Origin of the sequence: Nocardioides perillae (assembly GCF_013409425.1) — a bacterium.
Lineage (GTDB): Bacteria > Actinomycetota > Actinomycetes > Propionibacteriales > Nocardioidaceae > Nocardioides > Nocardioides perillae.
Map to the genome: position 1 here is coordinate 1,542,765 of NZ_JACCAC010000001.1, position 57,671 is coordinate 1,600,435.

Annotated in this window: 52 protein-coding genes (2 of these 52 cut by a window edge); 31 read left to right on the forward strand and 21 right to left on the reverse strand. The window is 75.4% G+C overall.

Going from position 1 to position 57,671, the window contains the following annotated elements:
* The 3 genes in view from scpA to BJ989_RS07150 are tightly spaced (at most 34 nt apart) and all read left to right on the forward strand, a layout consistent with a single transcriptional unit that may run on beyond the window.
* A protein-coding gene (gene scpA, locus BJ989_RS07140) for a methylmalonyl-CoA mutase (RefSeq protein ID WP_179517602.1) crosses the window boundary here: on the forward strand, nt 1-148 show its 3' end. Its footprint begins 2,030 nt before the window's first position; the window shows 148 of its 2,178 coding nt (coding positions 2,031-2,178); the start codon falls outside the window, past its left edge; its stop codon occupies nt 146-148.
* Nucleotides 145-1,158, forward strand: coding sequence for a methylmalonyl Co-A mutase-associated GTPase MeaB (gene meaB / locus BJ989_RS07145; protein ID WP_179517603.1), 1,014 nt, complete (start codon nt 145-147; stop codon nt 1,156-1,158). Before scpA ends, meaB begins: the two co-directional genes overlap by 4 nt.
* Before the next feature lie 34 nt (nt 1,159-1,192).
* Nucleotides 1,193-2,398, forward strand: a complete 1,206-nt coding sequence (locus BJ989_RS07150) for an amidohydrolase (RefSeq protein ID WP_179517604.1) — start codon at nt 1,193-1,195, stop codon at nt 2,396-2,398.
* A gap of 18 nt (nt 2,399-2,416) precedes the next feature.
* Here BJ989_RS07150 and BJ989_RS07155 read toward each other — a convergent pair whose 3' ends face one another.
* From BJ989_RS07155 to BJ989_RS07170, 4 genes are all read right to left on the reverse strand, one after another.
* Complete coding sequence (locus BJ989_RS07155) at nt 2,417-3,715, reverse strand: ABC transporter permease (RefSeq protein WP_179517605.1); 1,299 nt, start codon at nt 3,713-3,715, stop codon at nt 2,417-2,419.
* Entirely contained in the window at nt 3,712-4,941 is a 1,230-nt protein-coding gene (locus tag BJ989_RS07160; protein WP_179517606.1) for an ABC transporter permease subunit, read from the reverse strand. Before BJ989_RS07160 ends, BJ989_RS07155 begins: the two co-directional genes overlap by 4 nt.
* Entirely contained in the window at nt 4,938-6,452 is a 1,515-nt protein-coding gene (locus BJ989_RS07165) for an ATP-binding cassette domain-containing protein (protein ID WP_179517607.1), read from the reverse strand. The genes BJ989_RS07160 and BJ989_RS07165 overlap by 4 nt, the downstream gene beginning before the upstream one ends.
* A gap of 133 nt (nt 6,453-6,585) precedes the next feature.
* A complete protein-coding gene (locus tag BJ989_RS07170; protein ID WP_179517608.1) occupies nt 6,586-7,698 on the reverse strand; it encodes a BMP family ABC transporter substrate-binding protein in 1,113 nt (370 codons plus the stop codon).
* Between the two features lie 180 nt (nt 7,699-7,878).
* Between BJ989_RS07170 and BJ989_RS07175 the strand changes: the two genes are divergently transcribed.
* The 11 genes from BJ989_RS07175 (at nt 7,879) to BJ989_RS07225 (ending at nt 16,574) form a co-directional block, all read left to right on the forward strand.
* Complete coding sequence (locus BJ989_RS07175) at nt 7,879-8,295, forward strand: hypothetical protein (protein WP_179517609.1); 417 nt, start codon at nt 7,879-7,881, stop codon at nt 8,293-8,295.
* 1 nt (nt 8,296) lies between these two features.
* Entirely contained in the window at nt 8,297-9,127 is an 831-nt protein-coding gene (locus BJ989_RS07180) for an ESX secretion-associated protein EspG (protein ID WP_179517610.1), read from the forward strand.
* Entirely contained in the window at nt 9,124-10,485 is a 1,362-nt protein-coding gene (locus BJ989_RS07185; protein ID WP_179517611.1) for a lipase family protein, read from the forward strand. Before BJ989_RS07180 ends, BJ989_RS07185 begins: the two co-directional genes overlap by 4 nt.
* Nucleotides 10,482-10,946 carry a hypothetical protein gene (locus tag BJ989_RS07190; protein ID WP_179517612.1) on the forward strand — a complete coding sequence of 155 codons (465 nt, stop codon included), beginning with the start codon at nt 10,482-10,484 and terminating at the stop codon, nt 10,944-10,946. Before BJ989_RS07185 ends, BJ989_RS07190 begins: the two co-directional genes overlap by 4 nt.
* Nucleotides 10,947-11,061: 115 nt before the next feature.
* Nucleotides 11,062-12,147 (forward strand): hypothetical protein, encoded by a 1,086-nt coding sequence (locus BJ989_RS07195; protein ID WP_179517613.1) that lies wholly within the window; start codon nt 11,062-11,064, stop codon nt 12,145-12,147.
* 3 nt (nt 12,148-12,150) lie between these two features.
* The gene (locus BJ989_RS07200) at nt 12,151-12,792 is read left to right on the forward strand and encodes a hypothetical protein (protein WP_179517614.1); all 642 of its coding nucleotides are present in this window, start codon (nt 12,151-12,153) and stop codon (nt 12,790-12,792) included.
* 68 nt (nt 12,793-12,860) lie between these two features.
* A complete protein-coding gene (locus BJ989_RS07205) occupies nt 12,861-13,265 on the forward strand; it encodes a cytidine deaminase (protein WP_179517615.1) in 405 nt (134 codons plus the stop codon).
* Nucleotides 13,262-14,554 carry a thymidine phosphorylase gene (locus BJ989_RS07210; RefSeq protein ID WP_179517616.1) on the forward strand — a complete coding sequence of 431 codons (1,293 nt, stop codon included), beginning with the start codon at nt 13,262-13,264 and terminating at the stop codon, nt 14,552-14,554. The genes BJ989_RS07205 and BJ989_RS07210 overlap by 4 nt, the downstream gene beginning before the upstream one ends.
* A gap of 169 nt (nt 14,555-14,723) precedes the next feature.
* Entirely contained in the window at nt 14,724-15,272 is a 549-nt protein-coding gene (locus BJ989_RS07215) for a hypothetical protein (RefSeq protein ID WP_179517617.1), read from the forward strand.
* Nucleotides 15,269-16,177 (forward strand): hypothetical protein, encoded by a 909-nt coding sequence (locus BJ989_RS07220; RefSeq protein ID WP_179517618.1) that lies wholly within the window; start codon nt 15,269-15,271, stop codon nt 16,175-16,177. The genes BJ989_RS07215 and BJ989_RS07220 overlap by 4 nt, the downstream gene beginning before the upstream one ends.
* 103 nt (nt 16,178-16,280) lie before the next feature.
* Nucleotides 16,281-16,574, forward strand: a complete 294-nt coding sequence (locus BJ989_RS07225) for a WXG100 family type VII secretion target (RefSeq protein ID WP_179517619.1) — start codon at nt 16,281-16,283, stop codon at nt 16,572-16,574.
* Nucleotides 16,575-16,673: 99 nt separating this feature from the next.
* Here the strand turns inward: BJ989_RS07225 and BJ989_RS18730 are convergent, their stop codons facing one another.
* Nucleotides 16,674-21,272, reverse strand: coding sequence for an FtsK/SpoIIIE domain-containing protein (locus tag BJ989_RS18730; protein WP_179517620.1), 4,599 nt, complete (start codon nt 21,270-21,272; stop codon nt 16,674-16,676).
* A 127-nt stretch (nt 21,273-21,399) separates the two neighbouring features.
* On the opposite strand from BJ989_RS18730, the gene BJ989_RS07235 reads away from it, so the two are divergent.
* The 10 genes from BJ989_RS07235 (at nt 21,400) to BJ989_RS07280 (ending at nt 30,292) form a co-directional block, all read left to right on the forward strand.
* On the forward strand, nt 21,400-22,146 hold the full coding sequence (locus tag BJ989_RS07235; RefSeq protein WP_179517621.1) for an SAF domain-containing protein: 747 nt from the start codon (nt 21,400-21,402) through the stop codon (nt 22,144-22,146).
* Nucleotides 22,143-22,919 carry a hypothetical protein gene (locus BJ989_RS07240; protein WP_179517622.1) on the forward strand — a complete coding sequence of 259 codons (777 nt, stop codon included), beginning with the start codon at nt 22,143-22,145 and terminating at the stop codon, nt 22,917-22,919. Before BJ989_RS07235 ends, BJ989_RS07240 begins: the two co-directional genes overlap by 4 nt.
* Nucleotide 22,920: 1 nt before the next feature.
* Nucleotides 22,921-24,237, forward strand: a complete 1,317-nt coding sequence (locus BJ989_RS07245) for an ATPase, T2SS/T4P/T4SS family (RefSeq protein ID WP_179517623.1) — start codon at nt 22,921-22,923, stop codon at nt 24,235-24,237.
* Nucleotides 24,234-25,100, forward strand: coding sequence for a type II secretion system F family protein (locus BJ989_RS07250; RefSeq protein ID WP_343049162.1), 867 nt, complete (start codon nt 24,234-24,236; stop codon nt 25,098-25,100). Before BJ989_RS07245 ends, BJ989_RS07250 begins: the two co-directional genes overlap by 4 nt.
* On the forward strand, nt 25,097-26,014 hold the full coding sequence (locus BJ989_RS07255) for a type II secretion system F family protein (protein ID WP_179517624.1): 918 nt from the start codon (nt 25,097-25,099) through the stop codon (nt 26,012-26,014). The genes BJ989_RS07250 and BJ989_RS07255 overlap by 4 nt, the downstream gene beginning before the upstream one ends.
* Before the next feature lie 82 nt (nt 26,015-26,096).
* Complete coding sequence (locus BJ989_RS07260; protein ID WP_179517625.1) at nt 26,097-26,291, forward strand: hypothetical protein; 195 nt, start codon at nt 26,097-26,099, stop codon at nt 26,289-26,291.
* 44 nt (nt 26,292-26,335) lie between these two features.
* Nucleotides 26,336-26,683 carry a TadE family protein gene (locus BJ989_RS07265; protein WP_343049163.1) on the forward strand — a complete coding sequence of 116 codons (348 nt, stop codon included), beginning with the start codon at nt 26,336-26,338 and terminating at the stop codon, nt 26,681-26,683.
* Nucleotides 26,680-27,096: a TadE/TadG family type IV pilus assembly protein gene (locus BJ989_RS07270; RefSeq protein ID WP_343049164.1), complete on the forward strand. Its 417-nt coding sequence runs from the start codon at nt 26,680-26,682 to the stop codon at nt 27,094-27,096. Before BJ989_RS07265 ends, BJ989_RS07270 begins: the two co-directional genes overlap by 4 nt.
* Nucleotides 27,093-27,506, forward strand: coding sequence for a pilus assembly protein TadG-related protein (locus BJ989_RS07275; RefSeq protein ID WP_179517627.1), 414 nt, complete (start codon nt 27,093-27,095; stop codon nt 27,504-27,506). Before BJ989_RS07270 ends, BJ989_RS07275 begins: the two co-directional genes overlap by 4 nt.
* Nucleotides 27,503-30,292, forward strand: a complete 2,790-nt coding sequence (locus tag BJ989_RS07280; protein ID WP_179517628.1) for a BTAD domain-containing putative transcriptional regulator — start codon at nt 27,503-27,505, stop codon at nt 30,290-30,292. The genes BJ989_RS07275 and BJ989_RS07280 overlap by 4 nt, the downstream gene beginning before the upstream one ends.
* Nucleotides 30,293-30,307: 15 nt before the next feature.
* On the opposite strand, the gene BJ989_RS07285 is transcribed toward BJ989_RS07280, so the two are convergent.
* Complete coding sequence (locus tag BJ989_RS07285) at nt 30,308-30,760, reverse strand: MaoC family dehydratase (RefSeq protein ID WP_179517629.1); 453 nt, start codon at nt 30,758-30,760, stop codon at nt 30,308-30,310.
* A 56-nt stretch (nt 30,761-30,816) separates the two neighbouring features.
* Between BJ989_RS07285 and BJ989_RS07290 the strand changes: the two genes are divergently transcribed.
* Nucleotides 30,817-31,938, forward strand: a complete 1,122-nt coding sequence (locus tag BJ989_RS07290; protein WP_179517630.1) for an adenosine deaminase — start codon at nt 30,817-30,819, stop codon at nt 31,936-31,938.
* Nucleotides 31,939-31,959: 21 nt separating this feature from the next.
* Here the strand turns inward: BJ989_RS07290 and BJ989_RS07295 are convergent, their stop codons facing one another.
* The 7 genes from BJ989_RS07295 to deoC all read right to left on the reverse strand — a co-directional run bounded on the left by BJ989_RS07295 (nt 31,960) and on the right by deoC (nt 39,695).
* Complete coding sequence (locus BJ989_RS07295; protein ID WP_179517631.1) at nt 31,960-33,090, reverse strand: hypothetical protein; 1,131 nt, start codon at nt 33,088-33,090, stop codon at nt 31,960-31,962.
* 70 nt (nt 33,091-33,160) lie between these two features.
* Nucleotides 33,161-33,820, reverse strand: a complete 660-nt coding sequence (locus BJ989_RS07300; RefSeq protein ID WP_179517632.1) for a hypothetical protein — start codon at nt 33,818-33,820, stop codon at nt 33,161-33,163.
* A 14-nt stretch (nt 33,821-33,834) separates the two neighbouring features.
* On the reverse strand, nt 33,835-35,973 hold the full coding sequence (locus tag BJ989_RS07305; RefSeq protein ID WP_179517633.1) for a WXG100 family type VII secretion target: 2,139 nt from the start codon (nt 35,971-35,973) through the stop codon (nt 33,835-33,837).
* Nucleotides 35,974-35,976: 3 nt separating this feature from the next.
* On the reverse strand, nt 35,977-36,285 hold the full coding sequence (locus BJ989_RS07310) for a hypothetical protein (RefSeq protein ID WP_179517634.1): 309 nt from the start codon (nt 36,283-36,285) through the stop codon (nt 35,977-35,979).
* 82 nt (nt 36,286-36,367) lie between these two features.
* A complete protein-coding gene (locus BJ989_RS07315; RefSeq protein ID WP_179517635.1) occupies nt 36,368-37,264 on the reverse strand; it encodes an aldehyde dehydrogenase family protein in 897 nt (298 codons plus the stop codon).
* Complete coding sequence (locus tag BJ989_RS07320; RefSeq protein WP_179517636.1) at nt 37,261-38,706, reverse strand: aldehyde dehydrogenase family protein; 1,446 nt, start codon at nt 38,704-38,706, stop codon at nt 37,261-37,263. Before BJ989_RS07320 ends, BJ989_RS07315 begins: the two co-directional genes overlap by 4 nt.
* Before the next feature lie 14 nt (nt 38,707-38,720).
* Nucleotides 38,721-39,695: a deoxyribose-phosphate aldolase gene (deoC, locus tag BJ989_RS07325; RefSeq protein ID WP_179517637.1), complete on the reverse strand. Its 975-nt coding sequence runs from the start codon at nt 39,693-39,695 to the stop codon at nt 38,721-38,723.
* Nucleotides 39,696-39,832: 137 nt separating this feature from the next.
* Here deoC and BJ989_RS07330 point away from each other — a divergent pair, with 137 nt between their 5' ends.
* Nucleotides 39,833-40,477: a hypothetical protein gene (locus tag BJ989_RS07330; RefSeq protein WP_179517638.1), complete on the forward strand. Its 645-nt coding sequence runs from the start codon at nt 39,833-39,835 to the stop codon at nt 40,475-40,477.
* 699 nt (nt 40,478-41,176) lie between these two features.
* Here the strand turns inward: BJ989_RS07330 and BJ989_RS07335 are convergent.
* From BJ989_RS07335 to BJ989_RS07345, 3 genes are read right to left on the reverse strand one after another with little or no spacing between them, the layout of a single operon-like run.
* On the reverse strand, nt 41,177-41,578 hold the full coding sequence (locus BJ989_RS07335) for a VOC family protein (RefSeq protein ID WP_179517639.1): 402 nt from the start codon (nt 41,576-41,578) through the stop codon (nt 41,177-41,179).
* A 55-nt stretch (nt 41,579-41,633) separates the two neighbouring features.
* Nucleotides 41,634-41,984: a YnfA family protein gene (locus BJ989_RS07340; protein ID WP_343049165.1), complete on the reverse strand. Its 351-nt coding sequence runs from the start codon at nt 41,982-41,984 to the stop codon at nt 41,634-41,636.
* Nucleotides 41,985-41,991: 7 nt separating this feature from the next.
* Nucleotides 41,992-43,686 (reverse strand): phospho-sugar mutase, encoded by a 1,695-nt coding sequence (locus BJ989_RS07345; protein ID WP_179517641.1) that lies wholly within the window; start codon nt 43,684-43,686, stop codon nt 41,992-41,994.
* A gap of 105 nt (nt 43,687-43,791) precedes the next feature.
* Here BJ989_RS07345 and BJ989_RS07350 point away from each other — a divergent pair, with 105 nt between their 5' ends.
* Nucleotides 43,792-45,888: a VldE C-terminal domain-containing protein gene (locus tag BJ989_RS07350; RefSeq protein WP_179517642.1), complete on the forward strand. Its 2,097-nt coding sequence runs from the start codon at nt 43,792-43,794 to the stop codon at nt 45,886-45,888.
* Nucleotides 45,889-45,912: 24 nt separating this feature from the next.
* Here BJ989_RS07350 and BJ989_RS07355 read toward each other — a convergent pair whose 3' ends face one another.
* The 3 genes from BJ989_RS07355 to BJ989_RS07365 are packed head-to-tail and all read right to left on the reverse strand — an operon-like array spanning nt 45,913 to nt 48,619.
* On the reverse strand, nt 45,913-46,953 hold the full coding sequence (locus BJ989_RS07355; protein WP_179517643.1) for an aldo/keto reductase: 1,041 nt from the start codon (nt 46,951-46,953) through the stop codon (nt 45,913-45,915).
* A 39-nt stretch (nt 46,954-46,992) separates the two neighbouring features.
* The gene (locus tag BJ989_RS07360) at nt 46,993-47,796 is read right to left on the reverse strand and encodes an NAD-dependent epimerase/dehydratase family protein (RefSeq protein ID WP_179517644.1); all 804 of its coding nucleotides are present in this window, start codon (nt 47,794-47,796) and stop codon (nt 46,993-46,995) included.
* A 1-nt stretch (nt 47,797) separates the two neighbouring features.
* Nucleotides 47,798-48,619: a purine-nucleoside phosphorylase gene (locus BJ989_RS07365; RefSeq protein ID WP_179517645.1), complete on the reverse strand. Its 822-nt coding sequence runs from the start codon at nt 48,617-48,619 to the stop codon at nt 47,798-47,800.
* A 24-nt stretch (nt 48,620-48,643) separates the two neighbouring features.
* On the opposite strand from BJ989_RS07365, the gene lpdA reads away from it, so the two are divergent.
* Nucleotides 48,644-50,050, forward strand: coding sequence for a dihydrolipoyl dehydrogenase (gene lpdA, locus BJ989_RS07370; RefSeq protein WP_179517646.1), 1,407 nt, complete (start codon nt 48,644-48,646; stop codon nt 50,048-50,050).
* A 29-nt stretch (nt 50,051-50,079) separates the two neighbouring features.
* Nucleotides 50,080-51,474, forward strand: a complete 1,395-nt coding sequence (locus BJ989_RS07375; RefSeq protein ID WP_179517647.1) for an NAD(P)H-quinone dehydrogenase — start codon at nt 50,080-50,082, stop codon at nt 51,472-51,474.
* Here BJ989_RS07375 and BJ989_RS07380 read toward each other — a convergent pair.
* Nucleotides 51,471-52,358 (reverse strand): hypothetical protein, encoded by an 888-nt coding sequence (locus BJ989_RS07380; protein WP_179517648.1) that lies wholly within the window; start codon nt 52,356-52,358, stop codon nt 51,471-51,473. The genes BJ989_RS07375 and BJ989_RS07380 overlap by 4 nt on opposite strands.
* A 134-nt stretch (nt 52,359-52,492) precedes the next feature.
* Here BJ989_RS07380 and BJ989_RS07385 point away from each other — a divergent pair, with 134 nt between their 5' ends.
* Together BJ989_RS07385 and BJ989_RS07390 are read left to right on the forward strand one after the other, a co-directional pair.
* The gene (locus BJ989_RS07385; protein WP_179517649.1) at nt 52,493-53,713 is read left to right on the forward strand and encodes a SpoIID/LytB domain-containing protein; all 1,221 of its coding nucleotides are present in this window, start codon (nt 52,493-52,495) and stop codon (nt 53,711-53,713) included.
* A gap of 119 nt (nt 53,714-53,832) precedes the next feature.
* On the forward strand, nt 53,833-56,781 hold the full coding sequence (locus BJ989_RS07390) for a M36 family metallopeptidase (RefSeq protein ID WP_179517650.1): 2,949 nt from the start codon (nt 53,833-53,835) through the stop codon (nt 56,779-56,781).
* 86 nt (nt 56,782-56,867) lie between these two features.
* On the opposite strand, the gene BJ989_RS07395 is transcribed toward BJ989_RS07390, so the two are convergent.
* Nucleotides 56,868-57,671 carry the end of a pyruvate carboxylase gene (locus BJ989_RS07395; protein ID WP_179517651.1) on the reverse strand. It continues 2,598 nt past the right edge of the window, so only the last 804 of its 3,402 coding nucleotides appear in the window; the start codon falls outside the window, past its right edge — the gene reads right to left on this strand; the stop codon is at nt 56,868-56,870.

Genomic DNA, 57,671 nt, shown 5'->3' on the forward strand with positions numbered 1-57,671 from the left:
CATGGTCGTGGTGGGCGGCGTCATCCCGCCCGACGACGTCCCGACGCTCCTCGACATGGGCGCCGCGGCGGTCTTCCCGCCCGGCACCGTGATCGCCGACTCCGCGCTCGACCTGCTCGAGAAGCTGTCGGCGCAGCTCGCCGGGTGAGCCCGCGCCGCGAGGTCGACGTCGACGCCCTCGTCGCGGGGGTGCGGGCGGGGCAGCGCGCGGCGGTCTCCCGCGCGATCACCCTGGTCGAGTCGGGTCGGGAGGACCACCGCGCCGCGGCGCGCGCGATGCTGGGCGCGCTGACGTCGGCGGCCTCCACCACCCGCAGCCCCGCGGTGCGGGTGGGGATCTCGGGCGTGCCCGGCGTCGGCAAGTCCACCTTCATCGAGTCGCTCGGCACGACGCTGACCGGCGCCGGGCAGCGCGTCGGCGTGCTCGCCGTCGACCCGTCGTCGGTGCGCACCGGCGGCTCGGTGCTCGGCGACAAGACCCGCATGGGCCGCCTGGCGGTCGACCCGCGGGCCTTCGTGCGGCCCTCCCCGTCCGCCGGCACCCTCGGCGGCGTCGCCCGCGCGACCGCCCAGGCCATGCTGGTGCTCGAGGCCGCCGGCTTCGAGGTCGTGCTCGTCGAGACCGTCGGCGTGGGGCAGTCCGAGGTGACCGTGGCCGGCATGGTCGACACCTTCTGCTTCCTCACCCTCGCCCGCACCGGCGACCAGCTGCAGGGCATCAAGAAGGGCATCCTCGAGATCGCCGACGTCGTCGCCGTCAACAAGGCCGACGCCGAAGGTGGGGGCGGAGACCGCCAGGGCGAGGCGCGCGCCGCCGCCCGCGAGCTCGCCGGGGCGCTGCGCATGGTGCGGGGGCACGACGAGTGGGCGCCGCCGGTCGTCACCTGCTCCGGCCTCACCGGCACGGGTGTCGACGACGTCTGGTCGCGGGTGCTCGCGCACCGCGAGCACCTCGGCGACGACGGCCTGGCCCGCAAGCGCGCCGAGCAGCAGCTCGACTTCACCTGGGCGCTCGTGCGCGACGAGCTCGACCAGCGGCTGCGCCGCTCCGCCGGTGTGCGCGCCGTGCGCGAGGAGGTGCGCGCCGCCGTCCTCGCCGGCGAGGTCGCCGCGCCCGAGGCCGCCGACCGCATCCTCGCGGCGTACGACGGCGGCTGAGGTCAGCAACCCCGCCCCGACTAGGCTGGGCGGGATGCCCGCCCCTGCCAGCCCCGCCTCCGCCGTGCTCGACGCGGTCGTCGAGAAGCTCACCGACGACCTCGTCGACCTCCGGCGCGACCTGCACGCCCATCCCGAGCTGAGCTGGGCGGAGCACCGCACCACCGAGCGGGTCGCGGGACTGCTCGAGGGTGCGGGGTGGCGGGTGGAGCGGCTCCCCGGCAGCGGCGTGGTCGCCGACCTCGGCCCCGAGCCCGGCGCCGGCGGCACCGGGCGGGTGGCCCTGCGCGCCGACCTTGACGCGCTGCCCGTCGACGACCTGACCGGCGACCCCTGGGCCAGCACCGTGACGGGTGTCGCCCACGCCTGCGGTCACGACGTGCACACCGCGGCGCTGGTCGGCGCCGGCCTCGCCCTGGCGGAGCTCGCGGCGGGCCACCAGCTGCCCGGCGCGGTGCGGCTGCTCTTCCAGCCGGCGGAGGAGGTCATGCCCGGCGGCGCGCTGCAGTTGCTCGACCGCGGCGCCCTCGACGACGTCGACCGGGTCTTCGGCCTGCACTGCGACCCCAGCCTCGACGTGGGGCAGGTGGGTCTGCGCGAGGGCCCGCTCACCGGCGCGGCCGACCAGCTCGAGATCCGGCTCCACGGCCCCGGTGGCCACACCTCGCGCCCGCACCTGACCGCCGACCTGACCTACGCGCTCGGCAAGCTCGTCACCGAGCTGCCCTCGATCCTCTCGCGCCGCCTCGACCCCCGCGCCGGCGCCAGCGTCGTGTGGGGGGCGGTGCAGGCGGGCTCGGCCCACAACGTCATCCCCTCGCGGGGCCGCCTCGCCGGCACCGTGCGGATGCTCGACGCGGTCGCCTGGGCCGACGCCGAGGCGCTCGTCTCGGCCCTCGTGCACCAGGTCGTGGCGCCCTACGGCGTCGAGGCCGAGGTGCGCTACCAGCGCGGCGTGCCGCCGGTGGTCAACGAGCACACCTCGACGCAGCTGCTGGCCCGGGCCGTCGAGTCGGTGCTCGGCGAGGAGGGCCACGTCGCCACCCAGCAGAGCCTCGGCGGCGAGGACTTCGGGTGGTTCCTCGACCGGGTGCCCGGCGCGATGGGGCGGCTCGGCACCCGCACGCCGGGCGGTCCGACCTACGACCTGCACCAGGGCAACCTGCGCGTCGACGACCGCGCCACGACGATCGGCGCCCGCGTGCTCGCGGGCGCCGCCCTCGCGTCCCTGGGAGCCTGAGCCCGCGCCGGGCCCCGGCTACTGCTTGACGTAGGGCACGCCGTCGGCGGCGGGCGGGCGGGAGCGCCCGACGAGCCCGGCCACGGCGAAGATGGTCACGACGTAGGGCAGCATCAGCAGGAACTGGCTCGGCACCGGCGAGCCGACGGCCGACAGCACGCCCTGCAGGTTGCTGGCGAAGCCGAAGAGCAGCGCCGCGAGCGTGGCGCGCACCGGGTCCCAGGTGCCGAAGATGACGGCCGCGAGCGCGATGTAGCCGGCGCCGCCGGTCATCTCGCGGTTGAACTGCGGCACCGACACCAGCGTGTAGAACGCACCGCCCGCGCCGGCCATCGCGCCGGCGAGCAGCACCGCGCGGTAGCGGGTCGCGAGCACGTCGATGCCCACGGTGTCGGCGGCCTTCGGGTGCTCGCCGACCGCGCGCAGGCGCAGGCCCCAGCGGGTGCGGTAGAGCGCGAACGCCGTGGCCGCGACCAGGACGTACATCAGGTAGACGACCGGCGTCTGGCGGAAGAGCACGGGCCCGAGCAGCGGCAGGTCGCCGAGGAGCGGGATCGCCACCGCGTCGAAGCGGGGCGGGCTGTTGAGGCGGGCGGTGTCCTCGGCCAGCACCTGGGTGAACAGGAAGCTCGTCAGGCCGATGACCAGCACGTTGAGCACCACGCCGACGATGACCTGGTCGACGAGGTAGGTGATCGCGAAGACGGCGAGCACCGCGGCCACCAGCACGCCGGCGACCATCGCGGCCACCAGGCCGGCCCAGGTCGACCCGGTCAGCGAGCCGACCAGGGCCGCGGCGAAGGCGCCCAGCAGCAGCTGGCCGTCGATGGCGATGTTGACGACGCCGGCGCGCTCGCCGACCACGCCGCCGAGCGCACCGAAGACGAGCGGCACCGCCAGCGCCACGGCGCCACCGAGCAGGCCGACCAGCGGCACGGTGCCGCCCGCGGCCGCCCAGGTGAGGAAGGCGACGACGGCGACCAGGGAGAACGCCGCGACCACCGGCAGCGGGGTGCGTCGGCGGCGGGCGAGGAGCAGCCACGACGCCGCGCTCAGCACGGCCATCACCACGACCAGCACCCACGCGGTCGCCATCGACGGCACGGTGAGGTCCGGCAGCGTCGCGAGGTCGCCGCGCGCCCGCAGGCGGTACGTCGTGTCGCCCGGCTGGGCGGCCAGCACGAGCGCCAGCGCCAGGGCGGCGGTGACGGCCGTGAAGGCGGCAGGCGCCTTGCGGGACACCAGCGCGACCCGGGAGCCGTCGTCGGTCGGGCCCGCGGGCTCCGCGGGCCGGGTGCCGAGCGAGGCGGTGGTCATGCGACCTCCTTCTGGGGCAGGCGGAAGAGCGCCCGGACGAGCGGCGGGGCGGCGATGAAGAGGACGATGAGCGACTGCACCACGAGCACGAGGTCGACGGGGATGCCCTCGGAGGCCTGCATGAGGAAGCCGCCGGCCTTGAAGGCGCCGAAGAGCAGGCCGGCGGCCAGGATGCCGAGCGGCCGCGAGCGGCCGAGGAGGGCGACGGTGATGGCGTCGAAGCCGATGCCGGCGTCGATGTCGACGGTCACGCCGCTGGTGACCGTGCCGAGTGCCTGGTTGGCGGCGGCCAGGCCGACCAGGGCACCCGAGAGCGCCATCACGACGGTCCAGGTGCGCCCGACGTCGATGCCGGCGACCCGGGCTGCGTCGGGGTTGAGCCCGACCGCGCGGATGCGGAAGCCGAGCGCCGAGCGCTCGAGCAGCCACCACACCGCGGCGGTCGCGACCAGGGCGAGCAGGAAGCCGGCGTGCAGGTCGAAGCGCTCGCCCAGCAGCGGCGGCAGGGTGGCGGTGTCCTTCATCGGCAGCGTGGTCAGGTTGGTCGTGCCGGGGGCCTGCAGCAGCGAGGGCTGCGAGAGGGCGTAGAAGACCAGGTAGAAGCCGATGTAGTTGAGCATGATCGTCACGATCACCTCGTGGGCGCCGGTGCGGGCCTTGAGCACGCCCGCGATCGCACCCCACAGGCCGCCCGCGACGACCGCGGCCAAGAGGCCGACGAGCAGGTGGACACCGCCGGGGAGGTCCAGGCTCGAGCCGACCCAGCCCGCGGCAGCGCCGCCCAGCAGCATCTGCCCGCGCCCGCCGATGTTGAACAACGCGGCGCGGAAGGCGAGGCCGACGCCGAGGCCGGCGAGGACGAGCGGGCCGGCGAAGAGGAACGTCTGGGTCAGGGGGCGCAGCTGGGTGGCGAGGTCGGCGCCGTTGGGGTTGTAGACCGAGCCGCGGAAGAGCGCGCCGTAGGCGCCCGTGACGGCGTCGAGGACGGCACGCACGGTGTCGCCGGGCCGGGAGAAGAAGTAGCCGGCGGAGGACTGCACCTCCTCGTCGGTCACGGCGATGAGCACCGAGCCGACCAGCACGGCCAGGAGCAGCGCGAAGAACGACACCACCACACCACCGGCCGCGGCCTCGCGCAGCGCACGGCGCCAGCGCTGGTCGTCGCGCACCGGCTGCTGCGGGCGCGGCGGCGTCGGGTCGGTGGGGGAGGGGGCGGGGGCGCTCACGCGGGCACTCCTTCGGGTCGCTCGCCGGTCATCATCAAGCCGATGACCTCGCGCGGGGTGTCGGCGGGGACGATGCCCACCACGCGGCCGCGGTAGAGCACCATGATGCGGTCGGCCAGGGCGGTGACCTCGTCGAGCTCGGTGGACACCACGAGCACCGGCACGCCGGAGTCGCGGGTCTCGACGATGCGCTGGTGGATGAACTCGATCGAGCCCACGTCGACGCCGCGGGTCGGCTGGGCGGCCACGAGCAGCCGCAGGTCGCGCGAGAGCTCGCGGGCCACGACGACCTTCTGCTGGTTGCCGCCCGACAGGGTGCCGACGGGGGCGTCCGCGCTGGGCGTGCGCACGTCGTACTCGGCGACCTTCTGCTGCGCGAACTCGTCGCGTCCGCGCAGGTCGAGGGCGCCCCGGCGCACGAAGGGAGCGCCCTGGCTGCGGTTGAGCATGAGGTTCTCGGCGACCGACATCGCGCCGACCAGGCCCTCGGCCTGACGGTCCTCCGGGACCAGGCCGACGCCGGCGTCGAGGATCGCGCGCACCGAGCGGCCCACCAGGGGGCGTCCGTCGAGGGTGATCGTGCCCTGCACGTGGCGCTGCAGGCCGAGCAGCGCCTCGGTGAGCTCTGTCTGGCCGTTGCCCTGCACGCCGGCCACGGCGAGCACCTCGCCGGCGCGGATGGTGAACGAGACGCCGTCGAGGTGCACCTGGCCGGCGTCGTCGACGACGCGGAGGTCCTCGACGACGAGGGCCTCCTCGCCCAGCGTCGGCGGCTCCTTGTGCACGGTGAGCTCGACCGGGCGCCCGACCATGAGGGAGGCGAGCTCGACGTTGGTGGCGCTCGGATCGGCCTCGCCGACGACCTTGCCGAGCCGGATGACGGTGATGCGGTCGGCGACCTCGCGCACCTCGCGCAGCTTGTGGGTGATGAAGACGATGGCCTTGCCGTCGGCCTTGAGCTCGCGCATCGTCGCCATGAGCTCGTCGGTCTCGCTCGGGGTGAGCACCGCGGTCGGCTCGTCGAAGACGAGGACCTGCGCGTCGCGCGAGAGCGCCTTGATGATCTCGACGCGCTGCTGCACGCCGACGGGGAGGTCCTCGACCACCGCGTCGGGGTCGACGTCGAAGCCGAAGCGGCCGGAGATCTCGCGCACCCGCTGGCGGGCGGCGGCCAGGTCGAGGCGGCCGCCGAGGCGGGTCTGCTCGTTGCCGAGGACGACGTTCTCGGCGACGGTGAAGACCGGCACCAGCATGAAGTGCTGGTGCACCATCCCGATCCCGGCCGCGATCGCGTCGCCGGGCCCGGAGAAGTGCTGCGGCTCCCCGTCGAGGAGGATCTCGCCCTCGTCGGCACGGTAGAGGCCGTAGAGCACGTTCATCAGCGTCGACTTGCCGGCGCCGTTCTCGCCGAGCAGGCAGTGCACCTCACCGGGGCGGACGGTCAAGGAGATGCGGTCGTTGGCGACGAGGGCGCCGAAGCGCTTGGTGATGCCGCGCAGGGCGAGTTCCACGGGATCCGTCCTCGGTGGTGGGGGAGCCGGTCGTGCGACGTCCGGGGGGAGGCCGGTCGGCCTCCCCCCGGACGTCGGGGTGCTGCACCGCTGCCGAGCGCCGCGTCGCGGCGCGGCGGTCGGTGCGGGCGGGTCACTGTTGGAGGTAGGACTCCACCGTGATCGAGCCGTCGATGATGCCGGCGCGGATCTCGTCGAGCTCGGCCATCACCGTGTCGGAGACCTGGTCCTCGTAGTTGTGCAGCGGCGCGATGTCGACGCCGCCGTCCTCGAGGGTGCCGACGTAGGGCGCGAAGTCGATCTCGCCCTCCGCCGAGGCGGTCACGGCCTGGTAGGTCGAGTCCGACATGTTCTTCAGGATGGACGTGAGCACGACCTCCTGGGTGTTGGGGTCGGTCTCGAAGAGGTCGGCGTCGGTGCCGATGAGGGCCACGTCGCGCCCGGCGTCGGCGATCGCGGTGAGCGCGCCCTGGTAGATCGGGCCACCGACCGGCAGGATCACGTCGACGTCCTGGTTGATGATCTGGCGGGCGGTCTCGGTCGCGGCCGGGTTGGCCTCGAAGCCGCCGGTGAACGAGCCGTTCTCGCCGTCCCAGCCGACGACCTGCACGTCGGCGCCCTTCTGCTCGTTGTAGTACTCGACGCCCTGGCGGAAGCCGTCCATGAAGATGGTCACGGTCGGGAACGGCTCGCCGCCGTAGGTGCCGACCTTGCCGGTCTCGCTGGTGTCGGCCGCGAGGTAGCCGGCGAGGAACGCCGCCTCCGCGGTGTTGTAGAGCAGCGGCTTGATGTTCTCGACGTCGGGCTGGCCGTCGAAGGTCGCGCCGTCGTCGCCGCCGTCGGCCGCGTCGTCGATGAGGACGAAGTCGATCTCGGGGTTGGCGGTCGCCGCCTCCTTGGTCGCCGCGGCGAGCGCGAAGCCCACCGAGACGATGGTGGTGCAGCCCTCCGCGACGAGGCTCTCCATGTTGGGGCCATAGTCGTTGCCGCTGTTGGACTCGACCGCGGTCAGCTCGACGCCCTGCTCCTCCGCGGCGCGGGTCGCGCCCTCGAAGCCGAGCTGGTTGAAGGACTTGTCGTCGAAGCCGCCGGCGTCGGAGACGATGCACGGCTTGAAGTCGCTGTTGGCGGCCTCGCCGCTGCCGCTCGCGCCCGTCTCCTCGGGGGCCTCGCCGCAGCCGGCGAGAGCGGCGGCGGTCACGAGCAGGGTGAGGCCGGTGGCGGCTGCGCGCCTGGTCTTCTTCACAGGGTTCCCTCCATGGGTTCGCCCGACGGGCGTGTTTGTCGACCCCCGGATCCTCCACGGTGCCGCCCGCGGGCGCCAGCGTGGTGACGGAAGGGTTATCGGGTTGCGACCTTCGGGCGGCACCGGGGTGCCACCCCGGGACCGGAGGTGCGCTGCGGCACAGTGGGCCACGGCGGTTTGGTGCCGGTGCAGGAGGGGGAGGACGTCGTCGTGGTGGTGGGACTCGCGGACCCCGAGGAGCTCGACGCGCTCGCGCGCGACCTCGAGGCGCAGGCCGAGGAGGTGCGGGCGCGCTACCGCCTCTTCCGCACCCAGGTCACCGAGGTGCGCTGGCAGTCCGCCGGCGCCGCGGACTACCGCCGCCACTGCGAGGCCCTCGTGGCCGACCTGGAGCGCAACGCCGCCGAGCTGGAGGCGGCGGCCGGCGACCTGCGCGCCCACGCGCAGGCCGTGCGCGACCGCATCGCGTGGATGCACGAGATGGTCGACGACCTGCGCCGCCGCGCCGAGGAGGCCTGGGACGACGCCCAGGGTGCCTTCGCGTGGGGCAAGGACAAGGCCGACGACGCCTGGCGGACCGTGACGGGGTGGCTGTGAGGTGTCGGTGATCCGGCTCGGCGAGCAGGAGCCGGGGCTCGCGACCCGCCGCGTCGAGCTCGGCGTCCTGGGGCTCGTCGCGCTGCGCCGCGCCGCGGCGTACGCCGGGTTGCCGCCGCTGCCGCCCGACCTCGTGGTCGAGCCGTCCCCGGCCGAGGCGGCGCTGGCCGGTGTCGACGTCGAGGCGGAGGTGGCCCGGGCGCGCGAGGCGCTGGTCGCGCAGCACGTGGTCGACGACGACGGGCCCGTGCCGGCGGTCGCGGCCAACCTCGCCGCCGTCAGCGCCGCGCCGCGGCGGCTGCGCCTCGCGCTGCAGGGGCCGCGCCGCTCGCTGGTCGCCCACCACTGGGTCGACGCCCGCATCGCCGGCTCGCTGGTGCGCGACGGCCGGCGGTGCACGCTGTCGCTCTTCGACGCGCGCCAGTGGGGCGACGAGCTGCTCGCGCCGCTGCCCGACCCGGCGGTGACCGACGGTCCGCGGCGCACCGGCTTCACCGTCCCCGCCACCTCGCTCACCACCCTCGTCGCGCTGGAGGCCCTGCCCGCGGAGGGGCTCGGCCAGGTCGGCCTCCTCGCCGGCGTCGACCCGGCGGTGGTCGCCGCCGTGCAGACGTGGGGCGAGCAGACAGAGGCCGTCCTGCACGTGACGGTCCCGCCGGTGCGCCCCGACCGGCTCCCCGCCGGGCTGGTGTGGTTCCTCGACCGGTGGGGGTGGTGGTCGGCGCGCGCGGGGCACGCCGACGACGGCACCCCCGCCGTCACCGTGGCGCCGGCGCGCCGGGACGACCTGCGCCGCGCGGTGGCCTCACTCGTGACGGGAGCGTGGACGTGAGCGGCAGCGACAGCAGCGGCGGCTTCGAGGTGGTCGGCGGGGCCCACGGGCTCGAGGCGGACCTCGACGACATGGACGCGACGGGGTCGCGGATCCGCGCGACCGGGTGGGACGTCGGCGACACCGCGCTCGACACCCACCGCTTCCTCGTCGACGGCAACCTGCTGCGCAGCGCCCCACTGGCCCCCACGACGTTCGCCCGCTTCGAGGGCAGCCTGGTCGCGGCGCTCGACGGGCCTGAAGGCCTCAGCGTCAACGCCGTGCGGATGGTCGCGACCGGCACCTTCATGCAGGGCAAGAGCAAGGCCTACCTCGCCACCGACCGCGCACTCGAGCAGGCCGACGACCTGCGTCAGCACCTGCAGGGGCAGCTCTACGGGCTCGGCCTGGCCGTCGCTCCCGTGCCGACCCTGCTGACGACCTACCTCGCCCTCGAGGACGCCGGCGCGCTCGACGACCCCGCCACCTGGATCACCGAGCACCCCGACGTGCTGGAGGAGGTGGTGGCCAGCTCCTCGGGTGCGCTCGACCTCTTCCTACCCGGGTCCGGCTTCCCCTCCGGCACCGAGGACGGCGCCGCGCTGCTCTCGCTGCTCTACGACCAGGAGCTGGGCGAGCTCACCTCGGAGACGGTCGACGGCACCGCCGCGCCGCAGAGCCTGCACGACGCGATGGTCCTGCTCGAGGAGGCCGCGGGCACGACCGACGGCTTCCGGGTCGAGCGGATCGGCACCGGGCCGGACGCCCGCTACGTCGTCTACCTGCCCGGCACCAAGGCCTTCGACGGCCCGTTCGAGCCCGGCGGTCCGCTCCCCGACGGGCTGGAGGAGAGCGGGCTGGTGCAGAGCCTCGGCACCAACTTCGCCGCCGTCGGCGGCGTCGACAACGCCTACGTCACGGCCGTGCTCCGCGCGCTCGGCGACCTGCCCGAGGGCTCCGACGTCACCCTCCTCGGCCACAGCCAGGGCGGCATCGTCGCGGCCCGGGTGGCCGAGGCGGTCGCCACCGCGGAGGACCCGCCCGTCCGGGTGCGACGCGTGGTCACGGCCGGCTCGCCGGTCGACCACGTCGAGCTGCCCGAGAGCGTGCAGGTGCTCTCGCTCGTCAACGAGCACGACATCGTGCCGCGCCTCGACGGCGAGGCGGTCGACGACCGCAGCAACCACACCACCGTCCTGACCCGGCGCCAGCTCGGCTCGGTGACCGACAACCACTCGGTGGGCCGGGTCTACGCGCCCCTGGCCGCCGACCTCGAGGCGTCGGACGACCCCCGCGCACAGGCCGCGGTGGACGGGCTGCGCGAGGTGTGGGGCGGCGGCACCTCGACCACCACCTTCTACGAGATGGGACGACCGTGAGGCGACTGACCTGGACCCTGCCGCTGCTGCTCGTCGGGTGGGCCCTGGTGGCCTGCACGGGCAGCACGCCGGGGGGTGCCGACTCGCCCGGAGCCAGCGACCCGGCGGGCACGTCGGGCACGCCCGGTGCGACCGACAACGACGCCCTCCTGGCCGAGGTGGAGCAGGCGCTGCGCACGCGCGGCGACTTCCAGCGGCTGCAGGTGGGCTACGTCGACTCGGTCGACAACGCCGGGCTGGTCGTCGTCGACGGCTACTGCACGGGCTGCGACGCCGCCGCCCTCGCCGACGAGGCGGCCGCCCTGGTGTGGCGCAGCGAGGTCGCCCCGCTGCGCACCCTGCGGGTCTCGGTCACCGACACGAGCACCGGCACCCGGGCGCGTGCGGGCGGCGCCGTCGCCGAGGAGCAGGAGCGCCTCACCCAGCAGTACGGCGTGCGCCCGGGGTCCGCGGGCGAGTAGCAGCCCGCGCGGGGTGTCGGGCAGGATGTTTCCCGCGTCGCGCACGGGGGCAGGATCGCCTCGCCCGAGCCGTGCGAGGTGCTCGGGTCACGACGACACGCAGGGGTGCACACACATGGGGGAGACCAGCACGCTCGGACGCGCCGCTCGCAGGCTCGCCACGGCGGTCGGCGCGGCAGGTGTCGCGCTCGCGACGGCGGCGGCGCTCGCTCCGCCGGCCCACGCCGGAGCGGGCGGCGGCCAGGGCGAGGCCACCGACGGGGGCTACGGCGTCGGTGCCGTCAGCGTCTCGGTCAGCGGTGACTACAGCCCGGGGCTGCGCGCCTCCGTGCCCGCCCCGCCACCGCTGTGCTGGTGGGAGCCGGTGACCCTCCTGGGCTGGCAGGTGGACCCCAGCGACCCCGAGGCCGTGAAGAAGTACTACGACGAGGAGATGCGTCCCTGGTTGACGGGTCACGCCTCGGCTGGCCAGGCGGCGGTCGACTACGACCGGTTCGCCGCGGCCATCGCCGCGGTGGCCGCCGGGCGTGACATCACGTGGTACTCCCTCCGCATCAACGACGCTCTGCGCCCCGGTGGCGACGGCTACCAGCAGGCCGCCGCGCTGCACGCCGCGGGCTGCGGCACCGGACTGAACCCGGCACCGGGTGGCCTGCTCCTCGAGACGATGAACTGGTTCGAGACGGGCAACGCACCGGAGCCCGTGGTCGACCCCGAGATCCTCGCCGAGTACGCCTACGAGGTCATGGACCTCGTCGACCCGACGCTCGACTGGAACCCCAAGATCGGCGAGGTCGGCAACGCCTCGCTGGTCAACCTGCCCACCTGGCTGTGGGTGGACGACGAGGCCAGCGTCGGCGTCCGCACCGTGACGGCGTCGGTCGGCGCCGTCAGCGCGACCGTGACCGCCCGCACCGACGGCGTCTCGATCACCTCGCCGGCCGGCACGACCGAGTGCAGCGCCGACCAGGCCCGCACGGCGTACTCCGCCGGGGCGTCGGAGGCGTCGGCCTGCACGCTGACCTTCGACCGCGCCTCGTGGGGCTACGGCGGGGGCTTCCCGGTCGAGGCCTCGACGACGTGGCAGGCGACGTGGACCTCGAGCACGGGCGAGGGCGGCCAGCTCGACGCGCGCTCCGCCGGCGAGACCACCTACGTGCCGGTGGCCGAGTCGCAGAGCCTCGTCACGGCGGTCGACTGAGTCGTGAGCGCCTCGCCGCGGCGGCCGCTGCGCCGCGCCGCCTCCGCCTGCCTCCTCGCCGCGGTCGTCCTCACCTCCGCCGCCTGCGCCAGCGAGCAGCCGACGCCCACGGTCTCGCTCGACGAGGAGCCGTCGGCCCCCGCGTCGCCGACCCCGTCGGAGACCTCGGACCCGGCGGCCGCGGGCGAGGTCCCCGAGGTGCCGCCCGACGGCGTGGTCACCCGCGGCCGCAACGTCGCGGACTCGCCGGCCGAGCTGGAGGTCACCGACCGGTGGTACGCCTACTGGGACGAGGTCCTGCGCATGTACCGCTCGACCGAGGTGGACCGCGACACCCTTCACTCCCTGGCCACCGGTGACGCCGCCGAGGGCCCGCTCGACTACGTCGCGCGGATGCGGGAGCGCGGCGACACCCAGCGCGGCGGCGTGATCGCCGCGGTCACCGCCGTCCGGGTCGACGGTCGCCGTGCGGTGGTCGAGGCGTGCTTCCGCGACGACACCCAGGACGTGGCGCGCAACGGCCGCCCGGCCGAGGTGCCGGCGGTGTTCTTCACCTCCCGCGCGACCCTGCGCCAGGAGGGGCCCGACTGGCGGGTCGTCGAGTCGGTCGGCACCTCCGAGGGCGCACCCTGCGACTACCGCTGACGCGGCGCTGACAAGATGACCTCCCCGTCCGCAGCGCCGCGGACGGTCGAGGACGCGAGGAGCAGCGGGTGGACGTCTGGGAGGAGCTGCGGCTCGCCGCGGTGGAGGTGGTCGATCGCGCCTACGCGCCCTACTCCCGCTACCGCGTCGGCGCCGCCGCGCGGGTCGACGACGGCCGGGTGGTCGTGGGCTGCAACGTCGAGAACGCGGCGTACGGCGTGACCCTGTGCGCCGAGTGCGGGCTGGTCTCGCAGCTGCACGCCTCGGGCGGAGGGCGGCTCACCCACTTCGTCTGCGTCGACGCGGCGGGCACGGTGATCATGCCGTGCGGGCGCTGCCGGCAGCTGCTGATGGAGCACGGGGGCCCCGCACTCGAGGTGATGACCGTGCGCGGCGTGCGCCGGATGGACGAGGTGCTGCCCGACGCGTTCGGGCCGCACGACCTGGAGACGATCGAGGGGAGCCGCTCGTGAGCGCGCAGTTGCACGACGCCGTGGAGGTCATCCGCACCAAGCGCGACGGAGGTCGGCTCAGCGACTCGATGGTCGACTGGGTGGTCGCGGCCTACACCCGCGGCGACGTCGCCGACGAGCAGATGTCGGCGCTCGCGATGGCGATCCTCCTCAACGGCATGGACCGCGAGGAGATCTCGCGCTGGACGGCGGCCATGATCGCTTCCGGCGAGCGCATGGACTTCTCCGCGCTCTCGCGCCCCACCGCCGACAAGCACTCCACGGGCGGCGTCGGCGACAAGATCACCCTCCCGCTCGCGCCGCTGGTCGCGGCGTGCGGCGTGGCCGTGCCACAGCTCTCGGGCCGCGGGCTGGGCCACACCGGCGGCACGCTCGACAAGCTCGAGGCCATCCCGGGCTGGCGCGCCTCGCTCACCAACGACGAGCTGCTCGCCCAGCTCGAGGACGTCGGCGCGGTCGTCTGCGCCGCCGGCGACGGCCTCGCCCCGGCGGACAAGAAGCTCTACGCCCTGCGCGACGTCACCGGCACCGTCGAGGCCATCCCGCTCATCGCGTCGTCGATCATGAGCAAGAAGATCGCCGAGGGCACCGGTGCGCTCGTGCTCGACGTCAAGGTCGGCACCGGTGCGTTCATGAAGGACGAGGCCTCGGCGCGCGAGCTGGCCGAGACCATGGTCGCCCTCGGCCAGGACGCCGGGGTGCACACCGTCGCGCTGCTCACCGACATGTCGACCCCGCTCGGGCTGACCGCCGGCAACGGGCTCGAGGTGCGCGAGTCGGTCGAGGTCCTGGCCGGCGGGGGCCCCGCCGACGTCGTCGAGCTGACCGTGGCGCTGGCCCGCGAGATGCTCGCCGGTGCCGGGCGCGGCGACGTCGACCCGGCCGAGGCGCTGGCGGACGGCCGCGCGATGGACGTGTGGCGGCGCATGGTGGCCGCCCAGGGCGGCGACCCCGACGCCCCGCTGGCCACCGCCCGCGAGACGCACGTCGTGGCCGCTCCCGCCTCGGGGGTCCTCACCCGGCTCGACGCGATGGCCGTGGGCCTGGCCGCCTGGCGGCTCGGTGCCGGCCGGGCCCGCAAGGAGGACCCGGTGCAGGCCGCCGCCGGCGTCGAGTGGCACGCCCGCCCCGGCGAGGAGGTCACCGAGGGCCAGCCGCTGCTGACGTTGCACACCGACGAGCCCGAGCGGTTCGAGCGGGCACTGGCGGCGCTCGACGGCGGGGTCGACGTCGCACCGTCGGGCACGGCGTACGACGCCACGCCGCTGGTCCTCGACCGCATCGGCTGACGCCCGGCCGGTCACCCCCGCCGGTCACCCCCGCCGGTCACCCCCGCCGGTCACCCCCGCCGGTCGCCCCCGCCGGTCGCCACGGCCGGTCACCGCGACGGAGGCTGCCGCCGTGCCACCCGAGGGGGTAGGTTGTGGCGGTCCAGACAGCCTCGTCCATGGGGGACCCGTGCCCGTCCGACCACACCCGCGCGCCCGCCGACCCGTCGGCGCGCTCGCCGCGGCGCTGCTCGCCTCCGCGCTGACCGGCTGCGGCGGCGACGACCCGGTCGTCCTGGACGAGGAGCCCGTCGCCGCGCAGCCCACCGAGGCACCCGCGGTGAGCGACGAGCAGCAGCTGCGCGACCTCGTCGAGGCCTACGACGCCGCGCTCGACGAGGTGCAGGAGCGCGGAGGCGACGCCGCCGCCTTCGAGGGGGTGCTCACCGCCGACCTGGCGGCGGAGTACTCCCGCAACTACACCGACAACATCTACGGGAACGGAATGCAGATGCTGGGCTCCTGGTCCTTCGAGGTGGGCGACGTCGAGGTCGACGGCGACAGCGCGACGATCGAGGTGTGCACCGACGGGACCGACGTCTACGTCGTGCCGGCCGGTGAGGGCATCGGTGACGGCGCCCGCAACCAGGGGATCGCGCCGCAGGTGCTCACCGCGGAGCAGGTCGACGACGGCTGGTTGCTCGCCGGGGCGGCCGCGGGTGGGGAGGCCTGCGCATGAGCGCCGTGACCGGGGACCGGCCGCGCGTGTGGCGACGACTGCTCGCCGCCCTGCCGTTGCTGGCCGGCCTGCTGCTGGTGGTCGTGCCGGCCGGGCCGGCCGCGGCCGACCCGGTGTGCACTCCGCCCGCGCAGGCGACCTGGACCCCCGGCGGCGGTTACTCCTGCACCGTGCCCGGCGGAGGTGGTGGTGGAGGCTCCGAGGGCGGCGGAGACGGTGGCGGGTCGTCTGAGCCGACCTGCGTCCTCACGGGCGACTACACCTTCTGCGCCGGGGCCACGCCGTGCCGCCAGTTCGAGGGGCACCCGCCCTACATCGCCCCCGAGGGGCCCCAGCCGAGCCCGGAGGCGGTGTGGACGATCCGCGAGTGCGCGGGTCAGCCCATCGACGTCTTCTGGTCGACCGACGAGGAGCCCCAGCCGCCGTCCCTCGCCGAGCAGGCGCAGACCGCGATCGGGCAGATCGACCTGACGATGCCGGCGGTCCGCACCAGCCCCGCCGGCCGCACGATCGTCAACCTCCCCACGTGGTTCTGGGTCGACGGCGAGCAGCCGGAGCTGACCGGCAGCTCGGCCTTCGGGCTCGTGGCGATCGCCACCGCGCAGGAGCTGCGAGTCGACCCCGGCGACGGCAGCCCGGCCTTCACCTGTCCCTGGGTCACCAGCGCGGAGGAGGCCGAGGCGTCGTGCACCTACGCCTACCCCCGGGCGTCGTGGGACGGCGCCGCCTCGCACGACGGACGCCCCGCCCACGAGGCGGTCGTGACGACCACCTTCGCGCTCCGCTTCGAGGTCGGTGGCACCCCGGTGACGATCCCCGGGGCACCGACCACGCTGCCCGGCCCGCCCAGCACCGCCGTGGTCCGCGTCGACGAGGTGCAGAGCCTCGTGCGCAGCACCGGCTGAGCCGCCGGACGAGACCCGGGCCACAGAAAACCGGCCGCCGAGGTTTGGCGCCGCGCGGGCGGGGCAGAAGGGCGGTGTCCACCCCACGTCCTCAGGAGACGACATGACCGACGGCACCATCTCCGTATCCCACGGCGACATCGAGACCCAGGCGAAGAACCTTGCCGACATCAAGAACGAGCTCGAGCGCATCCTCACCGCCGCCAAGGCCCAGGTCGACAACCTGCGCGACAGCGGCGGCTTCAAGTCCTCCGCCGGTGACTCCTTCCAGGCCACCTACGAGGAGTGGACCGGCGCCAACATGAAGAGCGTCGGCCTCCTCGAGGAGATGTCGACCTACCTCACCAAGGCCTCGGGCGCCTTCGCCGACATCGACGCCGCCTACACCATCAAGTGATCCCCGCCTGACCCTGGGCCCGCGGGGGCCCCAGGACAGGTCGACGCAGGGCCCGGCACCGCACGGTGCCGGGCCCTGCTGCGTCCCCCCAGTCGAGCCTCACCGGGCGAGCGGCACCTGCACGCCCACCTGGTCGCCGTTGCCCGGGAAGAGCACCCCGCGCCCCGGCGTGACCCGGGCGACGAGCGACGTGCGCGCCACGCGGCCGCCGAAGACGTCGGCCCACAGCGCCTCCTGCGGCGAGAGCAGCAGGCCCTTGCGGCCCTTGCGGGCCTCGACGGTCCACCCGGAGAAGCCCGACGACAGCTCGCTCACGCCGCCGGCCACGCCGGTCGCGAAGCCGCGGTCGCGGCCCTGGCGGATGACGGCCAGCAGCACGGGCGCCAGCGGCCCCTCGCGCAGCAGCTCGCCGTCGTCGACCAGCACGAGCGCGCCGTCGGGGGTGCTGCGCAGCCGCTCCACGACGGCGGCCGGCTCCTGGTCGGTGCCCACGACCGCGGCCTCGCCCAGCTCCTCCGAGAGCGCGTTGGCCACCGGGGTGAAGGCCAGCACGCCGCGTCCGGTCGCTCGTGCCCAGCGGGCGAGGAAGAGCAGCGTCGAGGTGCGCCCGCTGCGCGGCGGCCCGAGCACGAGCGCCGGTGACGCCGTGGCCTCGACGCCGAGCAGGTCGAGGGCGTCGCCGCCCACGGCCAGCGGCACCTCCCCAGGGCGTACGTCGGCTGCGTGCGCCGCGAGGACCTCCGCTGCGTCGACCTCCACCGGGAGGGCGGCCAGGCGCACCGGGCGCTGGCCGGGAGCGGCCGGGGGCAGGTCGCGCTCGGCCCGGGCGAGCCGCTCCCCGAGCTCGCGCACCGCCGCGGCCTGCGCGGCACCCGACACGTCGTCGGTGAGGACCGCCACCTGCGCCTCGGTGCCGACCTCCGACCACAGGCCGCGGCCGTCGGCGAGGTCCTCCGGCACGTCCTTGGACCGCAGCCCCGCGCTGGCGTAGTCGCCGCGGTCGGGCAGGCGCAGCAGCAGCTTGTGCTCCACCATCGCCGAGACCCGTCCCGAGAGCAGTGACCGGTCGCCCGACACCACGACGTGCACGCCCACGCTGGCGCCCTCGCGCAGGAGGGTGAAGAGGCGGTCCTGGAGCCTGCCCATGTCGACCTCCGCCAGGTCGGACAGGAAGCCCTCGTAGCGGTCGACGAGCAGCAGGACGTAGGGCAGCCGGTCGGCCGGAGCGGCGGCCGCGCGCTGCTCGTCGACGTCGGCGAAGCCGGAGCGGCCCAGCACGTCCTGCCGCTCCTTGACGTCCGCGGCCAGGCGGTCGAGCAGCCGTCCGGCCCGCTCGACCTCGGTGCGCTGCACGACGGCGCCGGTGTGGGGCAGCGACGTGAGCGGCAGCAGGGCGCCGTTGCCGCAGTCGAGGCCGTGGACGTGCAGGTCGCGCGAGGTGGTCGCCGCGGCCAGGCCGGCGGCCAGGGTGCGCAGGGCGGTGGAGCGGCCCGAGCGGGGCCCGCCCACGACGTAGAGGTGGCCCGACGAGCCGAGGGTGAAGCTGCGTGCTCGCTGGGCCTGCTCGGCCGGGTGGTCCTCGACCGCCCACGGGGCGGCGTGACCGGTCACCGCGCCCGGGGCGGTGCCGGTGGCCCCGAAGCGGGTGCGCAGCTCGGCGACCGTCACCGGTGCCGGCAGCGCGGGCAGCCACGGCGAGTGCTGCGGCGCGATCGCGCGGAGCTCGACCGCCCCGCGCACGGCCCGCACGAGCACCGACAGGTCGGTCTCGCCCTCGTCGGTGGTCGGGCCGTCGAGGCGGGGACGGGCGGGCGCGGGGTGGCCGACGCGCGGCCAGGGCACCGACCAGGCGACGGGGGCCTCGCGCTCGAGGGGGGAGGCGGCACGCGGGCGGGCGCCGCCGACGCGGCCGGCCTGGAAGGGCAGCAGCGAGGTGTGGCCGAGTCGGGCGTAGCCGCGACCGGGCTGGTCGGGGCCGATCATCGCGGAGTCGGGGGCGTCGACGACGTCGCGCGACTCCGACTCGTCGGTGACGCGCAGCGCGATGCGCAGGTTGGTGTTGGCGCGGATGTCGTTGCTGATGACGCCGGAGGGCCGCTGCGTGGCCAGCACGAGGTGGATGCCGAGCGAGCGGCCGCGCTGGGCGATGGTCACGAGCCCGGTGACGAAGTCGGGGAGCTCGGCCTTGAGGCTGGCGAACTCGTCGATGACGATCGCGAGGCGCGGGATGGTCGGCAGCGACGGGTCGCGGCGCTGCAGCGCCCAGTAGTCCTCGAGGTCCTTCGCGCCCGGGCCCGCCAGCAGGTGCTCCCGGCGGCGCAGCTCGGCGCCGAGCGAGGTGAGGGCGCGCCCGACCAGGTGCGTGTCGAGGTCGGTCACCATCCCGACGGTGTGCGGCAGCTGGGCGCAGTCCTTGAAGGCCGACCCGCCCTTGTAGTCCACCAGCACGAACGTCATCTGCGCGGGGGTGTTGGCGAGCGCCAGCGAGGCGACGACGGTCTGCAGCAGCTCGGACTTGCCGGACCCGGTAGTGCCGGCGACGAGGGCGTGGGGGCCGTCCTTGCGCAGGTCGAGCCGGAAGGGGCCGTCGAAGCCGACGCCGACGACCACGTCGGTGCGGGCCTCCGGGCCCCACCGCCGCGCCACCAGGTCGGGCGTCGGGTCGGGCATCGCCACGCAGTCGAGCAGTCGCGCGGAGGCGGGCAGCGCGCTGACCTGCTCGTCGGGGGTCGTGTCGCGCACGGGGGCCAGCGCGCGGCCGACCAGCTCGGCCCAGGCGGGCTCGACGAGGTCGGGGCGGATCTGCGCGACCGCCTCCGAGCCGGTGCGCTGCAGCTCGACGAGGCCCTCCTGCACCTCCAGCACGGCCCCGCACTCCTCGGGCAGGGAGCGCCGGTCGTCGTCGAGGCAGAGCAGGTGCACGCCGGCGGCCGGGCCCTCGCGCAGCAGCGTGACGACGCCGGGCAGGGCGCGCAGCCGGCGCGCGCCGTCGAGCACGACCAGCACGTCGGGAGCCGGGGTGGGGGCAGAGGTGCGGGCGCCGAGCGGACCGCTCGCCTCGCGCCGCTGGTCGACCAGCTGCACGAGCTCGGCCACCCGTCGGGCCGTGGAGTCCTGGTCGGTGCCCAGCAGCGCGGCGACGGGCTCGCCGTCGCGGCGGCAGTGCGGCAGCCAGCGGGTCCAGCCCCACTGCTCCTCGCGCTCGCCGCCGGTGAGCACCACCAGGCGCACGTCCTTGGGCGAGTGCAGCACCGCGGCCTGGCCGACCAGCCACCGAGCGACGGCGTCCACCGCCGCCTGGTCCCCGCAGGCGCCCACGACCGGCACGTCGCGCAGCGACACCGAGACCGGCACGTCGCCGAGCACGTCGGGCTCGCGCGGCGCGTCGGTCTCCTTGCGCGAGCGGTCGCGCACGTCGATGGCGGAGGGCCGGTCGGCGACGCCGACCCGCAGCACGAGGTGGTCGGGGTCGCTGCGCCGCCGCGACCACAGCTGCTGGCCGGGACCGCGGGCCTGCAGCAGCAGCGCGGCCGCGTCGGGGTGGTCGGCGCGCAGGTCCTCGCGCTCGCGCTGCTGGGCCAGCGCGAGCCGGCGGTGCACCGACTGCAGCTCGCGGCGGTGCTCGATCAGCCGCTCGCGGTGGTCGCGCGCCGACCCGCGGCGCTGCACCACGTAGTTGAAGGCCGCCATGACGGGGGAGAGGGCCGCGAAGAGCAGGAACCGGTAGCTGCCGAAGACCAGCGCCATCGGCCCCGCCATCAGCACGGGCGCGACCACCATCTGCCACGGCACGGTCACCCGTCGCGGTGCGCGGGGCTCGGCCGGCACCACGAAGGAGGTCTCCCGCGGCGGGCGCAGCAGCCGCGGCGGCCGGTTGACGTCGAGGCCCAGCCGGTCGCCGCTCGGCGTCACGTCGGCGTCGGGCTGCCACACGCGGTGCCACTGCAGCACCGTCTGGCCCACGCGGAGGTCGGTGCCCTCCGGCCAGGTGACCGGTGCTGCCTCCTCGGCCTCCTCGCCGCCCGGCGTACGCCGTGCCCGCCGCGCCGCGCGCGCCTCCCGCTTCGCCCGGCGCCGGCGCGCCCGGCGCTCCTTGCGGGTCAGCACCGACGCGGGCAGCGCGTCGAGCTCCGCCGGCGTCGGGTCGTCGTCGTCGCGGCCCAGCGCGGCCTCGGCCGCCGCCACCAGCTCGGCGGCGTCGGCGGCCTCCTGCGGCGTGCGGCCGTCGACGCGGACCTCGAGCCCACTCGCGACCAGCTCCACCGTGCCGTCGGTGGTGACGCGCACCGTCAGCGCGTCGGCCGGCAGCAGCACGTCGGGCAGGGACATGCCGGTCGCGCCGTTGCCGAGCCGGTGTTCGCCGAGCCCGAGACGGTGCACGCGACCGGCACCGGGGCCGGAGACCACGCGCACCTCGGCGACGCCGCGCGGCAGCCCCGCCGTGCGCCCGTCGGGCTCGTGCAGCGCCAGGACCGAGCCCGGTCGCACGCCGGCCGCCCGCAGCGTCTCGTCACCGTCGACGCGGGCGCCGTCGACCCAGACCGCGGCCTGGCGCAGGAAGGTGGGGTGGGTGTCGCCGCCGGCCGCGCGCACGAGCGCGGGGAGCAGCTCGGCCACCGGGGTGTCGGGGTCGGCGTCGACCAGGACGTCGTGGGAGGTCCCGGCGGAGCCGTCCACGACCGTGACGCTGAACCTCACCCGCACACCCCTCGTCGTCCGGTCACTGCGAAGACCTATCATGACGGCGCTTCGCCGCATGGGGGCGCGCACCGCGGGGATCACACCTCGTGGTTGGAACGACGAGGCACGGGGAAGAAGCACAGCCGTGAGCACCGACACCACGACGCCGACCGACGCCGGCACCCGCGGAGCGCGCGGGCCGCGCCGCTCGCGTGACAAGCAGCCCGCGAGCCGCGGCTCCAGCGCCCCCGGCCGCACCGTCGAGCCGCCGCGACAGCGCCGACCCGCCCTGGCCGCGCTGGCGGTCGTCCTCGTCGTCGGCGGCGCGCTGCTCGCCGGGGTGCTGGCGGTGCGCATGGACGAGCGCGTGCCCGTGCTCGCGGCGGCCCGCGAGATCCCGCCCGGCACCGAGATCACCGCGGCCGACCTCGTCGAGGTCGCCGTGGCCAGCGACGGCCTCGACGTGCTGCCCGCCGCGGCCGTCGACCAGGTGCTGGGCGCCTACAGCGTCAGCACCATCCCGCAGGGGTCGCTGGTCAACGCCGGCAACCTGTCCACCCAGGCCCCGGTCGGCGACGGCCGCGCCCAGGTGTCCGTGCCGCTCAACCCGGCGCTGACCCCGACCGGCCTCACCACCGGTGACCTGGTCGAGGTGGTGCGCGTGAGCGGGGGCAACGTGACCCGGGCGCGCGTGCTGACCGAGGGCCTCGTCGTCGACGTCGACGGCGGCAGCGCCGACGACCTGGGCGGCATCCAGCTCGGCACGGTCACGCTGCTGGTCCCGACAGAGGTGGCGGCCGAGGTGGTCGACGCCGCGGGCGCCGACCTCGCCGGGCTGGCGCTGCTCGAGCGCGGCCAGCCCGTCGACACCGACCTGGAGGTCGGCTCGTGAGCGTGGTCGTCCTCGCGTCGGCCAAGGGTGCCCCGGGCGTGAGCCTCGCGGCCCAGGCCCTGGCGTGGGCGTGGCCCCGCGACGTGGTCCTCGCCGACGTCGACCCGGCCGGCAGCGACGTCGTGTGGCGCTGCCGCGACGCCGCGGGGGAGCCCCTCGACCCCGACCGCGGCCTGCTGACCCTCGGGGCCGCCGCACGCCGCGGTGCCGCCGAGACCACGCTCGCCGAGCACCTGCAGGACACCTGGCTGGGCTTCCCGGTGCTCGCCGGCGTGCCCTCGCCCGAGCAGCTCACCGGCATCAGCGGTGTGTGGAGCCAGCTGCCGGCCGTCTTCGACGCCCACCCCGCCGACGTCCTCGTCGACGTGGGCCGTGTCGTCCCCGGGTCGGTCACCGTGCCGCTGCTGCTGCGCGCCGACCTGGTCTGCTTCGTCGTGCGCCCCGACCTCGAGGGTGCCGCGCAGCTGCGGGCGCGGCTGCGCGGGCTCTCGGACGCGCTGCGGCTCGACGAGCCCGGCGCCCGACCCGTCGCGGTGGCGGTCGTCACCTCCTACCGCGACACCGCGGTGGTCGCCGACCTGCAGCGCCTCCTCGATTCCGAGGGCCTGGCCGCCACCGTCGTCGGCCTGGTCGCCGACGACGCGAAAGGCGGGCGGGTCTTCACCGCGAGCCGCTCGGGCAAGCCGCAGGGCACCCTGCTCGGCCGCTCCGCCCGCACCCTCGCCGACGCGCTCGTGAGCGAGCTCGGCCGCACCCCGGCGGCGGTGGTCTGAGGTGGACCAGCAGCTCGTGCGCCGCCTCCGCGAGGAGGTCGCCGACGTCCTGTCCCGCCAGCGCCGCGAGGACGCCGCCAACGGTCTGCCGCCGATGTCGGCGGAGGACGAGCGCCAGTTCGCCCGCGCGGTGGTCAGCCGCGTCCTCGACGGCTACGCCCGCGAGGAGGTCCGCGCCGGCCGCACGCCGCCGAGCCCGGAGGAGGAGACCGCGCTCGCCGAGGGCGTCCACGCCGCCCTCTTCGGCGTCGGTCGCCTGCAGCCGCTCCTCGACGACCCCGACATCGAGAACATCGACGTCAACGGCTGCGACCGCGTCTTCATCGGCTACGCCGACGGCCGCGAGGAGCTCGGCCCGCCGATCGCCGACAGCGACGACGAGCTCGTCGAGCTGGTGCAGACGCTCGGCGCCTACAGCGGCCTGACCAGCCGTCCCTTCGACACCGTCAACCCCCAGCTCGACATCCGGCTGCCCGACGGCTCGCGGCTCTCCGCCGTCATGGGCGTGTGCCAGCGGCCCTCGCTGTCGATCCGGCGGGCGCGACTCTCGCGGGTCTCGCTCGACACCCTGGTCGGCTACGGCACGATGTCGCCGGAGCTGGCCGCGTTCCTCTCCGCCGCGGTGCGGGCGCGCAAGAACATCATGATCGCGGGGGCCACCAACGCCGGCAAGACGACGCTGCTGCGCGCGCTGGCCAACGAGATCGAGCCCCACGAGCGGCTCATCACCGTGGAGCGGGCGCTCGAGCTCGGGCTCGGCGAGTTCCCCGACCTGCACCCCAACGTCGTCGCCTTCGAGGAGCGGCTGCCCAACTCCGAGGGCACCGGGGCCATCGGCATGGCCGAGCTGGTGCGCCGCTCGCTGCGCATGAACCCCAGCCGCGTCATCGTCGGCGAGGTGCTCGGCGACGAGATCGTCACCATGCTCAACGCGATGAGCCAGGGCAACGACGGCTCGCTGTCGACGATCCACGCCAACTCCTCGGCCGAGGTCTTCAACCGCATCTGCACCTACGCCATCCAGAGCGCGGAGCGGTTGCCGTCGGAGGCCACCATGATGCTCATCGGCGGTGCGATCGACTTCGTGGTCTTCGTCGAGCGCATCAACACCTTCGCCTCCGGCGGTCAGCTGCGCCGCACCGTCACCTCCGTGCGCGAGGTCAACGGCGTCGACGGTCGGGTGCTCTCCAGCGAGGTCTTCGCGCTCGGCCCCGACGACGTCGCGGTGCCCGCGGCCGCGGTGTCGTGCCTGGCCGACCTCGAGCGCGCGGGCTACCAGCCCGGTGCGGCCGCCACCTGGCTCGAGCCGGTGTCGTGAGCATCGACCCGACCACGCTGCTGGTCGTGCTGGCGGCCGCCCTCGCCGCCGGCGGCCTGGTGCTCCTCGTCGTGGCCCTCACCCCGCGCGAGCCCTCGCCCGTGCAGGCCGCACCCTCGCGGCTGCTCGAGCAGGCCAAGGGCGCCGGCAAGCGGGTGCCGCTGGCGGTGGGCGCCGCCCTGCTGACCCTGCTGCTCACCCGCTGGGTCGTGGCCGCGGCGGCGGTCGGTGCCCTCGTGGTGCTCTGGGACGCGCTCTTCGGCGGCGCCAAGGAGGCCAAGCGCAGCGTCGCCCGGGTCGAGGCGCTGGCGGCCTGGACCGAGTCGCTGCGCGACACCGTCGCCGGCGCCGTCGGTCTCGAGCAGGCCATCCCGTCCACGGTGCAGGCCGCCGCCCCGGTCATCCAGGGCGAGCTGCAGACCCTGGCCGACCGGCTGCGGGTCCGCGTGCCGCTGCCCGAGGCCCTGCAGCGCTTCGCCGACGACCTCGACGACTCCGGCGCCGACCTCATCGTCGCCGCGCTCATCCTCAACTCCCGGCTGCGCGGTCCCGGCCTGCGCCAGGTGCTCGGCTCCCTGGCGGAGTCGGCACGCGCCGAGCTCGACATGCGCCAGCGCGTCAACGCCGGCCGCCGCAGCACCCAGCGCAGCGTGCAGATCGTCGTCGGCGTGACCGTCCTCTTCGTCGTCGGCCTGCGGCTGTTCAACCCCGCCTACGTCGAGCCCTACGGCTCGCCCGTCGGCCAGGTCGTCCTCGCCTTCGTGCTCGGGTTCTTCGTCGCCGGCATCCTGTGGCTGCGCCGGCTCTCCCGCTTCGAGACCCCCGAGCGCTTCCTGCGCTCGCGGACGGTGGGTGCGCGGTGAGCCTCGTCCTCGTCCTGCTCGCCGGTGGCCTGGTGGGCGCCGGGCTGCTGCTGACCGGCTACCTGCTGGCGCAGCCCCGCACCTCCGGTCCGGTCGCGCTGGCCCAGCTCGACGCCCGCCTGGCCCGCGGCCGGCGTGAGGCCAGCCTGACCGCCGATCGCCGCCACCAGGCGGAGTCCGCGCGGATGCGCCGCCTCGGCTCCGAGGTGGCGCAGAGCCTCGAGACCCGCGGGGTGTCCCTGCCCCGCACGCTCGGCGCCGCCCTGTCGCTGGTCGGCCAGAGCCAGGAGATGTTCCTCGCCCGCTCGCTCGTCGGGGCCCTGCTCGGCTTCCTCGTGCCCGTCCTCGCCCTCGCCCCCGTGACCGCGCTGGGGTTCGTCGCCCCCGTCGTGCCGCTGTGGCTGATGCTGATCGGGGCGGCCGTCGGCACGCTCGTGCCCTACGCCGACGTCGTGCGGGCGGCGGAGTCGCGCCGGCGCGACTTCCGCTACGTCGTGAGCTCCTTCCTCGACCTCGTCGCGATGAACCTCGCGGGCGGCCGGGGCGTGCCCGAGGCGCTGCAGGCCGCCGCCTCGATCTCCGACGGGTGGGCCATGGTGCGCATCCGCGACACCCTCGAGGCCGCCCGGTTGCAGGGCACCACGCCGTGGGCCGCGCTGGGACAGCTCGGAGAGGAGCTCGACGTCGACGAGCTCCGCGACCTGGCCGCGGCCCTGGCCCTCGTCGCCGAGGACGGCGCCAAGGTGCGCGACTCGCTCACCGCCCGCGCCGCTTCGATGCGCAAGCGCGAGCTGGCCGACGCCGAGGGCCGCGCCGCGGCCCGCTCCCAGTCGATGCTGGTCGCGCAGCTGCTGCTGTGCGTCGGCTTCTTGCTGTTCCTCACCTACCCCGCAGTCGCCCGCGTGCTCGGCTGACCAGACCACCACCGAACCAGGATTGACCGTGGGCCACCCGGGGAAGGGTGGCTCCGAGACCCTTCCAGAGAGGAAGACCCCCATGCTGCACTCCCTCCAGCTCCTCACCCTGTTCCTCGGCGCCCGCCTCGACCGCGCCCGCGACGACGAGCGCGGCGCCTCCGCGGTCGAGTGGGTGATCATCACCGCGCTGCTCGTCGGCATCGCCGCCGCCGTCGGCGCGATCCTGCTCAACACCATCGAGGACGGCGCCAACAGCATCGACCTCGGCATCTGATGGCGCGCCCCGCCGACCGGCGGGGCGAGCGCGGGGCTTCGTCGGTGGAGCTCGTGCTCTACACGCCCCTGCTGATGTTCGTGATCTTCCTGGCCGTCCAGTTCGTCCTGGTCTACCTCGGCAACCAGGCGGCCAGCGCCGTCGCGCGCGAGGCCTCCCGGGTGGCCCGGACCACCCAGAGCGAGGCCGAGGCCCAGCGCGCCGGCCGCCAGCTGGCCGAGAACATCGGCCAGGGCGTGCTCGAGGACTACGACATCACCATCCGGCTGGTCGGCGACGAGCGGGTGCGGGTGACCGTGACCGGACGCGCCCAGGAGATCTCCCCGGTCGGCGTGCCGCGGGTGAGCCAGAGCGTCGAGGGCCCGATCGAGCGCTTCGTGGGGGGCCCGTGACCACCCGGCGCACCCGCCGCGACGAGCGCGGCTCGATGGCGGTCGAGATCGTCATCCTCACCCCGGTGCTCTTCGCCTTCGTGCTCCTCGTCGTGGTCTTCGGCAAGTACGTCGGCGTGCGCGGCGACGTCGACGCCGCGGCCCGCGACGCGGCGCGGGAGGCGTCCTTCCAGACCTCGCGCGCCGCGGCCGAGGCCGCGGCGCGCCAGACCGTCGCCGTCCAGCTCGACGGCGACACGACCTGCCAGCGGGTCGCGGTCGACCTCACCGGCTGGGGACCCGGCGGCGAGGTGGCCGTCGACCTGCGCTGCAGCACCTCCCTGGCCGGCCTCGGCCTCATCGGCGTGCCGGGGGCCGCCCAGGTGAGCGGCGACGCCGTCGTGCCGCTCGACCCCTACCGGAGCTACCAGTGAGCGCCCCGGGACGACGCCGCGACGAGCGCGGCACCGCCACCGCCTTCGTGGTCGGCATGTCGGTGACGCTGCTGGCCTGCGCCGGCCTCGTGGTCGACGGCGGCACCGCGATCAACGCGCGGATGAAGCTCGCCGACGAGGTCGAGCAGGCCGCCCGCGCCGGAGCCCAGCAGATCGACGTCGACACCCTGCGCGCCACCGGCACGCTGCAGCTCGACCGCGGTGCGGCCGAGCAGGCCGCCCGCACGTTCATCGGCGGCCGCGGCTACTCCGGCGGCGCGGTGGCGGTCGACGCCGACACCGTGACCGTGACGGCCGACGAGGTCGTCGAGACCACCCTCCTCACCCTCATCGGCATCCGCACCTTCGAGGTGTCCGCCACAGCGACCGCGGAGGCGGCGACCCAGTGACCAGCACCCAGGACCCGACCCAGACCCGCGGCCCGGAGCGGTTCGCCGTGCGCCCCGCGGCGCCCGCACGACCCTCGCTCGGCAAGGCGGCGCTGGCCGCCCTCGCGCTGCTCGGGCTGCTGGTGGGCATCCCGGCCGCGCTGTGGGCGCTCAGCGGGCCGCCGCCGGTGCCGACCGGGCTGCCCGGCCGGGCCGAGCTGACCCAGCCGCTGACCGTCGACGCCCTGCTGACCGTGCTCGCGGCGGTCGTGTGGCTCGCCTGGCTGCAGTTCGCCGTGTGCACGCTGGTCGAGCTCGTGAGCCTGGTGCGCGGCGGCGGGCTGCCCCGCCCCGTGCCGCTGTCGGGCCGCTCGCAGGCCCTGGCCCGCGCGCTCGTCGGCACGCTGCTGGTCGGCACCTCCTTCCTCGGGTCGACCGGGGCGGCGAGCGCGGCGACGGCCGCGCCCGACGCCACCCTGGGCACCACGGTGCAGGTGGCCGACGACCGCGGGGCGGGGGACGCCGCAGGCCCGGGTGGCGGTGCGGCGGCGACGAGCGACGGGACCGTCGCCGAGCAGACCGCACGTGCCGACCGGCCGGCGCAGCTCATGGAGCGCGTGCCGGGCGTGCCCGCCGACATGGTCGACGTGATCGGCCACAAGGTCGCGGTCGTGCAGCCGCCGGACGGGCACTACCACGACAACCTCTGGGACATCGCCGAGCGCCACCTCGGCGACGGCCGCCGCTGGAAGGAGGTCTTCGACCTCAACCAGGGCCGGCAGCAGCCCGACGGCGGCGAGCTCGTGCTCGGCCGGCTGATCCAGCCCGGCTGGGTGCTGATCATGCCCGACGACGCCCGCGGGGTGCCCCGGGTGCACGCCGTGGCCGACGCCACGACCACCACTCCCGTCCCGAGCGACGAGGCGCCGCTGGAGGCGCCCGGCGAGGCGCCGGGTGAGGCCCCGGCCGACCTGCTGGCCTCCGACCGCCTCGGCGTGGCGCTCACCGGGGGCCTGCTCGCCGCGGTGCTCGCCGGCGCGCTGGCGGCCGAGCGCCGCCGCCGCCGCGGCACCGACCCGGGCGACGACGCCCTGGAGACGGAGGTGCGCCTGCTCGTCGGCGCCGAGCCCGAGCGGGTGCGCCGCCTCGACCACGCCCTGCGCGCCCTCTCGGGCACCTGCCGCGCCGAGCGCGTCGCCCTCCCGCAGGTCTACGCCGCCTCCGTCGACGACGACGCGGTGGAGCTGCGCGTGGCCCCGCCCGCACCGACCGCCCCGGCGCCCTGGTCCGCCCTCGACGGCGGCGCCCGGTGGCGCCTCGAGCGCGACGTGGCGGCCGCGCGCGAGGCGGCCGAGGAGCCCACCGACCTGGGCCACGCGCCGTACCCCGGCCTGGTCTGCCTGGGCCGCGACGACCGCGGCGCCGACGTGCTCGTCGACCTCGAGGCCGTCGCCGGCCCGCTCGCCGTCGGCGGTGCGGGCACGGTCGCCCGCGAGGTCGTCTCGGCCCTCGCCGTGCAGCTCGCGACGGCGCCGTGGGCCGACGAGCAGCAGGTGTGGGGCCACCACCTCGCCCCGGTGCTCGCCGGGGTCACGGGCCCCTCGCTGCACGCGGTCGACGACCTCGGTCCGCTGCTGGCCGCGTGGGCGGAGCGCTCGCCGCGACGCGACGCGCAGGAGGTGCTGGGCGGTCGCCTGGGGCGCCACCCGGGCTCGTCCCCGCAGTACCTCCTGCTCGGCTCCGAGCCCGACGAGGAGTCCCTCGCCCGCCTCGACGCGCTCGTCGCGGCCGGGGCGCGCGGCCTCGGCGTCGTGGCCGCGGTGCCGCTGCCGAGCGCGCGCTGGCGCCTCGAGGTCGACGAGGCGGGCCGCCTCAGCGTGCCGCTGCTCGACCTGGAGCTCGACGCGGTCCGCCTCACGGAGGCGGCCGCGGAGGAGCTGGCCACGCTGTTCGCGGCAGCGCGGGAGGAGGCGGCGCCCGTCGCCGCCGACCGCCCCCGCGTGCCGGCGGTGCCCCACGGCACCGCCACCGACGACGGCCACTGGGGCTCGGCGCCGGTGCGGGTGGGCCTGCTGGGGCCGCTGGAGCTGCGCGCCGACGGTCAGCTCGACGCGAGCCGGCGCGACCTGGCGACCGAGGTCGTCGTCTTCCTCGCCGCGCAGACCGCTCCCGTGCACCCGAGCGTGGTCGGCGCCTCGGTGTGGCCGCGCGGGGTGACACCGGAGGTGCGCGACGCCACGATCGCGCGCACCCGCGACTGGCTCGGCACCGACGACGACGGCAACCCGCTGCTGCGCGAGACGGCCGAGGGTCGACTCCACCTCGCCCCCGACGTGGCGGTCGACTGGTGGGCCTTCTGCGCCCTCGTGGGCCGGGCCCGCGACGCCGCCCCGCGCGAGGAGCGCGAGCTGCTGCGCCGCGCGCTCCAGCTGGTGCGCGGCGAGGTGCTGGTGGGACGACCGGCCGGTCGCTACTCCTGGCTGCCGCGCACGCGCCTCGAGCGCCAGGCCGTGGAGCTGGTCGTCGACGCGGCGCACCGGCTCGCAGAGGTCTCGACCGACGACGACCCGAGCGGCGCGGCCGCGGCGTGCCGGGCGGGCCTGCGGCTGGCGCCCACCTCCCAGGTGCTCTGGCGCGACCTGCTGCGCGCCGAGCACCGTCGCCCCGACGGCCCCGGGACCGCGGCCGTGGTCGACGAGGCCGTGCAGGAGCTGCAGGCCGCGGGTGGCGGGCTGGAGCCGGAGACCGAGGCGCTCGTCGTCGAGCTGCTCCCGGGCCACCGGCCCGACGACGAGCAGGTGGGCTGAGCCCGGCCCGGGGGCTCAGGGGAGCAGCAGCACCACGGTCTCGGCGACGCAGGCCGGCTTGTCCTGACCCTCGACCTCGATGGTGTGGCGCAGCGTCATCTGCTTGCCCGTGGGCAGGTCGGTGACCTCGCCGAGCGTCACGTGCACCCGCACCCGGCTGCCCACCAGGACCGGCGCGGGGAAGCGCACCTTGTTGAGGCCGTAGTTGAGCTTGGCGCCCGGGGTCTGCAGCGAGAACACCGTCGAGCCGAGGTGCGGCAGCAGCGACAGCGTGAGGTAGCCGTGCGCCACGGTGCCGCCGAAGGGCCCCGCAGCCGACCGCTCGAGGTCGACGTGGATCCACTGGTGGTCGTCGGTGGCGTCGGCGAAGAGGTTGACCCGCTCCTGGGTGATCTCGAGCCACTCGCTGGTGCCGAGCTCCTGGCCGGCCGCCTCGGCGACCTCGTCGAGGGTGGTGAAGGTGCGCATGGATCGCAACCTACCGCCCGCCGGCGGGCCTGCGGCGGTGGGGCAGCATGAGCGGCATGAGCGCGTGTCCCGGCCCCACCCGCGACCAGGTCCGCCGTGCCCCGAAGGCGCTGCTGCACGACCACCTCGACGGCGGCCTGCGGCCCCGCACGGTGCTCGAGCTGGCCCGCGAGGTCGGTCACGAGCTGCCCGTGACCCTGGCGGGCGACGACGCCGCCGACGCCGCGGCCCTCGGGCGGTGGTTCCGCGAGTCCGCCGACTCGGGGTCGCTGGAGCGCTACCTCGAGACCTTCGCGCACACCGTGGGGGTGATGCAGACCCGCGAGGCGCTCGCCCGGGTGGCCCGTGAAGCGGTCGAGGACCTCGCGGCCGACGGCGTCGTCTACGCCGAGCTGCGCTGGGCCCCCGAGCAGCACGTGGAGGCCGGGCTGTCGCTCGACGAGACCGTCGCCGCCGTGCAGGAGGGCGTCGACGCCGGGGTCGAGGCGGCCCGGGCCGCGGGCTCGCCGGTCGTGGTGCGCCAGCTGCTCACCGCGATGCGCCACCAGGCCCGCTCGCAGGAGATCGCCGAGCTCGCGGTGGCGTGGCGCGACCGCGGCGTCGCCGGCTTCGACATCGCTGGCGCGGAGGCGGGCTACCCGCCGACCCGCCACCTCGACGCCTTCGAGTACCTCCAGCGCGAGAACGCCCACTTCACCATCCACGCCGGCGAGGCCTTCGGGCTGCCGTCGATCTGGCAGGCTATCCAGTGGTGCGGCGCCGACCGCCTCGGCCACGGTGTGCGCATCGTCGACGACGTCGAGGTCGCCCCCGACGGCTCGGTCACGCTCGGCCGGCTCGCGGCCTACGTGCGCGACAACCGCATCCCCCTCGAGATGTGCCCCGCCTCCAACCTGCAGACCGGCGCCGCGGCGTCGCTGGCCGAGCACCCGATCGGGCTGCTGACCCGGCTGCGCTTCCGCGTCACCGTCAACACCGACAACCGGCTCATGAGCGGCACCTCGATGACCGACGAGATGACCTCGCTGGTCGAGACGTTCGGCTACGGCCTCGAGGACCTGCGGTGGTTCACGGTCAACGCGCTCAAGAGCGCCTTCCTGCCCTTCGACGAGCGGCTCGCGCTCATCGAGCAGGTCGTCAAGCCCGGGTACGCCGCGCTGCTGGCCGAGCAGGCGTGAGCCGGTCGGCGGGCCCCGGCCTCAGCGAGGGAGCACCGCCGCCCAGGTGACTGGCCAGCGCAGCTCGCCGCGCGGGCGGGTGCGCCCCACGGCGGGGTCCCACACGACGGGGCCGCGCCCGTCGAGACCGACCGCGAGCACGACGTGGCGCGGCAGCAGCCGCGAGCCGACGAAGAGCGGCACCGGGGCGCCGGCGTCGAGCGCGGCGCGCAGGTCGGCGGTGCGGGGGCGCGCGGTGCGCCACCGACGACCGGTCGCGGCGGTGAGCCGGCGCGCGACGGCCCACGGCGGCGTGCCGAGCAGCCGGGGCCACGGCACCGCCGCGCGCCCGGCGACCGGGTCGACGAGACCGCGCACCTCGCGGTGGACGGCGAGCACCTCGGCCCGCCAGCGGCCCGGCGACCGCAACGACGCGGCGTACGCCGGGTCGCGCAGCGCGCGGGCGGCCACCACCGTGGCCGCGCCGCAGGTGTAGCCGTCGGGCTGCACGAGGCCCTCGAGCGCCCGGAGGTCGCCGGCCGCGGCAGCAGGGGAGCCCTCGCCGGGGACCGCAGCGCCGGCCGCCAGCGGTGCGAGCCGCGCGATGGCCTGGTCGCCCGTCATCGGCTCGCACCCCACGGCGACGGCGTCGGCGACGACCTCGCGCTGGTGGCGCATGAGGTCCAGGCCGCGGCGCAGCAGCACCAGCGGGGGCTTGCGGTGCTCGCGCAGGTCGCGGGTGAGGCGGCGCCAGAAGGTGACCGCGGGGTGCTGGGTGACGCAGACGGCGGCGGCCAGGAGGCCGCGCTCCCGGCACTCCTCGACCACGTCGGCGGCGAAGATGCCCTCGGCGACGACGGTGCGGTGCCCGCCCAGGTCGAGCCGCTGCCAGCCGGTGCGGCCGTCCTTCGCGAGCTCGTAGACGGGCACGTCGACCGCACCGGTGCGGCACAGCTCGTCGAGTGCGGCGAGGGCCTCGTCGCGCAGCCACGAGTCCGGGTGGTCCCAGTCGACGAGCCCGGCGTTGGGCCCGTCGGCGATGCGGGGGAGCGCAGGGTCGCCGCCGGAGCGGTAGAAGTCGTCGAGGCGCAGCACGGGCAGCCCCAGCCGGGCGGCGACGCGGGACTTGCCGGCCCCCGAGGGCCCGGCGAGGACGACCACCTGCGCGCGCACCGGGACATCGTGCCGCACCGCGGTCAGGGAGGTTCAGCCGGTGGTGCCGGCCGCGCAGCCTGCCGGGGCGCTAGGACACCGCGGCGACGAGGTCGTCGCGCAGGGCCTCGAAGCGGCGCCACTCCTCCTCGTCAGGACGGCCGGGTCCGGAGCCCGGTCCCTCGGCGAGGAAGGCGACCTGGCCGTCGACGGTGTCCGGGACGGTGGGCTCGGTGGCGAGGTGGGCGTCGTAGGACGTGAGGCCCCCGGTCGCGCGCAGCGCGCTCGAGACGACGGCCCCGGCGTAGCCGCGGAGCCGCGCCTGGCCGTCGCCGTCGTCCGCGACCTCGATTCCGGACAGCAGCACCTCGGCCTGCTCCAGCGCCACCTCGACCCCGGCGTCGTCCGCCGTGCGGGCCGCCCAGTCGCCGAGCACCTGCCACTGCCGCTGCCGCAGGTCGTCGACGCCCTCGGCGTCGGCCGCGAAGGCGCCCGCCAGCGCTTCGCGGCGCGCCTCGCCCTCGAGGTCGGTGGTGGCGCACTCGAGCGTGCCGGGCTCGGCCCAGAAGGTGAGCTGCTCCTCGACGTCGCGGTCGCCGGAGTCGTCCACCCCGACGCCAGCAGCGTCCAGGCACGCGGCGAAGGAGTCGTCCTCCAGCGCCGCCGCCGCGCCGTCCTCGACGCCGCACCCGGCCAGCAGGAGGGGCACGACGAGCGCAGCCAGCAGGCGTCCGGGGTGCAGGCGGGTCACGGGGAGGCGGCCTCTCACTGGTCGTCGCGGGCGGTGTTCATGGCGCTGAGCAGTCGCTCCATCTCGAGCCACTCCGGGTCGGTCTGGCCGCCGGCGCGGCTCTGGTCGCGCATCTGGTCGATGAAGCGGGTGACCAGCTGCGAGGCGTCGTCCTCGTAGGCCGGCCCGTGCGTCCGCACGAACTCCTCGAAGCCCTCGGGCTCACCGTAGTGCTGGACGTAGAGCGTGAACGCCAGCACCTGCTGCGCGGCGTTCTCCTCCGCAGCGTCGTCCCACGCCTGGTCCAGCTCCTCCATCCTCTTCAGCTCGTCGAGCACCCCGTTGAGCACCCCCATGACCGGGCCGCTCAGGGCGGCGGTGACGGGGTTCCTCGCCGCCGCCGCCGAGATGCCGCTCTCGATGAGGGACTTCACGACCTTGTCCCACTGGAAGTCCTCGCTGATGATGTCGTCGGCGCGCAGCAGGTTGCCGATGTTGTGGGCGACGGACTCCGCCGAGTCGCCGCGCTCGAGCTGGTGCTGCATCACGGCCGCGATGACGTCCTCGACGTCGACGCCGGAGTCGTCGATGAGCTTGCGCACGTCGCTGGGGTCGATGCCGCCGCGCGAGCTCGCGGCGTCCTTGAGCAGCTGCGCCATCAGCACCGGGTCGTTGACCGCGTCCTCGACGTAGGGCTGGAGCAGGTCCCAGTACTGCGAGCCGGCGTTGGCGTTGCGCGCCTCGAGGAACCTCATCAGGGCCGGGAGCGGCGAGGGCTCGCCCGGGGCCAGGTCGGCGTGGCGCTGCCGCAGCGCCTGGACGGTCTCCCCCCAGAGCTCGGCGACGAGGCGGTAGTCGTCCTCGTCCATCGTGCCGCCGTCGGTCTGCACGTTGTGCATGCGGAAGAGCAGGTCGCGCAGGTGGTCGTCGGAGGCGTGCTCGACGATGCGGGCGAGGTCGTCGCCGGAGGAGCGGTCGGCCCACTGCTCCATCTGGTCGGTGTCGGGGTAGGCGTAGTGGAAGACCTGCGGGAACAGGCCGGGCATGCCGCCGGCGTGGGACAACGAGTGGTTGTAGACCTCGGAGTGGTAGCTGAGGGCGGCCGCGTTGATCCGCCCGTCGGCGGAGTCCGAGGAGGCGAGCAGCGCCCACATCTTGGGGCCGTAGTCCTGTTCCATCCAGGTCTCGAGGTAGGCCGCGAAGTCGTCGTCGGGGTAGTGGCTGACGCCGTTGGCCACCGCGTCGTTGAAGCCCTGCATCGACGGCCACAGCTCCTCGATCCACAAGGTGGAGTCGACGAGGCCCTGGTCGATGTCCAGGTAGAGCTGCTGCAGGCCCTCCGGGCCGAGGTGGCGGGCGAGCGCCTCGGTCCACACGGGGTCGTCGGCGTGGGCCGCGATCTCGTCGAGGGCGTCCTGCACCTGCTGCTGGTCGCCCTCGTCGAGGGCGTCGCGCAGCGCCTCGACCCGGCGCTCGACGTCGGGGGTGACCAGCTCGACCTCGCGCTGCCGGGTCAGGACGAGGGAGTCGAAGAGCGGTGACCGGTCGATCTGGGGGGCCTCGCCGTTGCGCCAGGCCTCGATCTCGGCGTCGGTGACGTCGAGCGGACCGGACTCGCGCATCGCCTCGCCCAGCGCGCGGGTGCGCTGGGCGAGGTGGACCTTGGTGTGGTGGAACTCGTACTCCAGCCAGTACTGCGTCTGGTGGCGTGCGTCGCGCGCCGCCTCGACCGCGTCGTCGCGGGTGCGCTGCAGGGCCTGACGGTCCTCGGTGCTGACCTGGCCGTCGTCGCCGCGGGCCTCCTCGCGCCCGGTGCTCAGGGCGCTGTCGGCCGCCCCCACGGCGTCGGTGTAGGCCTGCTCGGCCTCCTCCCAGCGGCGGTTGAGCCCCGGCAGGCGGTCGAGGGCCTCCTCGTAGTCGCGGGCCAGCGAGCGCAGCGCCTCGGGCAGCTCGCCCATGCGCGTGCCGAAGTCGGTGAGGTGCGCGCCCAGCGCGGACATCTCGGCGGTGACGGCGGTCGCGGCGTCGCCCTGCCACCGGCCGTCGATCTCGCCGGGGGTCGCGCTCGCGCGGGTGCCGCGCCGCTCGAAGGTGCGTGCCAGCTCGCCGAGCCGGCCGGCGACGGTGCGCAGCCCCTCCGGGTCGACGTCGAGGGTGAAGTGCTTCCCGCTCACGGCTCAGCCTCCCGAGATGTCGGGGACCTGCGCGAGGTCCGCGTCGAGCCGCTGCAGCTCGAGGTCGAAGACGTTGGTGTTGCCGGAGATCAGCCCGGCGGTCACGGCGCAGGTGTCGGCGGCCGAGCGCCACGACACCTGGAAGCCGTCGGTGCCGTCGGCGACCGAGGCGCTGAACTCGCCGCAGGCGTTGTCGACCGCGGTGGCCTGCGTCAGGAAGGACCACCGCACCTGCTCGAGCTCGTCGGCCAGGGAGGCGAAGCGCTCGACGATCGGCGCCGCCACCTCGGGGTCCATCGCGATGTCGACCACGCTGCTCCTCGGGACGCACCGGGAGCCCACCGCCCCCGGGTGACCGGGTGACTACCCGGCCCGAGACCGGTCGAAACCAGGCTCAGACGCCGATCGGGTGCCAGACCGTCTTGGTCTCGACGAAGGCGGTCATCGGCTCCAGACCGGGGTCGAGCCTCCAGTCGGGCTCGCTGGCCGGCGCGCGGCGCACCCGCTTGAGGTTGTCGGCGGCCGCGACCTCCAGGTCGGTCGCGAGCTGCTCGGCGCCCTCGAGCCCGACGACGCCGCCGAGGTCGACCGCGTTGACGTCCATGTGGGCGGCGAGCCAGGGCCCGAGCGTCGCGGCCGAGCCGGTGAGCAGGTTGACCACGCCGCCCGGCACGTCGCTGGTCGCCATGACCTCGCCGAGGGTCACCGCCGGCAGCGGGCGGGCGTACGACGTCACGACGACCGCGGTGTTGCCGGTGGCGACGACGGGGGCCACGGTGCTGACCAGGCCGAGCAGGGAGGAGCGCTGCGGCGCGAGCACCGCGACGACGCCCGTGGGCTCGGGGGTGGTGAGGTTGAAGAAGGGGCCGGCGACCGGGTTGGCGGAGCCGACGACCTGGGCGAGCTTGTCGGTCCACCCGGCGTACCAGACCAGGCGGTCGACGGAGGCGTCGACGACGGCCGCGGCGTCGCGCTCGGAGAGGCCCTCGCCGCGGCGCACCGCGTCGACGAACTGCAGCCGGCGGTCCTCGAGCACCTCGGCGATGCGGTAGAGCACCTGGCCGCGGTTGTAGGCGGTGCGCGCCGACCAGCCGGGGAAGGCCTTGCGGGCGGCGACCACCGCGTCGCGGGCGTCCTTGCGCGAGGCGAGCGCGGCGTTGGCGAGGAAGCCGCCCGCGTGGTCCTGCACCACGTAGGAGTGGCCCGACTCCGAGCGGGGGAAGGCCCCGCCGACGTAGAGCTTGTAGGTCTTGCGGACCTCGGCCCGCGCCTGCTCGTCGCGCTTGCTCACCGCTGGGCCTCCTGGAGGTACGCCGCGAGGCCGTGGCGGCCACCCTCGCGACCGTGGCCCGACTCCTTGTAGCCGCCGAACGGGCTCGTCGGGTCGAACTTGTTGAACGTGTTGGCCCACACGACCCCGGCGCGCAGCTGCTGCGCCATCCACAGGATGCGGGAGCCCTTCTCGGTCCACACGCCGGCGGACAGGCCGTACGGCGTGTTGTTGGCCTTCTCGACCGCCTCGGCCGGGGTGCGGAAGGTCAGCACGGACAGCACCGGGCCGAAGATCTCCTCGCGGGCGATGCGGTGGGCCTGCGTGACGCCGGTGAAGACGGTCGGGGGGAACCAGAAGCCGCGCTCGGGCAGCTCGCAGGCGGCCGACCAGCCCTCGGCGCCCTCCTCGCGGCCGACCTCGCTGAGCGCGCGGATGCGGGCCAGCTGCTCGGCGGAGTTGATGGCGCCGACGTCGGTGTTCTTGTCGAGCGGGTCGCCGAGGCGCAGTGTGGCCATGCGCTCCTTGAGGCGCGTGAGCACCTCGTCGGCCACCGACTCCTGCACCAAAAGGCGTGAGCCCGCGCAGCAGACGTGGCCCTGGTTGAAGAAGATGCCCGTGACGATGCCCTCGACGGCCTGGTCGAGCGGGGCGTCGTCGAAGACCACGTTGGCGGCCTTGCCGCCCAGCTCGAGGGTGGAGCGCTTCGGGGTGCCGGCGATCGCGCGGGCGATGGCCTTGCCGACCTCGGTCGACCCGGTGAAGGCGACCTTGTCGACACCGGGGTGCGCGACGACGGCCCGGCCGGTGGCACCGGCGCCGGTGACGACGTTGACGACGCCCGGCGGCAGGTCGGCCTGCTGGCAGATCTCGGCGAAGAGCAGTGCGGTGAGCGGCGTGGTCTCGGCCGGCTTGAGCACGACGGTGTTGCCGCAGGCCAGCGCCGGGGCGACCTTCCACGCCAGCATCATCAGCGGGAAGTTCCAGGGGATGACCTGGCCGGCCACGCCGAGGGGGCGCGGGTCGGTGCCGAGGCCCGCGTGGTCGAGCTTGTCGGCCCAGCCGGCGTAGTAGAAGAAGTGCGCGGCGACCGTCGGCACGTCGACGTCACGCGACTCGCGGATCGGCTTGCCGTTGTCGAGGGTCTCGAGCACCGCCAGCTCGCGGCTGCGCTCCTGGACGATCCGCGCGATGCGGAAGAGGTACTTCGCGCGCTCGCGGCCGGGCATGCGACCCCACGGGCCCTCGAAGGCGCGGCGGGCGGCGGCGACCGCTGCGTCGACGTCGGCCTCGCTCGCCTCGGCGACCTCGGCGAGCACCTCCTCGGTGGCGGGGTTGACGGTCTTGAACGACTCGCCGGCGCCGTCGCGGAAGTCGCCGTCGACGAAGAGGCCGTAGGAGGGGCGCAGGTCGACGACGGAGGTCGACTCGGGGGCGGGGGCGTACTCGAAGGGCTCGGGCATCTCGTCTCCAGCCTTCAGTCGAGGGTGACGTAGTCGGGGCCGGAGTAGCGGCCGGTGCGCAGCTTGTGGCGCTGCAGGAGCAGGTCGTTGAGCAGCGTCGAGGCGCCGAAGCGGAACCACGCCGGGTCGAGCCAGTCGGTGCCGGCGACCTCGTTGACCACGACGAGGTACTTCAGCGCGTCCTTGGTCGTGCGGATGCCGCCGGCGGGCTTGACGCCCACCATCTGCCCCGTCGCCCGGCGCCAGTCGCGCACCGCCTCGAGCATCACGAGCGTGACGGGCAGCGTCGCCGCGGGCTGCACCTTGCCGGTGCTGGTCTTGATGAAGTGGGCGCCGGCCAGCATCGCCAGCCATGAGACGCGGCGCACGTTGTCGTAGGTCTGCAGCTCGCCGGTCTCGAAGATCACCTTGAGGTGGGCCTCGGTGCCGTCGGGGCGCCGGCACGCCTCGCGCACGGCGGCGATCTCGTCGTGGACCTGCAGGTAGCGGCCCGACAGGAAGGCGCCGCGGTCGATGACCATGTCGATCTCGTCGGCGCCCGCCGCGACCGCGTCGCGGGTGTCGGCGAGCTTGACGGCCATCGAGGCGCGCCCGCTCGGGAAGGCGGTGGCGACGGCGGCGACGGCGACGCCGCTGTCGGCGCCGAGCACCTCGCGGGCGGTGGTGACCATGTCGGGGTAGACGCAGACCGCCGCGGTGCGCGGGCAGGAGGCGTCGGTGGGGTCGGGGCGCAGCGCCTTGGCGGCGAGCGCGCGCACCTTGCCGTGCGTGTCCTGGCCCTCGAGGGTGGTCAGGTCGACCATGCGCACGGCGAGGTCGATCGCGTGGGCCTTGGCGGTGGTCTTGATCGAGCGCGTGGCGAGCCCCGCGGCGCGGGCCTCGGCGCCGACCTGGTCGACGCCCGGGAGGCCGTGGAGGAACCGGCGCAGCGCGGCGTCGGACGACGTGACGTCCGAGAGCCCCGCGGTGGTCGTGGCGTTGCTGGTCACCGGCGCAGCATAGGCTCGCCGCGGCGCCGCCGAGGAATCCCGTGGCGCCGGGTCACGGCGAGGTGGAGACGGGGTCACGGGCCGGTCACGGGCGGGCGCGGGCCGCTCGTCCGGACGTCACGAGGAGGGCACGGAGCATGGCGGCACGCACCGACGGCGGTCGCGAGCGGCTGCCGCGCAGCGGCACCCGGCTGTGGGCGTTCGCCGGGTACGCCGTCGCGCTGGCGCTGCTCGTCGGCACCCTCGCCGACGGGCTCGGCCGCACCGACCTCGTGGGGGCCGCGCTCGCGCTCCTCGCCGCGGGGGCCACGACGGTCGTCTACGTGCGCCCGGCCGTCGAGCTCGACGGCGACGAGCTGCACCTGCGCCGGATGCTGAGCACGGTGGTGATCCCGCTCGCCGCGGTCGAGAAGGCGGTGGTCAGCCGCTTCCTCGCGGTCTTCGCCGGCGAGCGGCGCTACGTGTCGACCACCGTGCAGCGCACGCTGCGCGCAGTCGTCGGTGCGCGCTCCGGCCGCGGGGGTGCGGCCGGCGCGGGGGCGGGCGGTGGTGCGACCGCAGCCGCGGGCGGTGGGGCCACGGCCCCGACGAGCGAGGCCGACCTGGTCGAGCAGCGCATCGCGCAGGCCGCCGCGGACGCCCGCCGACGCCACGGCGTCGCGCTGCTCTCCGACGAGCAGCTCGCCCTGGCCTCCCAGGTGCGGCGCACCTGGTCGTGGCCTGCCGTCGCCGCGGTCGTCGGGCCCGCGGTGCTCGTCGTGCTCGCGCTGCTCCTGGTCTGAGGGTCAGGACTGACCTACGGTCAGGAGATGGTGCGCATCGCGGTGCGGGTGCGGCGACGCGAGCCGGACGGCGCACGCCCGCAGGGGACGGCGTTGATGCTGCCCGGACGGGCGTACCCGTGCTCACGGCCGCTGCTCGACACCGTCACCACGGCCCTGACGACGGCTGGGTGGACGGTGCTGCAGGCGGAGTGGGAGCTCGACGGGTTGCCGGCCGAGCCGCGGGTGTTCGTCGAGTCCGCGGCCGAGGTGCTGCTGCGCGCGGCCGCCGACGGCGCAGGTGCGGCAGGACCCGGAGGCGGGCTCCCTCTCGACCTGCCCGTGGTGCTCGTCGGCAAGTCCCTCGGCACCCTCGCTGCGCCCTGGGCGGCGGACCGGGGTCTCCCCGGGGCGTGGTTGACCCCGGTGCTCCGCGCGGTGGGTGACCATCCCGTGGAGGAGGAGAGTCGCGCGCTGGTCGCCTGCTTGGAGGCCTACCCCGCCGCATCGGTCGTCGTCGCCGGCGATGCGGACCCGTGGTGGAGGGTCGGTTTCGCCCCTGCGTCGCCCCACGTCGAGGTGGTCGAGCTGGCGTCGGCCGACCACGGGTTGGAGGGCGGCGATCCGGCGGCCACGCGTCGCCACCACCTGCAGGCAGCCGTGGCCGTCGCTGCGCTCGCCGCGCGGGTCGCGGGCGGCGGCCCGCCGGGGGGAGGGGGGTCAGGCGGGCTCGTAGCCGACGAGCCAGTGCAGCCCGAAGCGGTCCACGACCTGCCCGTCGCTCGCGCCCCAGGGCCGCTGCTGCAGCGCGTCGACCACGCGCCCGCCCTCGGCGAGCGCGTCGAACCAGCGGTGCAGGGTGGCTGAGTCGGCCGTGCCGAGGAGTGCGAGCATCAGCCCGTCGCTGCGGAACGCCCCGTCGTCGCCGACCGCGTCGGAGGCGAACACCGTGACCGGACCGCCCTCCACGTAGCCATGGGCGACCGCCTCGGGCGGGCCGTCGGTGCGGCCGAACTCCGCCAGGTCGTGCACCACCGCCTCACCCCCGAACACGTCCGCGTAGAACTCGAGGGCCGCGCGGGCGGTCCCGGGGAGGCAGAGGTACGGCGTGGGTGCGGTCACGGGGTGACGGTAGGGCGGCAGCGGCGTCCGGTCGAGGTCGGGGTCGGCGGGTGGCTCAGGCGCCGCGCGGGGCGTACATGATCACCGCGACGCCGAGGAGGCAGACGGCGGCGCCGGCGAGGTCGAAGCGGTCGGGGCGGAAGCCGTCGACGAGCACGCCCCACAGCAGCGAGCCGGCGACGAACACCCCGCCGTACGCCGCGAGGACGCGGCCGAACTCCGCGCTCGGCTGGAGCGTGGCGACCAGGCCGTAGAGCCCCAGTGCGACGGCGCCGGCGCCGACCCACAGGAGCCCGCGGTGCTCGCGCAGGCCCTGCCAGACCAGCCAGGCGCCGCCGATCTCGAGCACGGCCGCGAGCCCGAAGAGCAGGACCGAGCGGAGCACGTCGGCGGTCGACCCGGTCACGAGCCGCTCACAGCCCGGCCGCCTCGCGCACATCGCGCTTCAGCGCGTCGAGGCGCCCCGCGGCGTGGATGCGAGCGGCGTCGACGGCCCCGTCGCCGCCGTCGGGGTCGACCGGCACGACCACCTCGAGGTAGCACTTCACCTTCGGCTCGGTGCCGCTCGGGCGCACGACCACCCGCGCGCCGTCGTCGAGGCGGTAGCGCAGGCCCTCGGTGGGTGGCAGGTCGGCCGACCCCTCCGCCAGGTCGTCGACGCCGACCACGTCGAGCCCGCCCAGCACGGTCGGCGGCTGCGCGCGCAGGCGCGCCATCGCCGCGGTGATCAGCCCGAGGTCGGTGACCCGCACCGAGAGCTGGTCGGTGGCGTGCAGCCCGTGCTCGCGGGCCAGGTCGTCGAGCAGGTCCTGCAGCGTGCGGCCGGCGGCCTTCGCCTCGGCGGCGAGCTCGCAGACCAGCAGCAGCGCCGAGACGCCGTCCTTGTCCTTCACGTGCTCCGGGTCGACGCAGTAGCCCAGCGCCTCCTCGTAGCCGAACGCGAGGCCCTCGACGCGCGCGATCCACTTGAAGCCGGTCAGCGTCTCGGCGTGCGGCTGCCCGGCCGCGGCCGCCACCTTGGCCAGCAGCGTGGAGGAGACGATCGAGCAGGCGTAGGTGCCCTGCGCGCCCCGGCGCAGCAGGTGGGCCGCCAGCAGCACGCCCACCTCGTCGCCGCGCAGCACCCGCCACCCCTGCGGCCCCGGCACCGCGACCGCGCAGCGGTCGGCGTCCGGGTCGTTGGCCACGACCAGGTCCGCGCCGCGCTCGGCGGCCAGGGCCAGCGCGAGGTCCATCGCCCCGGGCTCCTCGGGGTTCGGGAAGGCGACGGTGGGGAAGTCGGGGTCCGGCTCCTCCTGCTGCGCCACGACCGCGGGCGCAGCGAAGCCGGCGCTCTCGAGCACCTGCGCGACGGCCGTGCCGCCCACGCCGTGCAGCGGCGTGTAGACCACCGACAGGTCGCGTGGTCCGTCGGCGGCGAGCTCCGCGACGGTGTCGAGGTAGCGGTCGAGCAGCGACTCGTCGAGCACGGTGCCCTCAGGACCCAGCGGCAGCGCGTCGAGGGGCCCGACCGCGGCGATCCGCGCGGCGATCTCCGCGTCGGCGGGCGGCACGATCTGGCTGCCGTCGCCGAGGTAGACCTTGTAGCCGTTGTCCTCCGGCGGGTTGTGGCTCGCGGTCACCATCACGCCGGCCGCCGCACCCAGCTCGCGCACGGCGTACGCCAGCACCGGCGTCGGCAGCGGGCGCGGCAGCAGCAGCGCCTGCAGGCCCGCCCCGGTCACCACGCGCGCCGTGTCGCGGGCGAAGGTCTCGCTGCCGTGCCGCGCGTCGTAGCCGATCACCACCCGGGCGCCCGCGCCTGCCCCGCCGTCGCGGAGGTGCGCCGCGAGCCCGGCCGCCGCGCGCAGCACGACCACGCGGTTCATCCGGTTCGGGCCGGCCCCGAGGCGGCCCCGCAGCCCGGCGGTGCCGAAATCGAGCGTGCCGTCGAACCGGTCGGCCAGGTCGGCCCGGGCCGCCACGTCGCCGGCCTCGACCGCCGCGACCACCTGCTCCAGCTCGGCGCGGGTCGCCGGGTCGGGGTCCTCCGCCAGCCAGGCACGGGCCTGGGCGAGCAGGTCCGCGGGCTGGGCGGTCGGCTGGTCGGTGGGCCGGTCGGAGGACATGGCCGCACGCTAGCGCGACGGTCGGCTCCCACCCCTCGGGGTGAGGCTGCCGGCGACACACCGACGACGGCTCAAGTTGCCCGCGAGGACGCCGACCGTGACGCCATGCCGTCCCTGGCCCCGCCCCGCGCTGCCCGCCCGCTCACCGCTGTCGTGGCCGTGCTCGCCGTCGTGGCAGGTGCGCTGGGCCTCGGGGCGGCCGGCCTGGCGGTCGACCTCGCGGCTCCGGCGCCGGCCGCGGCGGTGCTGCCGATCGAGGACTTCCCGGACTACGAGCCGCAGCGCACCTGCTCGCCCGCCGCGAAGAAGGGCACCCTGCGACTCGCGGCCTGGCTCCAGCGCACCTACCCCGGCAGCGGCTCGTCGGGCATCAGCCGCTCCTGCCGCAGCGGGGGGCAGTCCGAGCACAAGGAGGGCCGTGCCTTCGACTGGCGCCTCGACGTGCGCAAGCCGCGTGACCGGCGCTACGCCAACGCCTTCCTGACCCGGGTGCGCGCCGGCGACGCCGCCGGCAACGTCGGCGCGCTCGGGCGCCGGATGGGGATCATGTACCTCATCTGGGACGACCGGATCTACTCCTCCTCCCGCGGCTACGCCCCCCGGCCCTACCTCCACAGCGCCTGCCGCACGCTCAGGCGCTGCTCGCGCACCCTGCGCCACCGCGACCACGTGCACATCTCGCTGTCGTGGGCGGGCGCCCGCGCGCAGACCAGCTGGTTCACCGGCGTCGCCCCCACCGTGCCCACCCCGACCCCGACCCCGACGCCCACCCCGACGCCCACCCCGGACGACGACGGTCACGCCCCCGGCGACGGCACCTGGGTGCCCGGCACCGGCGGCGGCACCGGCGGCAGGTACCCGCTGCTCGACCTGTCGCGCACCGACGCCATGCTGACGCCGGTGCGCGCGGGGGAGACCCGCAAGACCCGCTACGCACTGCAGAAGGGCCGCCGCTACAAGATCGCGGTCTACGGCGTCACCCGCTACGGGCCCGCGCCCAGCCAGGTCGCCGACGCGGTCTGCTCGTGGGTGCCGGGCCGCGGCTGGCGGGCGGGGCTCGACGCCGCGACCCGCACGGCGTACGGCGCGCTGGACCTGCGCGTGGGCGGCACCAAGCCCTTCGGCACGACCTGCCGCACCGGCAAGCACCTCTACCAGGCCTACTACCGGCCGCGGTGGACCGGCCCGCTGAAGCTCTCGCTCGACCAGCCCCAGGCCGCCGGCGGCTCGCTCGTGGTCGCGGTGACCCGGGCCGGCTACGCCGTCGACCGGCACGTGCCGAGCGTCCCGGCTCCCGTCGCGCCGCCGACCGGCCCGCGCGAGGAGCCGGCAGCGGGCGCGGGCCTGCTGCGCACCACGGCGGTCGTCGACGGCGAGGACGCCGAGGCGTGGACCAGCCAGCGCCTCGACGCGGGGGTGACCTACCGCGTGACGGTCACGGGGCTGCTGCGGGTCGCCGACGACACGTGGACCGACGGGCAGTGCACGACCGTGACCGGCACCGACGGCCGCTGGTGGCCGCAGGCCTCGCTCGACCGCTACGACCCCGGCGCCGACCACGGCAACCTCTACCTCGACGGCGTGCCGTTCGACGGCACCGCGCCGCCGGAGGACCCCGACGGCTGCAGCGCGCACGCCCACGCGACGACCCTGACCCCGACCACGTCGCGGCGCCTGCACCTGCAGGCCTTCGACCCGACCCCGGGCGCTCGCGACAACCGCGGAGGCCTGCTCGTGGTCGTCGAGCGGGTCACGCCGCTGCCGGCGACGGCGGTCGGGCCGTGGGAGCAGCCGGCCGGCAGCTGGCCGTGGACCCGCAAGGACGAGAAGCTGAAGGTGTCGGCGTCCAGCCCGGTCACCCTCACCGGCTCGCGCTTCCGCCGCGGCACCCGCGTGCGGCTCGAGGTGTCGGGCTACGTGCGCGACGGCGGCGGCCTGCGCTCCGACGCGACCTGCGTGCGCGTGGGTGACGACTGGGTGCGCGACCCGGCCTCGCCCACCGGGCAGGACGTGCTCGAGCTCCACGTCGACGGGCGCGCGCCCGACTGGCGGCGCACCGACGGCGAGCAGACCTGCTCGTCCTCCCACACCTACGTCGCGACCGTCACCACGACGAAGGACGGGCCGCTGGCCCTGGCCTTCCTCGACGCCGACCGCGCCGACGACCAGGGGAGCCTGACCGTGCGGGTGCGCCGCGCCTGAGGAGACGGGCCCGAGGCACCCGGGTCAGGCGTCGATCGACGACATGTCGCCGTAGCGCGCCCCCGCCACGGCACCGACCGGCACCGCCGCCTCGAGGGCGTCGAGGTCGGCGTCGTCGAGCTCGACGGCGAGGCTCGCGACGTTCTCCTCGAGGTAGCGCACGCGCTTCGTCCCGGGGATCGGCGCGACGCCGAGCCCGTGGCGGCGGCCCTGCGCCAGCACCCACGCCAGGGCGAGCTGGCCCGGGGTGCAGCCGCGCTGCTCGGCGAGGGCGGCGACCCGGTCGACCAGCACCAGGTTGGCCTCGAGCGCCTCGCCGTGGAAGCGCGGGAAGTACGCCGTGCGCCGCGAGTCGGCCTCCACCGCCAGGCCCGCGTCACCCCGGATCGCGCCGGTGAGCAGACCGCGCCCGAGCGGCGAGTAGGGCACCAGACCGATGCCGAGCTCGACCAGCACCGGGAGCACGGTGTCCTCGAGGTCGCGCGTGAAGAGCGACCACTCCGACTGCAGCGCGGTGATGGGGTGGACGGCGTGGGCGCGGCGGACCGTCTCGGCCGAGGCCTCGGAGAGCCCGAGGTGGCGCACCTTGCCCGCGGCGACCAGCTCGGCCATGGCGCCCACGGTCTCCTCGATCGGCACCGTCTTGTCGACGCGGTGCTGGTAGTAGAGGTCGAGGTGGTCCACGCCGAGCCGCTGCAGCGAGGCGTCGCAGGCGGTGCGGACGTACTCCGGGCGGCCGTTGATGCCCAGGCGCGTGCCGTCCTCGGCGCGCTCGTTGCCGAACTTCGTGGCCAGCTGCACCTCGTCACGCCGCCCGGCGACCGCCCGGCCGACCAGCCGCTCGTTGGTGAACGGGCCGTACATGTCGGCGGTGTCGAGGAACGTGACGCCCAGGTCGAGCGCCCGGCGGATCGTGGCCAGCCCGCCCTCCTCGTCGGGCGTGCCGTAGAACTCCGACATCCCCATGCAGCCCAGCCCGAGCGCCGAGACGTCGAGGGCGGCGTCGCCGGTGCCGAGGGTGCGGGTCGGGACGGGGGGCAGGGTGGGGGAGGGCTGCTCGCTCATGACCCCACCCTCGCGCGGCCAGCCAAGCCGTCGGGCGCGTCAGGCCCGGTCGAGGGCCGGACGGTAGAACGCCGGTCCGGCGAACGGACCACCGACGACCGCGGTCTCGGCCGCGTCCTCCGGTCGGGCGGCGACCTCGGCGGCGTGCGCCTCGGCGTCGTCTCGAGGGTCGTAGCCGAGGGCCCGCCCGGGCGCGAGGTCCCACCACGCGCGGGTGTTGGCCGAGATGCCGTAGAGCACGGCGAAGCCGGGGGCCGGGGCGGTGAGGGCGGCGAGCACCATCCGCACGCAGTCGTCGGGCGAGAGCCAGGTGGCCAGCTGCCGCGTCGTGGTGGGCCGCTCGAGGAAGGAGCCGATGCGGCAGGCGACGACGTCGAGCCCGTGGCGGTCGGCGAAGAGCCGCATGAGGGCCTCCGCCGCCACCTTGCCCACCCCGTAGTAGGTGTCGGGGCGGGGCAGGGCGTCAGCGGTCACGACGCCGTCGTCGGGCCGCGGCGTGCGACCCACGGCGTGGTTGGAGGAGGCGTAGACCAGGCGGGTCACCCGGTGCTCCACCATCGCGTCGAGCAGCGCGGCCGTGGTGTGCACGTGGGAGGCCAGCGAGTCCGGCAGGCTCGCCTCGTCGGGGTGCCCGGCCAGGTGCAGCACGGCGTCGAGCGCCTCCTCGGCGAAGACGGCCGCCACGGCGTCGGGGTCGGCGCAGTCGACGGCGTGCCACGGCAGGTCGCCGCCCGCGGGCGGCGGCACCCGGTCGAGCGCGACCACCTCGTGGCCCGCGTCGAGGAGGGCGGGGACGACCGTGCGGCCGATGCTCCCGGCGGCGCCGGTGACCAGGACCCGCACGTCAGATCCTCGGCACGACGGCGCCGAGCAGCGCGCCCATCCGGGAGGCCGCGGCCCGGCCGGCCTCCAGCACCTCAGCGTGGTCCAGCGGCTCACCGGTGATGCCGGCGGCGAGGTTGGTGACCAGGCTGATGCCGAGCACCTCCATGCCCGCCTCGCGGGCGGCGATCGCCTCGAGGGTCGTGCTCATGCCGACCAGCTCGCCGCCGATCGCGCGCACCATCGCGATCTCCGCCGGCGTCTCGTAGTGCGGGCCCGGGAACTGCACGTAGACGGCCTCGTCGAGGTCGGGCTCGACCTCGCGGCACAGCGCGCGCAGCCGGCGCGAGTAGAGGTCGGTCAGGTCGACGAAGTTCGCCCCGACGATCGGGGAGCGGCCGGTGAGGTTGACGTGGTCGCTGATGAGCACCGGCGTGCCGGGTGACCAGGTCTCGCGCAGGCCGCCGCAGCCGTTGGTCAGCACGATCGTGCGGCACCCCGCCGCGGCCGCCGTGCGCACGCCGTGCACCACCCGGTCCACGCCGTGGCCCTCGTAGTAGTGGGTGCGGCTGAGGAACACCAGCAGCCGCTTCTCGCCCGCCTGCACGCTGCGGATGCGCCCGCTGTGACCGGCGACCGCCGCGGGTGGGAAGCCGGGCAGGTCGGTGGTCGCGATCTCCACGGTGGACTCGGCCGTGGCCTCACCCAGCGCGTCGACCGCGGGCAGCCAGCCGGAGCCCAGCACGAGCGCGACGTCGTGCTGCGCCACGCCCGTCAGCTCGGCCAGCCGCTCGGCTGCGGCGCGGGCGTCGTCGTACGGCGTGGGGCTGTGGTGTGCGGTCACGGCCGGGAGCCTAGGCTGGTCCTCGTGACCACGCACTTCGACGTCCTCGTCCTCGGCGCCGGACCCGGCGGCTACGTCGCCGCGATCCGCGCCTCGCAGCTCGGCCTGAAGGCGGCCGTGGTGGAGGACAAGTACTGGGGCGGGGTCTGCCTCAACGTCGGCTGCATCCCCTCGAAGGCGCTGCTGCGCAACGCCGAGCTCGCCCACGTGCTGCAGCACGAGAAGGACAAGTTCGGCATCGTGGGCGACGCGACGATGGAGTTCGGCGCGACGCACGCCCGCAGCCGCCAGGTGAGCGCCGGCATCGTCAAGGGCGTCCACTACCTGATGAAGAAGAACAAGGTCACCGAGATCGACGGGTGGGGCACCCTGACCGGGGGCAAGGACGGCAAGCAGGGCATCGACGTCAAGGGCGCCGACGGCCAGGTCACGTCCTACACCTGCGACAACCTGATCATCGCCGCGGGCGCGCAGACCCGGCTGATCCCCGGCACCCAGCTCTCCGAGCGCGTGGTGACCTACGAGGAGCAGATCCTCGACAGCGAGCTGCCCGGCTCGATCGTCATCGCCGGCTCCGGCGCCATCGGTGTCGAGTTCGCCTACGTGATGAAGAACTTCGGCGTCGACGTGACGATCGTGGAGTTCCTCGACCGGATGGTGCCCACCGAGGACGCCGACGTCTCGAAGGAGCTGCTCAAGCACTACAAGAAGCTCGGCGTGAAGGTGATGCTCTCGACGAAGGTCGAGTCCATCGAGGACACCGGCGACAAGGTCAAGGTCACCGTCAGCAAGGACGGCCGGACCGAGGTGCTCGAGACCGACAAGGTCATGCAGGCCATCGGCTTCGCGCCCCGCCTGGAGGGCTACGGCCTCGAGGCCACCGGCGTCGAGCTCACCGACCGCGGCGCGATCGCGGTCGACGAGTACGGCCGCACCAACGTCGACGGTGTCTACGCGATCGGCGACGTCACCGGCAAGATGATGCTGGCCCACGTCGCCGAGGCGATGGGCATCGTGGCGGCCGAGGTCATCGCCGGCGCCGAGACGATGCCGGTCGAGTTCGACTTCGTCCCGCGCGCGACCTACTGCCAGCCCCAGATCGGCTCCTTCGGCTACTCCGAGCAGCAGGCCAGGGACAAGGGCTACGACGTGGTCACCGCGACCTTCCCGTTCTCGGCCAACGGCAAGGCCCAGGGCCTCGGCGAGGCCGTCGGCTTCGTCAAGGTCGTGGCCGACAAGCAGCACAAGGAGCTGCTCGGCGCGCACATGATCGGCCCCGACGTCACCGAGCAGCTGCCCGTGCTGACGCTGGCGCAGAAGTGGGACCTGACGGCCGACGAGGTGGCGCGCAACGTCTTCGCCCACCCGACGCTGTCGGAGGCCGTGAAGGAAGCGGTGCACGGCATCGCCGGCCACATGATCAACCTCTGACCCGCACTCGACCCTCGGGGAGCACCGCAGTGAACAAGGTCGTCATCGTCGGCGGCGGTCCTGGTGGCTACGAGGCGGCCCTCGTGGCCGCCCAGCTCGGTGCCGAGGTGACCGTGGTCGACCGCGACGGCCTCGGCGGCTCCGCGGTCCTCACCGACTGCGTGCCCAGCAAGACCCTCATCGCCACCGCCGAGGTCATGACCGAGGTGCAGGGCTCCTACGAGCTCGGCGTGGTCTCCTCCGACCACCAGGGCGACGCGGCCACCTCCGTGCGCGTCGACCTGTCGCGGGTCAACGCCCGGGTGAAGCAGCTCGCCGCCGACCAGTCGGCCGACATCCACCGCCGCCTCGACCGCGACGGCGTGCGCCTGGTCCGCGGACTGGGGCGCCTCGACGGGCCCGAGCGCGTCGTGGTCACCGCGGCCGACGGGGGCGAGGAGACGCTCACGGCCGACGCCGTGCTGGTCGCGACGGGCGCCTCGCCGCGCACGCTGCCCACCGCGCAGCCCGACGGCGAGCGCATCCTCACCTGGGAGCAGCTCTACGACCTCACCGAGGTGCCCGGCCACCTCATCGTGGTGGGCTCCGGCGTCACCGGCGCCGAGTTCGCCTCCGCCTACCTCGCGCTCGGCGTCGAGGTGACCCTGGTCAGCTCGCGCGACCGGGTCCTGCCCGGCGAGGACGTCGACGCCTCGCGCGTGCTCGAGGAGGTCTCGAAGCGCCGGGGCATGAACGTGCTGTCGAGGTCGCGGATGGAGTCGGTCACCCGCGACGGCGACACCGTGACGGTGCGCCTCACCGACGGCCGCAGCGTCGAGGGCACCCACTGCATCCTCGCGCTCGGGTCGGTGCCCAACACCGACGGCCTCGGCCTCGAGGAGGCCGGGGTGGCGCTGAAGGAGGGCGGCTTCGTCGGCGTGGACCGGGTGTCCCGCACGACGGCCCGGGGCGTCTACGCCGCGGGCGACTGCACCGGCGTCCTCATGCTCGCCTCGGTCGCGGCCATGCAGGGCCGCATCGCGATGTGGCACTTCCTCGGCGACACCGTGCACCCGCTGGACCTCAAGAAGGTCTCCTCCAACGTGTTCACCGCCCCCGAGATCGCCACGGTCGGCTGGACCCAGCAGGCCGTCGACGCCGGCGAGGTGGAGGCCGAGGTCGTGCAGCTGCCGCTCGGCACCAACCCGCGCGCCAAGATGCAGGGGGTGCACGACGGCTTCGTGAAGCTGATCTGCCGCCCCGGCACCGGCATCGTGGTCGGCGGCATCGTGGTGGGCCCGCGGGCCTCGGAGCTGATCCACCCGGTCGCGATCGCGGTCGCGGAGTCGCTCACCGCCGACCAGCTGGCGCAGGTCTTCACGGTCTACCCCTCGATGAGCGGGTCGATCGCCGAGGCGGCCCGCCGCCTGCACCGGGTGGGCTAGAAGCCCCCGAAGTCGCCGCCGCCGAAGTCGCCGCCGCCGAAGTCGTCGCCGCCGACGTCGCCGCCACCGCCCCAGTCGCCGCCCCCGAAGTCCCCCGACTCGCCCAGGCCCGCGGTCGGGTCGTCCTGGACGCCGCCGGGGTCGCCGCCCCAGTCGGCGTCGCCGCCGTCGGCGCCCTCGAGCGCGCCCGCGTCGGCGTACTCCGCGCCGGGGTCGACCGACGCGGCGAGCATGCTGCCGAGGATGAAGGCGGGGAAGACCCCGGCCAGGGCGTAGCCGCCGTAGAAGCCACCGGCCCACGCGCCGTACGCCGGTCCGCCCTCCCACCACGGCACCATCCGGTCGCCGCGGCGCACCTGCCGGGTGGCCGGCTCGGCACCGACCGCGAGCCGGGCGGCGTCCGCGCGGCAGACCGGCACCACGCGGCGGGTGCCGCCGGGCGGGGCCCAGCCGGCGTCGTCCTCGGCGGGGCCGTGGGCGGGGTCGAAGAAGCACGGCGGGCGTCGCACGGGCACCGGCCGGCCGTCGCGGCGGGCCAGGACGCACGCGAGGGCGTGCCGGCCGTCCTCGAGCGCCGTGGTGGCGCCGCGGACCTGCTCGGCGGTGGTCGCGTCGCGCAGCAGGTCCTTGGCGGCCTCGTAGGAGTCGAGGGCGCGCTGGTAGTCCTGGCGCATCGCCGGGTCGAGGCGGTCGGTGAGGGTCTCCCAGTGCAGCTCCTGCAGCTCCTCGCCGAAGCGGGTCGTGTCGTCGTCGGCCAGGCGCCGCGAGGCCGCGACCTCCGCGAGGCGCCGCTCCTCGACCCGGCGGCGCTCCGCCGCCTTCCGCGCCTGCACCACGGCGACGACGACGACGGCGACGAGGGCCAGCACCACGAGCGTGTCCACGGTCTCAGCCTAGGCAGGGCCCCGGGCGGGCCCGGCGAATTCCAGTCGTGTGGTTCACGAGAAGCGGTGGCGGCCCCACCCGTGCCGTGGTCGACTCGCTGCGTCACTCCTGCCACACGACCCCCCGGAGCCCCGTGCGCACCCCCTCCTCCGTCCTGCGACGCCTGCTCGCCACCGCCCTCGCCGCGGCCCTCCCGCTGGCCGGGGTGCTCGTGGCGACGCCCGCCGAGGCGAAGCGGGTGGACCAGTCGTGGACCGTGCCGGCGTCGGCGTGGATCACCCTGCGCGGCCACGGCTTCGGCCACGGCCACGGGATGTCGCAGTACGGCGCGCACGGCGCCGCGCGGCAGGGGCTCAGCGCGCGGGAGATCCTGGCCTTCTACTACCCCGGCACGACCGTGGGGAGCGTCGGCGGCACGATCGCGGTGCTCGTCTCGCGTGACACCACCGACGACGTCGTGGTCCACGCGCGGCCGGGGCTCAAGGTGCGCGTGCTCGGCACCGGCGAGGTGCTGACCCTGCCCGACAACGGCGCGACCCGGTGGCGGCTCCAGGTCGACCGCACGGGTGCGACCGGGCTGGCCTACCTGCGCGACCGCTGGCGCAAGCTGCGCGCGCTGCCGGGGCCGGCGGAGTTCCACGCCGGCGGCGCGCCCGTGACCCTCGTGACGCCGAGCGGTGACACCGCCTACCGCGGACGGCTGCGCTCGGCCGCGCCGAGCGGCGGTGGCCGGGCCCGCGACACCGTCAACGTCGTGGCGCTGGAGACCTACCTGCGCGGGGTCGTGCCGCTCGAGGTGCCGGCCTCGTGGCACCCCGCCGCGGTGCAGGCGCAGGCGGTCGCGGCCCGCACCTACGCGGCCTACGAGCGGGCCCACCCGCGCGCCTCGCACTACCAGGTCTGCGACACGACGAGCTGCCAGGTCTACGGCGGCGCCTCCGCCGAGCACCCGGCGAGCGACGCCGCGGTCCGCGCCACGCGGGGCACCGCACTGCTGGCCGACGGCCGCCCGGCCTTCACGCAGTTCTCCTCCAGCAGCGGCGGCTGGACCTCCGCCGGCTCGGTGCCCTACCTCACCTCCCAGGAGGACCCGTACGACGGGTGGTCCGGCAACCCCGTCCACGACTGGTCGCTGCGCGTCACCGACGCCCGCCTCGAGGCCGCCTACCCCCGGATCGGCGACCTGCGCTCGTTGCGGATCACGGAGCGCGAGGGCGGCGGCGAGTGGGGTGGTCGGGTGTGGCGGCTGACGCTGACCGGCTCACGCGGCTCCGTGACGGTGAACGGTGACGACCTACGGCGCGCGCTGGGACTGCGCTCGAGCTGGTTCACCTTCGCCGTGTCCCGCCGCTGAGGGTCGTCCGCCCGGATTCCTGACCGGACGGTCTGGCGCCGGGGTGTGACGCGTGGCACAGTGCCACCGTCCGCGGCGACCAGCCGCGGGCACCACACACCCCACAGCAGAGGAAGCAGATGCGCCGCACCGTCTCGGGTGCCATCGCAGGTGTCGCAGCCCTCGCCCTCGCGGGCGTCGGTAGTCCCTTCACCTCCGTGGCCAGTGCCCAACCGCAGGACCGTCCCCGTCCCCCCACCCTCGCCCCCGCCGGCGGGATGCTCGGCCCCGACGCGGCCGCGCACGCGCCCGGCGAGCACGCCCGGCACGGCGACCACGAGGGCCACTCCCACGACGACGTCGACCGTCGTCGCGGCAGCCTGCCGCCCACCGCCGCCCAGCGCTCGGCCGACCGCCGCACGGGCGGCCGCGTGCAGTGGAACGAGCTCGGCACGCCGGCCACGGTCGCCGCGACCGGCGACGTCGTCGCGACCGGCCTGCCGCAGCAGCCCGAGGCCGCTGCCCGGGCCTACCTCGCGCGGTCCGGCGACCTCTTCGCGCTGACCCCCGCCCAGGTCGACGACCTGGAGACGCTGGCCGTCACCGCGGTCGGCAAGGGTGCCGTGGTCACGCTGCGCCAGCGCGCCGGCGGCCTGCCCACCACCCAGGGTGGCCTGGTCACCGTCGCGGTGCGCGACGGGCAGGTGCTGCACGCCTCCTCGAGCCTCTCGCGCGACACCGGCGCCCTGCCGGCCGCGACGCTCGACGAGGCCGCCGCCAGCGACGCCGCGGTCCGGCTGGCGGAGCTCGAGTCCTCCGAGGCCGTCGTGCTGCGGGTCCGCGAGGTCGCGGTGCCGACCGCGGCCGAGGGCATGCGCCGCGCCTGGGAGGTCGTGGTCGCCGAGGAGGGTGGCCACGGGGCCGCCTTCACCGTGCTCGTCGACGCGACCTCCGGCGAGCTGCTCGTGCGCGAGAGCCTGGTCGACCACCTCGACGACGACCCGCGCTGGTCGCTCTTCCCGGCCACGCCGGCCGACCTCGACACCACCGAGCGCGACACCTGGTGCTGGACCGGGGTCGCCGGCTGCGACGACACCCTCGCGCCCGGTGCGTCGACGGCCACGCCGTGGGACGTCGACCCGGCCACCGGCCAGCCGAGCCTCACGACGCTCGGCAACAACGCGGTCAGCGGCAAGTCCTGGGCCCTCGCGCCCAACGTGCGGGCGGTGGAGCGCACGGCCACCCCCAGCACGACGCGGGACTACCTCTACACCTTCGACAACACCTGGCAGGAGTCCGGCTGCGCGCCCGAGGCGCTCACCGGGGACGACGGCAACGACGTCGACGCCGCCACCTCGAGCCTCTTCGCGCACCACAACCGGCTGCACGACTTCGCCTACGGGCTGGGCTTCACCGAGGAGACCTGGAACGCCCAGCAGGACAACCTGGGCCGTGGCGGCAAGGGTGGCGACCCCGAGGTCGGCAAGGCCCAGTCGGGCGCCGCGCTCGGCATCCGCGACAACGCCAACCAGTACTCCACGCCCGACGGCGTCGCCCCGTGGAGCAACATGTACCTCTGGCAGCCGATCGCCGGCGCGGCGTACGTGCCCTGCGTCGACGGCGACTTCGACGGCACCGTCATCGGCCACGAGTACACCCACCTCATCACCAACCGGATGATCGCCGGGCCCGACGCCGGCCTGTCCGGCTACCAGGCCGGCGGCATGGGCGAGAGCTGGTCCGACCTGGTCGCGATGGAGTACCTCGTCGAGCTGGGCGAGCGGCCGATGGGTGACACGCCCTTCGTCACCGGCGCCTACGTGACCGGCGACGAGCGCACCGGCATCCGCAACTTCGACATGTCGAGGAGCTCGCTGAACTACTCCAACGTCGGCTACGACGTGGTGGGCGCCAGCGTGCACTCCGAGGGCGAGATCTGGTCCGCGACCAACTTTGCGGTCCGCCAGGCCTTCGTCGACCGGTACGGCGCGGGCACGCCGGCCGAGCTGCGCGCCTGCGCCGAGGGCCGCACGCCCGTGGAGCAGTGCCCGGGCAGCCGCCGCTGGGTGCAGCTGCTCTTCGACTCGCTGCTCGTGCCGGCCACCGGCCGGGTCTCGATGGTCGACATGCGCGACGCGATGCTCGTCGCCGACCAGCTCCGCTTCGGCGGCGCCAACCAGGACCTGCTCTGGGACGCCTTCGCCAGCCGCGGGCTCGGCGAGGGTGCCTCCTCCGACGGGCCGAACGACACCGACCCGGTGCCGAGCTTCGCCACCCCGACGGGCGCCGACGGCGAGGTCACCTTCGTGCCGGCCGGCACCCAGGCCGGCGCGCCGGTCGAGATCTTCGTCGGCGAGTTCGAGGACCAGTCGACCCCGGTCGCCGACACCGACCCGGCCACCGAGCTCGGTGCGACCACGCGCATGGTCGCCGGCACCTACGACGCGGTCGCGGTCGGCCCGACGGTCGGCCACCAGCGCTTCACCTTCACCGTCCGCGCCGGCCAGGTCCGCGACGTGCCGGTGCTGCTCGAGCAGAACCTCGCCGCGAGCGCCCTCGGGGCGACCGCGACGGGCGACGGCACCGACGCCGCCTCGCTGCTCGACGGCACCGAGGCGACCGACTGGACGGCCGAGCGCGACGGCGGACCCGCGGGCCTCGGCGTGAGCGTCGACCTCGCCGGCGACCGGCCGCAGCAGGTGGGCCGCGTCGCCGTCAGCGCGTTCTACGAGACGGGCTCCCGCTTCAGCGCGCTGCGCCAGTTCGCGATCTCCGCGTGCGACGCCAGCACGGGCGCCGACTGCGCCGACCCCGCGGCGTACGAGCGGGTCTTCCTGAGCCCGGCCGACGCCTTCCCGGGTGACGGCATGCGCCCGACCGCGCCCGACCTCAACGCCGCGTCGTTCGCGATCCCGCGCACCACGGCCACGCACCTGCGACTCGAGGTCGTGAGCAACCAGTGCACCGGCGGGCCGGAGTTCGCCGGGGAGCTCGACGACGACCCGGCGACCACGACCGACTGCGCCACCGGCGCCCCGTCGGTCGCCCGGGTCGTGCGGGCCGCGGAGCTGCAGGCCTTCCGCCGCTGAGCCGAGGCAGGACAGCAGCACAGCACGAGGGCCCCGGGCGACCGCCCGGGGCCCTCGTCGCGTGAGGGAAGCGTGTGGGGGTGCGCTCAGCCGAGCACGAGCACCAGGTCGCCGCCCTCGACCGCCTGGGTGCCGGAGATCGCGAGCCGCTGCACGGTGCCGGCGCGGGGCGCGGTGATGGAGGCCTCCATCTTCATCGCCTCGATGGTGGCGACGGTCTCGCCGGCCGCGACGCTCGCGCCCTCCTCGACCACGACCGTGACCACGCCCTGGAAGGGCGCGGCGACGTGGCCGGGGTCGGAGGTGTCGGCCTTCTCGGTGCTCGGCACGTCGGAGGCGACGGAGCGGTCGCGCACCGAGATCGGGCGCAGCTGGCCGTTGAGGGTGCACATGACGGTGCGGTAGCCGCGCTCGTCGGGCTCGCCGACCGCCTGCACGCCCAGCAGCAGGCGGACGCCGGGCTCGAGCTCGACCTCGTGCTCCTCGCCCTGGCGCAGGCCGTAGAGGTACTCCAGCGTGGGCAGGACCGACACGTCGCCGTAGGCCTCGCACGACGCGCGGTAGTCCTTCGTCGGGCCGGGGAAGAGCAGCTCGTTGAGCGTGCGGCGGCGGGTGGCCGGGCTGGCAGCCTCGCCACGCAGGCCGAGGCCCGCGGCCTGCTCGTCGGTGAGCTCCTCGGCCGGCCGCTTCCACGTGCGGCCCTCGAGGGCCCGGCTGCGGAAGGGCTCGGGCCAGCCGCCCGGGGGGTCGCCCAGCTCGCCGTTGAGGAAGCCGACGACCGAGTCGGGCACGTCGAAGCGCTGCGGCTCCGCCTCGAACTCGGCCGGGTCGGCCCCCACCGCGACCAGGTGCAGCGCGAGGTCGCCGACCACCTTGGAGCTGGGGGTCAC

What these genes read in the sequence shown, in the direction of transcription:
- BJ989_RS07350 (WP_179517642.1), top strand. Translation starts at nt 43,792, where the DNA reads ATGCCGTCCCTGGCCCCGCCCCGCGCTGCCCGCCCGCTCACCGCTGTC.
- BJ989_RS07320 (WP_179517636.1), bottom strand. Translation starts at nt 38,706, where the DNA reads ATGCCCGAGCCCTTCGAGTACGCCCCCGCCCCCGAGTCGACCTCCGTC.
- BJ989_RS07290 (WP_179517630.1), top strand. Translation starts at nt 30,817, where the DNA reads ATGAGCGCGTGTCCCGGCCCCACCCGCGACCAGGTCCGCCGTGCCCCG.
- BJ989_RS07220 (WP_179517618.1), top strand. Translation starts at nt 15,269, where the DNA reads ATGAGCGCCGTGACCGGGGACCGGCCGCGCGTGTGGCGACGACTGCTC.
- BJ989_RS07195 (WP_179517613.1), top strand. Translation starts at nt 11,062, where the DNA reads ATGGGGGAGACCAGCACGCTCGGACGCGCCGCTCGCAGGCTCGCCACG.
- BJ989_RS07150 (WP_179517604.1), top strand. Translation starts at nt 1,193, where the DNA reads ATGCCCGCCCCTGCCAGCCCCGCCTCCGCCGTGCTCGACGCGGTCGTC.
- BJ989_RS07225 (WP_179517619.1), top strand. Translation starts at nt 16,281, where the DNA reads ATGACCGACGGCACCATCTCCGTATCCCACGGCGACATCGAGACCCAG.
- BJ989_RS07155 (WP_179517605.1), bottom strand. Translation starts at nt 3,715, where the DNA reads ATGACCACCGCCTCGCTCGGCACCCGGCCCGCGGAGCCCGCGGGCCCG.
- BJ989_RS07285 (WP_179517629.1), bottom strand. Translation starts at nt 30,760, where the DNA reads ATGCGCACCTTCACCACCCTCGACGAGGTCGCCGAGGCGGCCGGCCAG.
- BJ989_RS07345 (WP_179517641.1), bottom strand. Translation starts at nt 43,686, where the DNA reads ATGTCCTCCGACCGGCCCACCGACCAGCCGACCGCCCAGCCCGCGGAC.
- BJ989_RS07355 (WP_179517643.1), bottom strand. Translation starts at nt 46,953, where the DNA reads ATGAGCGAGCAGCCCTCCCCCACCCTGCCCCCCGTCCCGACCCGCACC.
- BJ989_RS07330 (WP_179517638.1), top strand. Translation starts at nt 39,833, where the DNA reads ATGGCGGCACGCACCGACGGCGGTCGCGAGCGGCTGCCGCGCAGCGGC.
- BJ989_RS07390 (WP_179517650.1), top strand. Translation starts at nt 53,833, where the DNA reads ATGCGCCGCACCGTCTCGGGTGCCATCGCAGGTGTCGCAGCCCTCGCC.
- BJ989_RS07260 (WP_179517625.1), top strand. Translation starts at nt 26,097, where the DNA reads ATGCTGCACTCCCTCCAGCTCCTCACCCTGTTCCTCGGCGCCCGCCTC.